This window comes from Rhizobium sp. TRM96647 (assembly GCF_025780115.1).
In the GTDB taxonomy this organism is placed as follows: domain Bacteria; phylum Pseudomonadota; class Alphaproteobacteria; order Rhizobiales; family Rhizobiaceae; genus Mycoplana.
Map to the genome: position 1 here is coordinate 1 of NZ_JAOXHF010000019.1, position 57,272 is coordinate 57,272.

Consider the following 57,272-nt stretch of genomic DNA (forward strand, 5'->3'; position numbering starts at 1 on the left):
CTTTGACAAACCGACCCTACCGGAAAAACACTGATGGCCACCGCTAACCTGCTACACCACTCCCTGGGACATCATCGTGTGATCGGTTTGGAATGTCAGTGCATGCTGGGTCTGCTGGCCACCGCCGGTGTTGAAGCAGGCCCGTTCTGGCGAGGCCAGATCGTCGTTTCGAATGCCGGTGGCCTGTAGCCCAGTGATGATGCGGCCTCTCTACAACGAGGAGCGTCCGCACTCGGCGATCGGATATCAGGTTCCGATTGCTCTACATAATTCCGGTGGCGCAACCAGTCAGCCATCGTGATCCGAGCCCGAAAACTTCAGTTCTCGGGCGGTCCAAACTCGGTCTCAGAGCATGAGAAATGCGGTGATGCCCCTCTCTTGAAGGATTTCAGGTCTGCGTCCCGTAGTTGAAAAACCGATAACAAAACACCTCAGCTTCATGTTCTCCCGAGGGGCGAAGCTTTAAGCCTTTGCAAACCTCTGCTCCCGCAACTCCGATCCAGGCAAACGGATACCCCCTGTCGCCTTGATCTCCAGAAAGTCGGCAAGACCGAACTCGCCGTGTTCGCGGCCGTTGCCGGATTGTTTGAAGCCGCCGAAGGGCGAAGCGGCGTCCCAGTCGGCCTCGTTGATATAGACCATGCCGACACGCAGTTTTCGCGCGATCCGCCGCGCCGCGGCATTGTCCCGTGTCTGGATGTAGCCGGCCAGGCCATAGACCGTATCGTTGGCGATACGCACGGCATCCTCTTCATCCGCGTAGCCGAGGATCGAAAGGACGGGCCCGAAAATCTCCTCGCGCGCGATCGTCATGTCCGGCGTCACATGGGAGAAGACGGTCGGGCGCACATAATAGCCGTGGTTGAGACCCTGCGGACGGCCGGGGCCACCCGCAACGAGACGGGCGCCTTGCGAAATCCCGCTTTCAATGAGCTCCTGGATGCGCTCGTATTGCTGGCGGTTGACCACCGGTCCCTGCTCTGAGGTGGCGTCGCCGGGGGCGCCCACGCGGATGGCATCGGCCGTGCGGGCGGCGATGCGGGCGGCTTCGTCCATCCTGTCGTGCGGCACCAGCATCCGGGTCGGTGCCTTGCAGGCCTGGCCGCAATTCGTATAGCAGCCGTGCACGCCACGAACGACGGCCTCCTCTAAATCGGCGTCCGGCAGGATGATGTTGGCGGACTTGCCGCCGAGCTCCTGATGCACGCGCTTGATCGTGTCGGCGGAGGCCTTCGCGACGGCAACGCCCGCGCGGGTCGAGCCGGTGATCGACATCATGTCGATGTCCGGATGGCGAGACATCGCCTCGCCCACGATATGGCCCTCGCCGTTGATGTAGTTGTAGACGCCCGGCGGGAAGCCGGCCTCGTTCACCAGTTCGCTGAAGCGGATGGAACTGAGCGGCGAATATTCGCTCGGCTTGACTACCAGCGTGCAGCCCGCGGCCAGCGCTGGCACAACCTTCACCACGAGCTGGTTCATCGGCCAGTTCCACGGCGTGATCAGCCCGCAGACGCCGACGGCCTCGCGGGAGATCAGCACGTCGCCCCGGAGTTCCTCGAACGGATAGGTCTCCAGCACGGCGATGATGGTCTCGAGATGCGCGCGGCCGACCCAGGCCTGTGCGGCCTGTGAGAAGCGGGCGGTCGTGCCCATCTCCTCGGTCATCATGGCCGCGATCTCGTCGTAGTTCTCGTTGTAGAGTTCGAGGAGGCGTTGCAGCAGACGCCGGCGCTCCGCCGGCGTCGTCATCGAATAGGATGGGAACGCCGCCTTGGCCGCCGCGACGGCGCGATCGACGTCCTTCGCATCGCCCATCGCGATCTCGCAGATCGCTTCCTCGGTGGCAGGGTTGATCAGCGTATGGCGGGCGGTGCCGATCGGCGCGACCCAGGCTCCATCGATCAGGAATTTCAACGCGTTCGCGTGCATGGCGATCCTCGACAGGATGAATAGGAGCGCGGCGCTCCGTCAGTGGAAATAGATGCCGCCGCAGACGTTGAGCGACTGGCCGGTCACGAAGTTCGACTGGTTGGAGGCGAAGAAGCGGACCGGGCCGATGATGTCCTCGGGATAGCCGAGCCGCTTCAGCGACGCGACGGTCTCCCAATGGCGGATGGCCTCGTCGCTGCCGAGATTGTTCTTGCCCATCTCGGTAAGAATGATGCCCGGGCAGATGGCATTGACGGTGATGCCGTCCATGCCGACCTCCTGCGCAAGCACGCGCGTCAGCGTGATGACGGTCGATTTCGTCGCGGCATAGTGGCCCTGCGTCGCCACGCCCTGGCGGCCGGCGATGGAGGCGATGTTGATGATGCGGCCGCTCTTCTTGGCGCGCATGTGCGGCAGCACCGCCTGGCACATCAGGAGCACGCCCTTGGCATTGACGTCGAAATGAGCGTCCCAGTCCTTCTCGCTGAGGTCCTCCAGCGTCGAGGGCTTGAGAATGCCGGCATTGTTGACGAGAACGTCGATGCCACCGGCCTCCGCGAGGATCGTCCCGACCGTCGCCTCGATCTCCGGCTTCGAGGTCACGTCGAGTTCGTGCACGAAGGCCTTGCGGCCGGCGGCACGGATTTCCGCTGCCGTCTCGTCGAGGGCCGCGCGCTGTGCGCCGAGGTCGAGGACGGCGACGTCATAGCCGAATTGCGCAAGGCCGACGGCGGTGGCCCGGCCGATGCCCCTGCTCGCCCCGGTGACGACGGCAACGCTGCCTGTTGGCATGATCTGCATGGTATTCACTCCTGGATGATAAGGCTCACGCCGCGTTCTTGCGGCGGAGGGGCAGGCTGTTCATGGCTTCGAGCGTATCCTCGAACGAGACGAGCTTGCCGTCCGAGCCGAGGCCCATGGCTACCTTCGCCGCGACGGCGGACGCGAACCGGGCCGCCTCGCGAAGCTCCCAGCCCTTGATGATGCCGACGATGATGCCGGCGGTGAAGCTGTCGCCGCAGCCGGTCGTGTCGGAAACCGGGATGTCGAAGGCGGGAAGCACGAAATCCTCCCCTTTCTCCGGCGAGACATGGACACCGTCCGCGCCCATCGTCAGGATGGCGTTCTTCACGCCGCGCGCCTTGTAGAACCGGGCCACCTCGCGCGGATCGTGCATGCCGGCCATCTCGCCGGCCTCCTCGATGCTCGGGACGAAGTAGTCGATATAGGGAAGGCATGGCTCGACGAGCGCGAAAGTCTCGGGATTTGCCTGAATGAGATCGAAGGTCGTGATGCGGCCGAGCGCCTTGGCCTTCTTGAGAAGACGCACCGTCGGCTCGCCGTCGAAGGCCTTCAGGAGGCCCGTCCCGCCGACATGCACGATACGGGCGTCGAGCGCCGCATCGAGGTCCTCGTCGGCGACGGTGAAGATGGCCGCGGTGCCCGGCACATGCAGCGCCGGCCGTTCGCCGTTCGGCCGCACCGGCAGGATGGTCGCCGAGGTCTGCGTAGCGCCGCTGCGCTTGACGAGGCCGCAATCGACACCGAACTTCACCATCTTGGCATGGAGGAAATCGCCCATTTCGTCGTCGCCGACCGTGGTGACGGCCTGGGTCGAGAGGCCGAGAATGGCGCAGTCGACGGCCGTTGCCCCCGCGGTGCCCGCCACGGTCATGCGGATCTCCTCGATATAGTCGGCGCGCCCACCCTCCGGGATCCGCGTTACCGGCCGCCCCAGGATGTCCAGGACATAGAAACCGATCGAACTCACATCAAAACGTGCCATGGACAAAGTCTCCGAAAGGTCAGTGGCCGCGGCCGCGTAGGCCGAAGCTGAGAGCAAGGATGAGGAAGACGAGCACGCCGACGCCGACCTGCTGCCAGTAGAAGTTCCAGCCGACGAGCAGGAGGCCGTTCTTGACGATGGCGAGCAGCGCCACGCCGAGCAGCGTGCCGATCACGGAGGGGCGGCGCTCCGCGCTGATCGTCGTGCCGATGAAGGTGGCGCCGATCGCATCGAGCAGGAAGGCATTGCCCGAGAGGGGCACGTAGGAGCGCACCGTGGAGGACAGCAGGATGCCAGCGACACCGCACAGGACGGCGCAGCCCACATAGACCAGCGACATGTTGAACGGCACGCGGATGCCCGAATACCAGGCGACGCCGGGCTGGGCGCCGAATGCCCGGGCATAGCGGCCGAAGACAGAATGATGCAGCACGGCGTAGACGACGCCGAGGCAGGCGGCGAGCACGATGAGCGGCATGGGAAGGCCGAGCACCTGCGTGCGGACGATGGCGTTGAACACTGAGGCGAAATCGCCCGTCACGAGGTAGATCGGCTGGCCGCCGCCCGTGGCGATCTGCTGAACGCTCTGGCCGATGAAGAGCACGCCGAGCGTTGCCAGGAACGGGCTGATCTTCAGCCGCGTGATGAGGATGGCGTTGAGAAGGCCGACCGCCGCGGCTGCGCACAACCCGACGGCGACGCCGAAGAACGCGCCGTAACCGGCGGCCAGCAGCATGATGAAAACCATACTCGCCATGTCCACCGAAACGCCGACAGATAGGTCGATCCCGCCGGCCGTGATGACGATCGTCATGCCAAGCGCGACGACCGCCAGCATCACGACGTTGTTCAACAGGACGTTATAGAGATTGGCGCCGGTGAAGAAGGTGGGGCTCGCCAGCGAGAACGCCACCAACAGGCCGAGGAAGGCGAGGACGACGGCGTAGCGGGAGACCTTCTCGGCGGAGAAGAGATTGCCGGCTCGCGACGGTGCTTGCGTGCTCATGATCAACGCTCCGAGGGCTTTGCAAAGGACGTGGCGGCGACGACCAGCAGGATCAGCGTGCCCTGGACACCGGTCACCCAGTAGCTCGACACGTTGAGGAGCTGGAAGCCGTTGGCAAGGAAACCGATGAACAGCGTGCTGAGGATGGTGCCGCCGGCCGTGGGCACGAAGCGGTGGGAGAACACCGTTCCGAGCAGGGCCGCCGCGATGATCGAGAGCAGCAGTTCACCCGTGCCGGGCGTGCTGGCGCTGAGGCGGGAGACGAGCAGGATACTCCCCAACCCGGCGCACAGCCCGGCGAAGAGATAGGTGCCGCCGACATAGGCGCCGACATTGATGCCTGCCGCGCGCGCCGCCTCGGGATGCCCGCCGACGGCATAGAGCCGGAGGCCGGTGCCCGTGAAGTGCAGCAGCGCCACCATGACAAGCGTGAAGACGATCAGGCACCAGGCCAGCGTGGAAACGCCGAGGAAGGAGCCCACGGCGATGTTCATCGTGAAATCGGATGCCATCGAGACGACGGTGTTCTGCGTCAGGATGAGTTCGGCACCCGCGACGATGTTCATGACGGCGAGCGTCGCAAGCAGCGGCAGGATGTTCAGCCAGACCACGGCGACGGCGTTCAAAAGCCCGACCAGGATGCCCGTGCCGACGGTCATGGCGAGCGTCACCGGCAGCGGGAAGCCCGCCGCCGTCGAGACGGCGAACACCGCGGCGCAGAGGCCGGTATTGGCGGCAAGCGACAGGTCGATGCCGCCGGTCTGGACATCGCTTCCGCCGCCGATGACGACAACGGACATGCCGAAGGCCAGCACGCCGAGCACGGCGGATTGCTCCACGACGTTGAGGATGTTGTAGAAATTCAGGAATCCGGGCGCCATCAGCGCGAAATAGGCGAGGATGACGGCGAAGGTGCCGACCGCGCCCAGCCGCACGAGCATCGTGCCGAGCGCCTTTCGCCGCGCCGTTCCAGCCGCGATCGGGCTTTCCATTCCGCTCATCAACGTTTCTCCGTTGGCTTGGGTCATGGTCATGCCGATGCCCTCCGTGCGGGGGGCCTTGCGCCGGACGCTGCCGAGAGCAGCACGTCGCTGTCGAGTTCGCCGTCCCCGTATTCATTGACAAGTTCGCCGCGATAGATGACGAGCACCCGGTCGCAGAAACCTGCAAGTTCCAGAAGGTCCGACGACATGAAGAGGATCGCGGCGCCTTCGGCGGCAAGCCGATTCAGGAGCGTGTAGATCTCGACCTTGGCGCCGACATCGACGGCCACGGTGGGTTCGTCGAGAATGTAGACCCTGGACTGGCAGCTCAGCCACTTGGCGAGCGCCACCTTCTGCTGGTTGCCGCCCGACAACGTCTTGACCAGTGCGTCGCGGTGCGGCGTCTTAATCGAGAGTTCCTTGATGAGCCCGTCGACTGAGGTGTTCTCCGATGCGCGCGAAACGAAGCCGCCCTTGCTGTAGCGCGAGAGGCTGGCGAGCGAGATATTCTCGCGCACCGAAAGCCCGACCGCGACGCCATGCGCGCGCCTGTCCTCCGGCACGAGCGCCACTTCGCCCGACACCGCCGCCACCGGCGAGGGGAAGCGCGCCGCCTTGCCGTCGATGGTGACGGACCCGCGGTCGGGACGATCGAGACCGAACAGGCACTGGATGAGTTCCTTCACGCCGGAACCGAGCAACCCGGTCAGGCCGACGACCTCGCCCGCCTTCACGTCGAAGGAGACATCGCGGAAATGCGGCGCCATGCCGAGGCCGGACACCTGAAGAACCGGCGCGCCGACCGAGTTGCCGCGTCGGGGAAACATCTCGCCGACGTCGCGGTTGATCATCATCGCGACGATATCGTCGATGGCGGTGGTGCGCGGATCGACGACGCCGACATCCGTGCCGTTGCGCATCACCGTCACGGTATCGCAGAGATCCTCGATCTCCTTCATGTAATGCGAGATGAAAATGACGGCGATGCCGTCGTCCTTGAGGCGACGGAGCACGCGGAAGAGGCTGTCGACTTCCTTCTTCACCAGCGCGGCGGTCGGCTCGTCGAGCACGAGCACGGAGGCCTTCTGGGCAAGGGCGCGGGTGATCTGGACGATCTTCTGCTGGGCGGTGGTCAGGTCCTGTACGAGCGTGCCCGGCGGCAGGTCGAGGTCAAAATATTGCTTGAGCAGCGCGGAGGCCTGCCGCGCCATTTCACGGTGATTGATGAAGGGACCGAACTTCGGTTCGTGGTGTAGGAAGATCGCCTCGGCGATCGTCGCGGTCGGCACCAGGAGACGGTCCTGATGGATGAAATGGACACCAAGGCGCTCGACGCTTGCCGGCGTCAGCTTCGACACGGTCTCGCCGTTGACGCGGATGGTTCCCGCATCCGGCTTCAAGATGCCCGCCAGCACCTTGATGATGGTCGACTTGCCCGCACCGTTCTGGCCGACCAGCCCGTGGATGGACCCGCGCGCAACCATGAGGTCGGCCTCGACGAGCGCTTTGACGACCCCGAAGCTCTTGGATATGCCGCGCATGTCGATGGCGAGGTTTTGCTCGAGCGCCATGGTATCCTCCCGCGAATTCCGAAACGATTGCCGTGCCGTCGCGGTGGACGGCACGGCGAGAGCGCGGCTTAGTTCGCCGCGCCTTCCTTCTTGGGGAGGAAAGGACCAGCCGTGTCCTTGGCGTTGTCCTTGGTGATTAGGACCGCCGGCACGAAAGTGAAGGGCGGCACATGCTCGCCGGCGAGGTAGCGCGCCGCGTTGCGGGCGGCCGAACGGCCGATCTCGTAGGGCTGCTGCGCGCCAACGGCACCGGCCGCCGATTCCGGGTTCGCGACCATCTCGACGACTTCCGGGCTACCGTCGATCGCATAGGTCTTGATGCCCTTGCGGCCGGCCGCCTCGATCGCCTGCGTGGCGCCGATCTGCGGGATGTCCCAGCATGCCCAGACGGCCGAAATATCGCCGTCGTTCGGATACTTGGTCAGCATGTCCGTCACGTTGGAATAGGCGCTCTGCACCGTGTTGGGAATGACGTCGCGCAGTTCCGGCTCGATGATCTTCACCTCCGGATAGCTCTGCAGCACGTATTTCAACTGATCGTAGCGGATCTTGCAGACCGGTACGCCGTAGAAGCCGTTGAACACCAGCACATTGCCCTTGCCGCCCATGTCGGCAACCATCTGCAGGGCCACTTCGGACGCCAGCGAATAGTTGTTGGACGTGCTGTTGTTTAGCGAATGCGGCGTTGCCGTATCGACGGTGAAGAGCGGGATGTCCGCGTCGCGAATGCGCTTCAGCCAGGGATTGAGAACGTCGAGATTGCCCAGCATCTCGATGATGGCGTCGGGCTTCTGCGCGATCAGCGTCTGAAGCTGCGAGACGTGGGTCTGGTCGTTGCGCTTGGCGTCGAGCGCGATCGGCTCGCCGCCGAGCGCCTTCACCTCGTCGATGATGCCCTGATAGGCCATCAGGTCCCAGTGATGATCGGTGCCGACCGCCGAGATGCCGATGCGCTTGCCGGCCAGCGAGAGCGCTTTCGTATCGGAATCCTGCGCCAGGGAAGCGTTGCCCCAGGCGGCGACTCCAACGGCGACCGTCAACATGGCGGCGGTCGACTTGAAGAAGTTGCGGCGGCTTTTGTTCCTTTTCAGTGACATGGACGTTCTCCTCCCGAGTGTTGTCCGAGGTTCGCCCCGAGGGGCAATTTCTTCCTGAGCGGCATTCTCGCCGCGGTCAGTCCTTGTGTCCGTAGCTGCCCATCTTCTCGAGGACGCGGGCGATCTCCTCCTTCGACAGAAGGCGAGGCTCGCCGAGCTGAAGGGCGCCGTGGTATTGCTTGGCGAGCGTCTCCACTTCCACCGACAGCCAGAGGGCTTTGGACAGCGTGGCGCCGACGGCGATGATGCCGTGATGTTCCAGCAGGCAGGCCTTGCGCCCCTCGAGCGCCGCAACCGCCTTTTCCGAAAGCGTTTGGCTTCCGAAGGTCGCATATGGCGCGCAGCGGATATCGTCGCCGCCGGCGACGGCGATCATGTAGTGGATCGGCGGAATGGGCAGGCCCATGATGGCAAGGATCGTCGAATAGGTGGGGTGGGCGTGCACGATCGCGTTGACGTCCGGCCGCGCCAGCATGATGTCGCGATGGAAGCGCCATTCGCTGGAGGCCGCCAGCGGGCCCTTCGCCGTCCCGTCCATTTCCAGCCGGACGATGCTGTCCGTCGTCAGCTTCTCATAGGGCGTGCTCGTCGGCGTAATGAGGATGTAGTCCTCGTGACGCACGCTGATATTGCCGGAGGTGCCCTGGTTGATGCCGAGGCGGTTCATATCGAGGCACGCCTCGATGATGGCTTGGCGCTTGTCCAGTTCGGTCGGGCTGAAAGTGGTCTGATCCATGGAAGGGCTCACAATGCTGTGTAGCCGCCGTCGACCGACAGGACGGATCCGGTCACGTAGCTGGCGGCGGGGGATGCAAGAAAGAGGATTGTTGAAGCGATCTCGGACGGCTTACCGCAGCGCTTCATCGGCGTCATGTCCATCCAGACGTCGAACAGTTCCGGCCGCTCGCGCATCTTCAGGGTCATCTCCGTGCCGACATAGCCGGGGGCGACCGCGTTGACGCGCACACCGCTGTCGACCCATTCGACCGCCAGCGCCTTCGTCAGCATGTGCACCGCGCCCTTGCTCGCCATGTAGGAGGCGGCAAACTGCGGGCGGTTGATGATGAGACCCGACATCGAGCCGAGATTGACGATGCTGCCCTGGCGCTGCGCCACCATGTGGCGGCCGAAGGCGCGCGCGGCCCAGAACGTGCCGTTGACATTGACGTCCATGACGAGGCGCCATTCCTCGTCCGACACGTCGAGGGCGGAATGCAGCCGGGCGATGCCGGCGCTGTTGACGAGAACCGTGACCTTGCCATGCGCGGCGACGACGGCATCGGCGGCGGCATTGACCCCTGCCGGGTCCGTGACATTCACCGCATGGGTCGAAACCTTGACGCCGAAGACCGCCAGCGCCTCGGCAGCCGTCGCCAGCGCCGCCTCGTCGAGATCGAGAAGTGCGATCGCCGCACCGCAGGAGGCGAAAGCCGCTGCGGTTTCCAGGCCGATGCCGCTGGCCCCGCCGGTGACGGCGACCATGTGGCCTGAGAAATCGAGCTGGTTCCGGTAATCCATGACTTCCTCCCGCATGTCCACAGGGCATGGATCAGGCGTTCGCGGAAGCCGTCCGTTCCCGCGTCATCACGCTGATCCGCCATGTGAATTTTCTTTCGGGCGCTCCTCACGCCGTTGAAGGCAGGATAGGTCGAGCCGCGGCGCCTGTCAATCTGGTTATCACCAGAAATGGGAATTTTTTGTACCGAACGGTCTATAGCTCAGGATTCGATCTTCAGATGGATGCGCGCCACCGCGGAATTGTAGAAAGCGCGATAATATTCCAACGCCCCGCCGTCATGGTCATAAGCAATTGATTCTATTGCAATGAGAGGTGCATCGGGCGGCACCCCCATGCGCAGACAGGATATGGCGTCAGGCAGTTCGGCCGTGAACCACCGCTCTGCGCGCTGAACAGTCAGTCCATATCTTTCCCGGATGGTCTGGAAGATCGAACGATTGTCTATGTCGAGTTTTTCCATTCCCGGCACCTTGTGGGCCGGCAGGGAAATGTGCGTGTGGGTGATGGGACGCCCGTCACAATAGTAGACGCGCACGATGCGGACGACGTCGCCTTCCGGCGGGATGCCGAAAACCTTCTGTTCGCCCTCGCTCGCCTTGTCGCGATAGAACTCGAACGTCTTGGTGGTGACCACGTGCCCCTTCGCCGTGAGGTCTCCGAAGACGCCGAGGTTGGACGTCATGAAGTCGACATCCTGGCGCGGCTGGGCGACGAACATCCCCTTTCGCGGCATCTTGATGACGTGGCCCTCGGCGGCCAGAGCTCCGAGCGCCGCCCGCACGACCGGCTTCGACACGTCGAAGATCTCGCAAAGCGCACTTTCGGATGGCATGCGGGAGTTGGGCCGCAGCGTTTCTGAGGCGATCGCATCCTGGATCCGGTTCTTGAGCTGCACCCAGAGCGGCGCGGTCTCGCCGCGATCCAGTGTCTTGAGGGCGATAGACTGAAAGGCGTCGTTCGCGCTGTCGTCGAGGTCGTCATAGCGCGGACGGCCGCGCATCCGGGGCTTCAAGGTTTCCATGTACGCACATTTCTGATTACATCTAGAAATCTACTTTCTTGCGCTTTGCTTCGTTCGTCAAGTTGCAGGCCCGTCTTATGGGATAGTCAGAAAGACGAAGGACCGCGTCGCCGCGGCCCTTCGCATCGAGGTCGTTGCCCGTCAGTGGGGCGCCCCCTCCCATTTGTCCTTGTAGGTTTCCCGGGCGAGGAACGTGCACCCCGTACTGATGATACCCAGAATGAAGACGTAGATGATCACGCCGGTCGGCTCGCCGTCATAGGCGGCGAGGAGCGCCGTTGCGACGAGCGGGGCAATCCCTCCGGACAGCACGGCGCCGACCTGATAGCCGATCGATGCGCCGCTGAGGCGGACCTTCGTGCCGTACAGTTCCGAGAAGTAGACCGCCTGCGGGCCGTAGAGCGAGTCGTGCAGCACGTTGAGGCCGATGACGATGGCCAGGGTCAGCAGGAAGATCGACCCGCTCTGCGCCATCGAGAAGAACGGCACGATGAACAGCGTCGAGGCGATGCATCCGAACAGATAGACGGGCTTGCGGCCGACCTTGTCCGTCAGCCAAGACCAAAGCGGCAGAGTGATGAAGCCGACGACGGACGAGATGACGACGGCGTTCAGCCCCACCTGGCGATCGAAACCGAGCGAGTTCACGATATAGGACAGCATGAACACGCTGTAGAGATAGAACACGGCATTCTGCAGGAACTTCATGCCGATCGTCAGGAGCAGGATCCGCCACTGGTCCCGCACGACATCGACCACCGGGCGCTCGGCCTGCTGGTTGCTCTGCTTCACCGCTTCGAAGGCCGGCGATTCGCTGACGCTCGAGCGGATGTAGACGCCGACCACGATGAGGGCCGCGCTGAACAGGAACGGCACGCGCCACCCCCAGGACAGGAAGGCCTCGTTGTCCATCGAGCCCGAGGCGATCGCGACGGCGACTGTCGACAGGAGCAGGCCCGCCGGAACGCCCAGTTGCGGGAAGCTGCCGTAGAGGCCCCGCTTTCCGGCCGGCGCGTGTTCGACGGCCATCACCACCGCAGCACCCCACTCCCCGCCCACGGCAAACCCTTGCGCGATGCGAAGGAAGCACAGGATGACGGCGGCCCAGATGCCGATCTGATCATAGCCCGGTATCAGCCCGATCAGTACCGTGCTCACCCCCATGACCAGGAGGCTCAGCATCAGCATGGCCTTGCGGCCGATCCTGTCGCCGTAATGCCCGGCGACGACGCCGCCTATCGGGCGTGCCACGAAGCCGACGGCGTAGGTGGCGAATGCCACCAGCGTGCCGACATAGGGATCATAGGACGGAAAGAAGACATAGGGAAACACGAGCGCTGCGCATGTCCCGTAGAGATAGTAGTCGTACCATTCGATGGCTGTCCCGATAAAGCTCGCGGCCGCGACCTTGCGATGCTCCTTGGTCAGTCCCTTGGCCGGCGCGGCCGCTGTTGCACTGTAAGTCATAGCTCCTCCCACAGAGTTTGCCCGCATGACGCCACGATCCGGCGGCACCTGCAGACGCAGGCGTCTCCTCCCCCGGATTTCCGTGGATGCTGCATGTCAGGACGATGACGGTAACAATCGACTCAAGTACCGACCGTTCGGTACAATCTGCTGCCGTCCGCGAAAGGTGTCAAGGCCGAATCTGCAAAACCGGGGCCTCTTCTCTCTATCCCCTCGGCCGCCGCAGCCTCGAACCGGACATGGCAGTCCCCCCGTCCGCAAAAGCGGCCAGGGGAACAAATTGAAGGCCGAGTGGTCACCGCTCCAAGCAGATCGCGACGCCGAGACCGCCGCCGATGCACAGGGATGCGAGGCCGCGCCGGGCGTTCCGCCTCTTCATCTCGTGTAGCAGTGTCACGACGATGCGGCAGCCGGAACCCGCGAGGGGGTGGCCGAGTGCGATGGCGCCGCCATTGACGTTGATCCGGTCCGGATCCCAGCCCATTTCACGATTGACCGCGATGGCCTGCGCGGCGAAGGCCTCGTTGACCTCCATCAGGTCGAGGTCGTCCGCATGCCAGCCGGCCTTTGCCAGCGCCGCGCGCGATGCCGCGACCGGGCCGAGGCCCATGTCCATCGGCTCGACGCCCGCAGATGCGTAGGATGCGATACGCGCCAGCGGCTCCAACCCGAGCGCTGCGGCCCGCTCACTCGACATGACGAGGACCGCGGAGGCCCCGTCGTTGAGGCCGGAGGAATTACCCGCCGTCACCGTGCCCGCCGGATCGAAAACCGGCCGCAGGCGCGCGAGCTTTTCCAGGTCCGTCGCGGGATTGGGATGCTCGTCGGCGGATATCGTCACATCGCCGTGGCGTGTGGAAAAGGTGACAGGCACGATCTCCGTCGCAAACCGGCCAGCCTCGACGGCGGAGGACGCCTTCTGCTGTGAGGCGAGTGCGAAGCGATCCTGCTCGTCGCGGCGCACCTGATAGCGATTGGCCAGGTGCTCGGCCGTCACGCCCATATGCACGTCGTGAAAGGCGTCCCAGAGGCCGTCGACCACCATGGAATCCTTGACGGTCGTGTCCCCCATGCGCACGCCGTCGCGCATGCCGTAGAGGAGATGTGGCGCCCGGCTCATGCTGTCCTGCCCGCCCGCAACGACGATCTGCGCATCGCCGCACCGGATGGCCTGGGCCGCCAGATGAATGGATTTCTGGCCCGCACCGCAGACCTTGTTGACGGTCATCGCCGGCACGTTCACGGGGATCCCGGCGGCAAGCGCGGCCTGGCGAGCGGGATTCTGGCCGGCGCCGCCGGTCAGGACCTGCCCCATGATGATCTCGTCGACATCTGCCCCCTCGAGATGGGCATCCTCGAGCAGCCCTGCCATGACCGATGCGCCGAGCGCGGCCGCGGACTGCGAGGCGAGACCGCCGTTCAGCCTGCCGATGGGGGTGCGCCGTGCGGCGGTGATGACGATTTCCCGTTCCATGAGTTATCCCCTCCCCGCCGCCCGCAGGGTAATGCCGGCGAAATCCTCGGCGATGGCATCGATTGCCACTGCACCGTCACCCTTGATCCACAGGAAGCTGTAGAAATACATGCCGAGGATGGCCTTGACCTCGATCTTCGACATCGCGCGCAACACGCCCTGCCGCGCACCATCCTGGAAGACGCGCATCCAGATGTCCTGGTAGTCGGCGTGCAGGCCCAGCACGCCCTTGCGCTTGGCGTCGTTGAGGGCGTGCACCTCACGGAAGCAGACCGTCATTTCCGGCCGGCTTGCGAACATGATCTCCATGAAGCTTCGGCTGAGCGCGCGGATGCGCTCGGGGACGCTCGCGCCGCTGATCTCGATGGTGCGCGCCGCGTTGATCAACTCCACCATGTAGACGGTCATGATGTCGAAGAGCAGGTCTTCCTTCGACTTGATGTGGTAGTAGAGGGCCCCCTTGCCGAAGCCCGCGACATCGCCGACCTCGCTGATGCCCACGCTGCCATAGCCCTTGTCCGCAAAAAGCTTCGCAGCCACTTCCATGATCATCCGCTTGCTTTCGGAAAGCTCATCCGGCCGCGGTGTGCTCAAAATCTCTTCCATTGGTCCTCCCGGTAAATGCAGGCGCCGGATGCGGCGACGCGTATCGGCGCCGATACATGACACGATTTCGCATTGACAGCGCAACTCTTAGCTCGCATTGTACCGATCGGTCGGTACTTACGCAACAGCAAAAGCGGCTGATCCTGGAGGAGGAAGAATGCAATCCGATATCGTCTGGCAGCCTGAAGAGGCGCGCTTCGAAACAAGCAACCTCGCGGGATTCGCGCGCGCCCACGGCTTCGATCCCCGCGACTACGACACCCTCCATCGCTGGTCGATCGCGGACAAGGGCGCGTTCTGGCGGGCAATCTGGGATTTCACTGGCATGATCGGCGATGCGGGCGACCGCGCGTTCGTCGAGAACGCCGACAATCCGATGACCGGCGCCGCCTTCTTCCCGGACGCCCGGGTCAATCTGGCGGAAAATCTGCTGCGCGGAAGTGATGACGCCATCGCGATCCACGAGGCGGACGAAACCGGCGCGCACGGAACCGTCACACGCGGCCAGTTGCGCGCCATGGTGGCCCGCACGGCCGATGGCCTGCGCCGCGCCGGCATCACCCGGGACGATTGCGTGGCCGGCATCCTGCCGAACCGGACGGAAGCGCTCGTCGCCCTGCTGGCGACAGCGGCCATCGGCGCGACGTGGTCGTCCTGTTCCCCCGACTTCGGCGTCACGGCGATTCTCGATCGCCTCGGTCAGATCAAGCCGAAAGTCCTCTTCGCCGCAGCCTCCTATCGCTATGGCGGAAAGGATCACGATATCGCCCGGCGGATCGTCGACATCGCCAACGGCATGGAGAGCGTGGAACATGTAGTCGTCACCAACGGCGGCCTGCCGGCCACTGACGGAGAGCGCTTTACCCGCTATGACTATGCGGCGTTCGGCAGCGACGCGCCGCTGGCCTTCGAACGCGTGCCGTTCCGCCACCCCCTCTATGTCCTCTACACGTCCGGCACGACCGGCGCGCCCAAGGCGATCGTGCATTCCACAGGCGGCGTCTTGCTGCAGCACCTGAAGGAGCATGCGCTGCACGGCGACGTGCGCCCCGGCGACGTCGTCAGCTGGTACACCAACACCGCCTGGATGATGTACCACTGGCTCATCTCGGCGCTCGCCTGCAATGCCGCCATCCTGCTCTACGACGGGGCGCCGATCCTCAAGACACCCGACGGCCTCGACGTCACCCCGCTCTGGAAAGCGGCGGAGCGGGCGGGCGTCACGCATTTCGGCACGAGCCCGAAATACCTGGCGACCCTCGCCGACGAGGGCTATTCGCCCGCGCGGTATCACGACCTTTCCGCGCTGAAGTCCCTGCTTTCGGCCGGTGCGCCGGTCTCGCCGCACCAGTTCGACTGGGTCTATGCGCATATCAAGCAGGACATGGTCTTCGCCTCGATCTCGGGCGGTACGGAGATCATCGGCTGCTTCATGCTCGGCTCGCCCGTCCATCCGGTGCGCCGTGGCCATCTCACGGTCAAGGGCCTCGGCCTTGCCGTCGCCGTCATGGACGACCGCAACGCGCCGGTCTTCGGCCGGCAGGGGGACCTCGTCTGCACGGAAGCCTTCCCCTCCATGCCCCTCACCTTCTGGGGCGAAGGCGGCATGAAGCGGTATCACGATACCTATTTCTCGCAGCGCCGCGAGATATGGACCCATGGCGACGTCGCCGAGATGACGCCCCATGGCTCGGCGGTGATCTACGGCCGTTCCGACACGACGCTGAAGCCCGGCGGCGTGCGCATCGGGACGGCGGAAATCTACGCCACCTGCGAACTCTTCCCGGAAATCGACGACTGCCTCGTCTTCGGGGCGCCCGTTCCCGGCGACGAGGAAATCGTGCTCTGCGTGAAGCTAAAGGACGATGCCGGCCTTTCCGCGGACTTTGCCCGTGAGATCCGCCGGAGGATCCGCGACATGGCATCGCCGCGCCATGTGCCCCATCGCATCCACGCCGTCAGCGCCATCCCCTATACGCTCAACGGAAAGCGCGTCGAGGGTGCCGCCCGCACCGTCCTGGAAGGCGGCGTGGTCAAGAATATGGGCTCGCTCGCCAATCCGGAATGCCTCGACGAGTACCGCAGCCTCGACAGGAGTGCCGCGGCATGACGGCTACACGCTCCAAGGGCGCGATCATCGGGATCGGCGAGATCAGGCCGCAGCGCAGAACCGAAGGGGTCACGACGCTGGAGATGCTGGCCAGGGTATCGGCGGCGGCCGTCGCGGACGCGGGCATCGAGCCCTACGAGATCGACGGCCTCCTTGTCGGCCCGCAGGTCGGCGAGACGCCGCAACATGTGCCGGCGACGATCGCCGAATATCTCGGCCTAAGGCCGACCATGGGCAATGTCGTAGATCTCGGCGGCGCGTCCGCCGCCGGCATGGTCTGGCGCGCGGCGGCCGCCATTCAGGCAGGGATGTGCGAGACGGTGCTCTGCGTTCTCGGCAATGCACGCGACGACAATCCGCCGCGTTCGCCGAACCGCAATCCTATCCGAGAATTCGACGTGCCCTTCGGGGCATCCGGCGCCAACATTTCCTATGCACTGTTCATGCAGGCACACATGGCGCGCTTTGGTACAACGGCCGAGGATTTCGCGACGATTGCCCATTGGGCGCGCCACAACGCGCAGTCCAACCCTGACGCCATTTTCCATGGACAGCCAGCAAGCGTGGCCGACGTGCTGGCGTCGCCCATCGTCGCCTCCCCGCTGCATCTGTTCGAGATCGTCATGCCGGTAGCGGGCGCCGAGGCGGTCATCGTCACTTCGGTCAAGCGGGCGCGCGAGCGTGGCCAGCCGATGGTCCACCTGCTGGGCGCGGGCGAGAAGATCACACACCGAGCCGCCTCCCAGGCGCCAGACCTGACGACAGGCCCGTTGAAGCACGCTATGGCCAGCGCCTTTGCGCAGTCCGGCACGTCCGTGCGGGACATGAATCTGCTGTCGTTCTATGACTGCTATACGATCATGGTCGCGCTGACGATCGAGGATGCCGGCCTCTGCGGACCGGGCGAATTCGGCAAGTGGCTGAAGGGCCGCGATCTCTCCTTCTCCGGCGACACGCCGCTCAACACTCATGGCGGTCAGATCGGCTTCGGCCAGCCGGACCTTGCTGGCGGCATGACCCATATTGTCGAAGCCGTTCGCCAACTGCGTGGGTCGGCGACCGGACGGCAGATCGCCAATCCGCTACTGGCCCTCGTAACGGGCAATGGCGCGACCGTCAGCGAAGCGACGGCGCTTGTTCTGGGAGCTGACTGATGGACCTCGATCTCCTTAAGACCCCCGGCCCCACCATCACCGCACTCACGGCACACTTCTGGGCGGCCGCAGAAGAGGGACGACTTTCCATCCAGCACTGCGAAGCCTGTGACGGCGCTGTCTTCTATCCACGACCGATCTGCCCGCATTGCTGGAGCGAACGTCTCGTCTGGAGGGACGCCTCTGGCCGCGGACGCCTCAAATCCTTTTCGATCGTCCACAAGCCCGGCCATCCAGGCTGGGTACCGGTCGCGCCCTATGCGGTCGGCATCATTGAACTTGAGGAGGGACCGACGCTGCTGAGCTTCATTCTGCGTAAAGCCGGCGAAGATCTCACCATAGGCAAGGCGGTCGAAATGGTCCCGACGCGGATCGGCGGGCGCACCCTGCCCGCCTTCCGCCAGAAACACTCCTAGGAAAGGGCATGACATGAGCGACATCAAACAAGACGGCTGGGCCGGCATCATCAAGGGCAAGCCGAAGGTCGGCGACGCGGCCGAGCGGTCACGACGCACGACGATGAAGGACATCGAGGCCTTCTCCGAAATGACCGGGGACCGCAATCCGCTGCACTACGACCGTGCGCTTGCCGAAGCATCTGTCTTTGGAAAGCTCATCGTACAGGGCGGCGTCACGTCCGGCATGCTCAACGCCGTAGTTGCCGAAGACCTACCCGGCCCGGGTACCGTTTTCCTGGGCGTCGAGTGGAAATTCGTCAAGGCCGTCGGCGTGGACGAACTGATCACCGCGCGCGTCGAGATCACCGAGGTCCGCGACGACAAGCCGATCTGCAAGATCCTCACCAGCGTGCGCAATGAAGCGGGCGAAACCTGCCTCAGCGGAACAGCGACCGTCTACACGGTTCCCCTGGCAAAGGCTTGACCCGTGCCCGATAGCGACAACGGCGCGCGATCCGCCGTCGGCCGGCCAGCGGATACCAATCCCTGGCCGGTCCTCGTCCTCCTGTGCATCTCCGTCGTCCTTTCCATGACGACATGGTTTTCCGCCACCGCCATCACACCCGAACTCAAGGCCGCCTGGCAGCTTTCCGACAGCACCGTCGCCTGGCTGACGAACGGCGTGCAGATCGGTTTCGTGACGGGTGCGCTGCTGGCAAGCTTCGTCAACCTGCCCGACATCGTTCGCCTCAACCGGCTCATGGCGGCCGCCTCCATCCTGGCGGCCGGCGTGAACGCCCTGCTGCTGCTCGAGCCCGGCCCGCTCGGCGCCATCGCCTGCCGCTTTGCGACCGGCGTGGCGCTTGCCGCCGTCTATCCTCCGGCGATGAAACTCGTCTCCACCTGGTTCGTGCGCAACAGGGGTCTTGCGCTCGGCGCGGTGGTCGGCGCATTGACGCTCGGCTCATCCATGCCGCACCTCTTCCGCACCGTCGCGGAGCATATCGACTGGCGGCTCGTCATCGGCCTGTCGAGCGCCGCCTCCCTGATCGCCGGCATCTCCTTCCTGCTGTTTGCTCGCGAAGGGCCCTACCCGTTCGGCAAGGCCACCTTCAATCCGCGGCAGATCGGCCGCGTGCTGCGCGACCGTGATCTCTTTCTGGTGAATGCTGGCTATTTCGGCCATATGTGGGAGCTCTACGCGATGTGGGCGTGGCTCCTCATCTTCATGCGATCCGCGGCCGAAGGCACGCTCCCTCCGAACATGGCTTCGCTCGTCACCTTTGCCGCCATTGCCGCCGGTCTCGTCGGCTGCGTGGCCGGCGGCCTCCTGTCGGACCGGTTCGGGCGCACCGCCACCACGGCCGGCCTGATGATCGTGTCCGGCCTCTGCGCCCTCCTCATCGGCTTTGCCTTTTCCGGGCCGATCTGGCTGGTCGTTCTCATCGCCATCGTTTGGGGCGTCGCGATCGTCGGGGATTCCCCGCTCTTTTCCGCCGCCGTGACGGAACTGGCAGACCAGGACTTCGTGGGAACGGCGCTTTCGCTGCAGATGGGGCTCGGCTTTGCGCTCACCGTCTTTGTCATCTGGCTGATGCCGCACATCGCCGCGTGGCTCGGCAGCTGGCAATGGTCCTTTGTTATCCTCGCGCCCGGCCCCTTCATCGGCGCCTGGGCGATGATAGCGCTTCGTCGCTCGCCGGCGGCTGTCAGACTTGCGGGCGGCCGGCGCTGATGAGCCCTATGCAGGATCGGCCTTCTTGTCCTTGGCCAGGCTTGGGCTCGGAATTGCGCGTTTCGCCTACGGCCTTTTCTTCCGCCAATGAATGCGGACCTCACCCACCTGCGTTCAACAAAATGGGTGTTGAATCGTCATCGACGACAGGCGTCACATCACAATCGATTCATCGATCACAGGACCGGCTCTAGATATCTCCAGTCCATTTCCGAGTGCGGATGTATTCCAAGAACAGCCGCACAGCTGCGCTCGTATGTCGCTTGCTCGGATAGTACAAATACCAACTCGGCAGCTTCTTCTTCCAATCGGGAAGCAATTCGACTACGTGGCCTTTCTCGATGTCATCGCGGACATAATCCTCGAACAGGTGGGCAATTCCCGATCCTGCAAGCGCCGCCTGACGCTCTTGATGCGCTGAACTCAGAGTCAATCGACCTTTCGGGGTGATTTCCACTTCGTCGCCGTCCTTCTCAAAGTTCCAGGTCACCATGGTTCCACCCGGAAAACGGCGTCGAATACAGTCGTGTCGCAACAGATCGCGCGGCGATTCCGGTCGACTACGATTGCGAAAATAGTCGGGCGAGGCCACGATGGCATATCGCAATGCTGGGCCTAGCGGCATGGCGATCATGTCTTGGGCGAGTTGCTTCCCGAAGCGCACGCCAGCATCAAATCTTTGCTCCACGATATCGATGATCGCGGCATCACTGATGATCTCGACGTTGATGTCGGGATAAATTTTCATGAACTCAAAGGCCACAGGGCACAGAACGTGGTCGGCGGCCGGACCTGGTGCATTGATCCGCACAGTGCCAGATGGGCGCTCGCGAAGCTGATTGAGATCGTCGATCGCTGTTCTGATATCGTGCAGCGCGGGCCTTAGCCGCTCGAGAAGCTGCCCGCCTGCTTCAGTAGGCGCGACGCTACGCGTCGTTCGGTTCAGCAGCCGGATGCCCAGCGCCTCCTCAAGCACGCTGATCGACTGGCTGATTGCCGACGACGATACGCCCCTACCAATTGCCGCGGCTCTAAAGCCACCACAGCGCACGACGTCTTCAAAGATCTCCAAGCTGTCAAGGCGGAGTGGCCGCATTGCAAAGCCCTGCTTAATAAGCTGTTCCATTTTGATTAGCTTATCTGCGTAACCGATCTGTGTCATCCCTAGAGAACACGTCGTGAGCGGGCCCGGTCGACGCTGAAGCGCGGCCCCACGATCAGGTATTTGGAGAGGATTAAAAACATGGGTGAAATCACACTGAACCGCAGAACGATCGTGCTGACAGCCGCATCAGCCGTGACGGGACTGATCCTGCCGAGCGACATGCCTTTTGCACAGACCATCTCCGCCACCTCGTTCCCGGCCCAAGGGCGAAATGCCGGCCACTACCGCTTTCGTGTTGGCGACATCTCGGCGACCGTGCTGAGTGACGGGCTGATCGGCGGACCTCCGCGGGTCTATGCCAGCGATGCGCCGGAAACGGAACTGCAGGAGGTGCTGAGAAACGCCTTCCTGCCTGCCGACCGCCTGACGCTCAACCTCAACACGCTTCTCATCGAGACGAATGGCAGGCGGATTCTCCTCGAAGCCGGAGCCGGTCAGACCATGGGTCCGCAAGGCGGCCGCGTGTTCGAGAACTTGGCCGCCATCGGATTGCGGCCTGAGGACATTGACGTTGTGGTAGTCTCGCACACGCACCCGGACCATGTCGGTAACCTTCGAAGCGCTGATGGCGGCAAGGCATTTCCGCGGGCGGTCGTCTTTGCGCCTCGTGCCGACTGGGACTTCTTCGTCCGTAACGATCCGGATCTGTCCTACATGCCGGTACCCGAGGAGTTTCGTCGCAATTTCTCCGCAGCCATCAAGCGGAGTGTTGAGCCTGTCACGAACGGGATCGAGTTGTATGAGGCCGGCACGGAGATCGTCCCCGGGCTGACCACGCTTCCGGCACTCGGCCACACCCCCGGTATGGCGAACTTCCTCGTTCAATCCGGGAACGATCAGTTGCTGTTGACGGCGGATCTCGCCTACCATCCGATCGTCAATGTCGACCGGCCATGGCTGCCCGGGCCAGATCGCGACAAGGATACTGCTCTCGCCTCCCGACGCCGCATCTTCGACATGGCGGCGACAGACTGGCTCCTCGTACTCGGCTTCCACTATCCGTTCCCTGGCCTTGGTCGAATGCTCAAGACGGACGCCGGCTATGCCTGGGTGCCGCTCGGTTGGCAATTCTAATCCGGTGAGTGACGGAGGGCGCACACTTCTTTCGGTTTTTCTCACCGTGCCGCTTGTAACACTGACTGATGCTATTGCTGCAATGCACCGGTCGTGTACCTGCTATATCTCTTCGATGCGCTGATCCACTGGATCGTACCGTCGAACCAGTGCACGTGATCTTCCATCTGGCCCATGCCGGCTTCGACCAGATCGTCGACGAGACCGCGACCGATACGCAGGCCTACCACTACCTCACCACAAGTTCTTCGAGTGCAACGATGCCGACGGCGTCATCCCGCTCGACAAATGGATGTCTATGGCTCTTCCTTTCAGGGTAGCATTCTTTCCCCACTCGCATCGGCAACCTCACCCACCTGGCGGACGTTAGTGCCCGGCCGCTTTGACAACTCCCACCGAACCCCTCTCGACGATGTTTCCCGCCACGAGCCTGTTCACAGTTGCCTCGCCCGGATTGAGCAGGCGTTCCACGGCCCATCGCGCCATTTCCGAGTACGGCATGCGAACCGTGGTCATGGGCGGATGGCAATACCTGGCAATGTCGTAGTCGTCATAGCCGAAGATGGAGACGTCGCCGCCGACGAGCAGGCCTGCCTCCCGAACGGCGTCATAGGCGCCGAAGGCCATGCGATCGTTGCCGCAAATGATCGCCGTCGGCGGTTCGCCGAGTTTCAGAAGCTCAAGCGTTGCCATGTAGCCATCGTCCGGGGCGCCGTTCAGGTGCCGGACATACGAGCGGACGAACGGGACACCCGCGGCATCCAGTGCCTTCCGATATCCCGTCATGCGATCCTGCGCGAACAGGTTCCAGTGCTCGTGGTTCAGTAGCGCGATGCGCCGGTGCCCGCGGGCGAGCAGGAACTCGAAGGGCGACACCACGGCATCGACGAAATCCGGCCGCACGGAGGACAGGCGATCGAGCGTGTCCTGGCAGTTGACAAGCACGGTATTGGCGTTCGCCACGGCCTCGGGCACCGCGACGCGTTTCGGAAACAGGCTGGCATAGACGATCCCAACGGGTTCCTGCTGCAGCAGCGTCGCAACCGCGGGATCCTCCAGTTCCGGCTGACCGCGTGTGGAAACAACGAGAAGGCCACACTGTTCTTCCCAGGCAGCATCCCTCAGTTCATCGAGAAACGCCGCGGCGAAACGGTTCGGATGAAACTCGTCCATGACAACACCGACAAGCCGGCTCGGCCCGCCTTGGCGCAATTTCGAGGCGCCGCGATAGTTCAGATCGGCGGCCGCCTTTTGAACTTTTGCACGCGTCGCCTTGCCGATGCGTGCATCAGCGACCGAATTCAGGACCAGGGAAACCGTAGCCTGCGACACGCCTGCCAAGGCGGCAACATCTGCCAGCGTTGCGCGCTTCCTCAAAAATCCACCTTCCAAATCAGACACTTCACACCTCTTAAGCACTATGCCCCGTGATAGCACTTGCGTTGATAAAAGTCTTTATCTATTTTGATAAAAACTTTTAGCAGATGCCGCAGGAAACAAACAGCTGCGGAGGAGAGGAGATTGCAATGAAAATCGTCGATGTCAAAGCGCGGGTCATGAGGGCATCCACCCCGGAGTTTCTCATCGGTGGCGGCATTCCGTTTCACCTCGATCTGTCGTCGACCATCGTCGAAATTCACACAGATACAGGCCTCGTCGGCCGCGGTGAAACGACGCTTGCGCGTGGCCAGGAACGGGAGGAGACGATGGCCCGCGCTGTGGTCAACAACTTCAAGCCGCTGGTCGTCGGACGAGACCCGCGTCAAATCTCCCTGATCTGGGAAGAGCTCTGGATGTATGTGAAGACGATCGGCTGGGCCGGTCCGATGAGCGCCCTCGATCAGGCCCTTTGGGACCTGAAGGCCCGAAACCTGAACGTGCCGCTTTACGAGCTCATGGGCGGCAAGGTCCGCGGCAAGGTCCGCGCCTATGCCACGAGCGCGATCAAGAAGAAGCCGGAGGAGCACGTCGCCGACATCAAGCGATACATCGAACTCGGCATCCAAGGCGTCAAGCTCGGGATCGGCCGTGGCGTCGACGAGGACCGTGAACTGATCCGTGCGGCCACGGAGGCGGCTGAGGACAAGATCAAGGTCGCCGTGGACGCGAACGCTTACTACACCAATCATCGCGACGCCGAGGAGGTCGCTCAGGCCTGCGACGAACACGGCATCTGGTGGTTGGAAGAGCCGCTCATGCATTCCGACATCGCGGGGCTTGCCTATCTCAACCACAAGTACCGGACGCCGATCAGTGGCTATCAGACCGAAACGACCGCTGCCCGCATGAAGGACTATCTCGACAAGAACGCGCTGGAAATCTACCAGCCCCGCATCTGCTACTCCGGCGGCATCACCCAGTCAAAGCGGGTGGCCGAGCTTTGTGACATCTTCAACAAGATGTTCATTCCCCACGCCTTCGGAAGTGGCATGAAGAATGCGGCCACGCTGCACCTCGTCGCCTCGACCCACAATGCCGGCTGGATCGAATTCCCCGTCGTCCTCGACGTGGAGGATCCGCGAAAGTTCATGACCGCGAACTATCTGCGTAACCTTGCCGACATCTCGATGGACGAGCAGGGCTTCGTGCATGTGCCCGCCGGCCCAGGCAACGGCGTGGAACTGAACGAGGATACGCTCAGCGAATACCAGACATTCATGATCTGAACATCTGTTACCTGGAGGAGGAACACGGGATGAAACTGAGAAACCTGATTCTCGCGGCTGGAATCTTCGCAGCCCCGAGTGCAAACGCCGAGGAGATCGTCGTCTATTCCAACTGGGCCCGGGAGGCCATGGACCAGTTGAAGCAGGATTTCGAGGCCGCCAACCCCGGCACGACAATGACCTATTACCGGGCGGCTGGAGCCGAGCTCAGCACGCAGTTCCTGTCCGAACAGCAGCTTGGAACCGGCAAGGCCGACTACATTCTGTCCGACGTCGATTTCCTGGAGATATTCAAGGAGCGTGGCTATCTGACAGCCAGCGCTCCGGCCGAACTGTCGAAGTTCAATCCCGCTGCACTTGACGAGGATGGCGTCTGGGTACCGATCGATTTCGCACCCTACGTCATCGTCTACAACACCAAGGCGGTCAGCGACGCCGATGCCCCGAAGGCCTGGAAGGACATTATCGACCCGAAGTGGACCGACAAGATCGGCCTGGCCGATCCCCGGACGTCTGCAGGCATCCAGATCCCGTTGACGTATTGGACCCGGGATCTCGCCGGCGAGGGCAGCCCCTATGGCTGGTCCTTTGTCGACGAACTCGGCAAACTTCGCCCGACATTGGTCTCCGGGCATCGCCAACTTGTCGACCTCGTGGTGACTGGCGAGATCTCGATCGCCGGGCAGATGCCGCTCTCCTTCATCGCTCCCGCCATCACCAGGGGGGAGCCTGTCAAGATTGCCTGGCCCAGCGAAGGCAGCCCGGCGACGATCAACGGCGGTGCGATTGTCGAAGGTGCCCAGCATCCGGAAGGCGCGCAGAAAATGCATGAGTATCTCGCCTCCCAGCGCGGCCAGCAATTTCTCTCCGATCACTGGGGTAGCGTCCCGTCTCACAAAGAAGCGAGCTTCAGGACGCCAGACGGCAAGACGCTCGACGACATCACCATCAAGCGCGTGCCCATTCCGCAGGACCTGCGGACGTCGAACACGAAGACGTTTCTGGATGCAATGCAGCAGTAACGGCATGCTTCGCCCGCGCGGGATTGCGTGGGCGAAGCTCGCCAGACCTTGGTGATAGCAATGACGCTTTCCAAACCTCTGGCTGGACGATCTGCGTCCGGTCTCTTCATTCTGGCGATCGCGACGCTGATCCTCGGCCCGGTGGTGCACCTCATAGGCAGCGCCACGATGCCGGCCGGCGCATTCAGCCTCGGACTTGCCTATGACGTGCTCGCCAATGCCGACACGGTCCAGGCGTTGATCAATACGATCATCTACGTGGTCGGGGTGAGCCTCATTTCTGTCGCCGTGGGCACCCCGCTGGCGTTCCTGACCGAGCGAACCGATATCTCGCCGCTGGCCAAGAGAGTGATCAGGCTCTCGATCATCAGTTCCCTGATCACGCCCGCCTTTCTTGTCGCGATGGCATATGTGAATCTGCTCGGCCCGAACGCCGGGCTGGTCAACACCGCGCTGCGCGGCCTGTTCGGCCTGGCTGCGGACCGCGGCCCGCTGAACGTCTACAACATGGCCGGAGTACTGTTCCTCGGGGCGCTCCAGTCGGTCGCCTTTGTCTACCTGGTTACGGCCGCCGCTTTTTCCAAGATGAACCCCGAACTGGAGGAGGCGGCTGCGATCTCCGGCGTCGGGCGCGCGCGGATCATCGCCACGGTCACCCTACCCGTCGCGAAGGGTTCCATCTTCGCAGGCGGCATGCTGGCCATGGCCGGCGCGCTTGCCGACTACGGTACACCCCACATGGTGAACTTCACGGTCCTGACACTGCGCATCCGCAGCTACATGATCGAGGCGAATTTCGCCGCAGCCTCCGTCGTCTCCCTGCTGCTCGTCCTGCTGTCTCTGGCCGTGCTTGCGATCTACCGGCGGACCGAAGCGAGGAACTCGGTAGCGACCGTGACCGGCAAGAGCTTCGCCCCACGCCCCTTCCCGCTCGGGCGCGCTCGCCATGCGCTTGCCGCGATCGCCTACATCTATGCCTTCCTGGCCGTCGTCCTGCCACTCGTCGGCCTGGGCTTGACCTCGTTGCTCGACCGGCTCGGCGGCGGCATCAGCCTGGACAACTTCACGATCCGGCACTACCGCGACATCGTCTTCGGAGATGCGCTCGTCGTGCGCGCAGTCACAAACAGCGTCATCCTGTCGGTTGGCACCGCCATAGTCTGCGCCGTCCTGTCCGTCTTCGCCGCCTACATCATCGTCAGGCGCCGCTCCTCGCTGTTGGACTACATCGTGGTCATTCCGCTGGGGCTCGCCGGCACCGCGCTCGCGGTTGCCCTCGTCATGACGGTCACGGGATTTCCGCTCCGGTCACTCGGCCTCTACGGCACGCTCTGGATCTTGCTGCTCGCCTACATCATCCGCCACCTACCGCTCGCCGTTCGGCCGGCGCATGCCGGATTGAGCCAGATCGCGCCCGAACTGGAGGAAGCCTCGAGGCTGTCGGGCGCGTCCTGGGGCAGAACCCTCTACAGCATCATCCTGCCACTGCTTCGTCCCAGTCTGACGGCGGCCTGCATCATCGTCTTCCTGACCACCCTGACCGAACTCAGCGCCTCGATCATCGTCCGCCATATAGGCACCGACACGATCGCCACCGCGATTATGGATCTCTGGGATGGCGGTGGCGGATACCAGCGCGCCAGTGCAGTCGCCATCTGCGTCTTCGCCGTGATGATGCTCATCGTAGTCATTGCCCAGAGCCTGTCCTCTAAGTCGCTCTTCGGGCAGCAGGAAACCGCGTAAGGAGTCCGCCATGGTCGGCGCAATCGAAGTCAACAACCTTTCAAAGCACTATGGTTCGTTCCGGGCAGTGGACGACATCGGCCTGTCCATCGCTGCGGGAAGCTTTGCCTCCATCCTCGGCCCCAGCGGCTGCGGCAAGACGACCACGCTGCGCATGCTCGCCGGCTTCATCACGCCGACTGTCGGCAGTATTCGGGTGGATGGCGCAGTCGTCTCCGACAAGGACGGCGTCGTCGCGCCCGAGGAACGGGACATGGGTATGGTCTTCCAGTCGTACGCCGTCTGGCCCCACATGACCGTGTCCGACAATGTCGCCTACGGCCTGAGATACGGGCGAAAGCGTGAGCAGGATGCTCGCAAGCGCAAGCTACGCGTGGACGAAGTTCTCGCGCTCGTCGGCCTGGACGGCCAGCAGGAAAAGTTGCCGAGCGCGCTCAGCGGCGGTCAGCAGCAGCGGGTCGCGCTCGCGCGCGCCATGGTCACCGAGCCAAGGATTCTCCTGCTTGACGAGCCTTTGTCAAATCTCGACGCAAAATTGCGAGAGGGTATGCGACTAGAACTGAGGCGGCTTCAGAAGCGCATCGGCGTGACGACCGTGCTTGTGACGCACAGCCAGGACGAGGCGCTTCTCCTGTCGGACCAGGTCATCATCATGAAGTCCGGCAAGGTCATCGAGGCAGGCGTGCCGGACCGCCTGTACCACCGGCCGAAGACGTTGTTCGTCGCCGACTTTCTCGGCACGGTGAATGCCTTCGAGGGACGGCTCGTCGAGCGCAGGGACGGCGATCTGGCGATGGTGGAAACACCGTTCGGGCGGTTGACCTGCACGGCGCCAGAAGAGATCGCCGTAGAAAAATTCCATGTCGTCCTGCGACCGGAGGCGATCAGGATCCTGGATGAAAAGAGCTCGGCCTCCATCGAAAATCAGATCCTCGGGACGGTCACCGAGGTCATGTTCGGAGGTAATCTTACAGAATACCTGGTAACCGTGGGTGATACGAACTTGCGCGTTCAATCGCTGTCCGGGCGCCCGCGCGCCGTGGGTGAAGACGTAGTCCTGACCTTTTCGGTCAGCGATACCCGCCTGATTGGCGGCTCGTGCTGAACCGTGACGCAGACCTCGATGAAGGCGCGGCAAGGATCGTAGCCGATGACGAACTGTGGCATGGCAAGCTCCTGTCCATGTCATGCGGGCTCGTGGCAGGCCCATGCAACTGTTCAGGTTGATGACCCAGCGTCCACAGGGGGCCTCCTCCGCAACGCCACAGTGCCAAATTGCAGACGGACAGGGGACCGCCGCGCAATTCTGGACTGCAGGGCATTGCAGCGAATCATGCTGATTCGGGAGCGGCACGTGTTTGAGGCCAAGCGGCGCGGCAGATTGAACCGCCGAGGGTCTCCTGGGCATCCATGTCAACCGGATCGAGCGCTCGACAACGCTCCCAACTGACGTCGCTAGCGAGCCAGGGCTTGGCGTTGCGTCGCCCCCTACACGATGACCGCCCTCTTTCCACCCGGCGGCAACTTTTCGCGAAATTGCGCCGAGATCCAAACAGTCGGCTTGTGGCCCCAATTGGGACGCAACGCCAAGTATCCGATCCTGATGTTTCCTGGGCGTTTCAAATCAATTGGCGGAACGCGAACTTTCCACTCAATTGAGATGGCGGAAGCTGGCACATGCCGCATTTCTCCCATCCCTCTCGCTCTTGATGGGAATCGAACCGTTGTCCCCAGCGTTGCGACATCTGGCACCGCTTCATAAACTCAACGTCAGCGCATCACCGGGCGGAGAAGGACAAATGTAATCCCGCCTCGGCGAGATTCGCATTGGCTTTCCCGGTACCCGGCCATCTGGACTTACAGACTTATTGCCGAGCCTCAACGAGGAAATTTACGACGGGTTAAGCCTACCGGCAGGTTACGAAGACTCACGAAGGATGAGTTCCGCAGGCAGATGGACCGAGCTCGGGGGCCCTCCCGTCCCATCAATCATTCGCATGAGGCTTGCCACCGCCATCTCCGCCATTTGATCGAGCGGCTGACGGACGGTTGTAAGGGTCGGCTGGACGATCGTTGCGAGGAAGGTGTCGTCGAAGCCCACCACTGCGATGTCGGTCCCCACGTCCAGCCCCTCGTCGCGAATGCCGCGATAGGCGCCGACCGCCATCAGATCGTTGACAGCAGCGATGGCTGTCACACGCCGCTGCGAGGTCTTTATGATTTCGCGGGCGGCCTTTCGGCCGGTCTCGAACAGGTCGACCTCCTTGAAGCGGCTTTTGTGGCTGAACGGCCAAAGGTAAACCTCTTCCGTTGCCACGCCATGAGCATTGAGAGAGCCCAAAAAACCGGCGACGCGCTCCTGGCGGTTGATACTCTTCGCCTCGCCGGCGATGAACCCGAAGATCCGGTGCCCCTTTTGCCAGAGATGATCGCCAATGAGAGCGGCTCCGACCGTGTTGTCGACACTGATGTCCGCAAGTCCCGCGGGATCGCTCGCCTGCGATGAGCGATCGAGTGTGACGATATGCATACCCCCCTCGATCATTGGCCCGAGATGGCGCGCCGATGGCAGTGAGGAGCCGAGGACGACACCGGCGACGCCGTCATTGCGCAGTTCGTGCAGATAGGCCTGCTCGCGCTCGACGCTGCGATGCGTGTTGCAGAGGAGAACGCCGTATCCATGCTTTAGAGCGGCGGTCTCGAATAAGGAGGCGAAGGTGCCCCAGAACGGATTGGACACCGAGGGTACGACAAGGCCGAAGGTGTGGATGCCGCCGGCACGCAAACTTTGCGCCGCCCGATTCGGGCGGTACTGCAGCTCACCGATGATCGCTTCCACACGAGAAAGGGTTTCCGGGCGCATGCGCTTGGTTCGCCCGTTCAAGACGTTGGAGACCGTGGTGGTCGATACGCCTGCGCGCCGCGCCACCTCGTTGATCGTAATGCTCAATGCCTTTCCCTTCGCCTCTGCAAGGACAGTCAAGTTGGAACAGTCACCTTTTATCTGCTGCCGAAAATTGCAGCTTTCCTGAGTCCACGAAAGTTCTGATCTCATCCATGGCGGCGCTTGACAGCGGAGCAAACGGCGGCCGGGCGGTACCCGATGCTGCACTGACCAGATTATAGATCGCCTTCTGCGCCACCAGTCCGCCGTGGCGGTTGCAGAGCGATACGATCTCACGGGAGATCGCCGTTCCGCGCCGCGCGTCATCCAGCCGCCCCTCATCGAACGCGCTGATGATTGCGTGATAGAGTTCGGCCGCAAACATGTAGGTGCTGCCCACGGCGGCCTTGCCGCCCGCCCCCATGGCGAAAAGCAGAAGCGGATCGCGGCCGAACATGACCTCGTATCGATCGCCTGCCATCTCGACTAGATGGGAGTACTCGAGCAGATCCGAATGGGTGAACTTGATGCCTGCGAAATTAGGAATGCGCCTGATCGCCTCTTCCATCATCGGAGCCATTGGCAACTCCACCTTGGTGAGAACCGGAATGTGGTAATAGAAATACGGCAGGTCGGGTGCCGCTCCCGCCACCACGGCCATGGAATCGACCAGCGCGGACGTCGATCCCGGGCGGAAGTAATAGGGAGGCACGGCTCCGATCGCATCGACGCCGATTGATTGTGCATGGGCGGCCAGCTCCACAGATTCAGCAAGATTGGCGGAGCCGACATGGGCAATCAGGCGCAGGTCACCCGCATGCTCACGCCAAGTCTCCATCAGCCGCTTGCGCTCGCTGACGCTCAGTGACGATGACTCACCGGTGGTCCCGGCAACGAACGCACCCACGAGGCCAGTCTTGCGCATATGCGCCGCCTGCCGCTCGACAAGCGAAAGATCGAGCCGGCCCTCCCGATCGAATGGCGTGAACGGAGCACCGATCAGCTTCATGCTCGCCTTGCCCGGATTTATTGTCTTCGTCATGCCTCTCTCCCTTGATTGGCAGTTTTGCCGCTCTCCGCAGCCCGCCTCAATTTAGCCGACCATAGATTTTAGTTTATCGTTTGACAAATGGAAAATTACATTTAGTGTATCGATACACATAATGAGTTTAAAGCTGTAAAACGATACAGTAGTCAGTTGTGCCGTAAACGGCCGGGAGGAGCCCTCGCCGATGGGACGGCAGGGCCTAGATGGGAGGAGTGAACTATGACGCGTGCGTTTGGACCGTCGATGGCTACCCGTGTGGCTTTCGCAATTGGCCTTGGACTGATGGGGCCGACCGCCCCGAATGCCCAGGAGCAGGTGACATTGACCTGGTGGGATTTTTACGGTCCCGCCGGCAGCATTCGCGGCGATGCCGTCGAGAATGCGCTGAAGCGTTATTCCGAGGCAAATCCCGGCGTGACATTCGAGCGGCGCAACATTCCGCGTGGAGACTACACCCGCACCCTGCTGCAGACGGCAACCGGCGGAGACGGTCCGGATCTGCTGGTCGCAGCAAACTGGGAGACCTCCGCCTATGCGGATGCCGGGCTGATCGTCGACCTGTCGAGCTATGTCGAGAAGTGGGGCCAGCAGGCCCAGTATTATCCGGTGATGTGGGATCTGACACAGTATGACGGCGGAACCTATGCCATCCCCCATTTTGCCGATGCCTATGCCATCTGGTACAATAAGGCGATCTTCGCCGAGGCCGGAGTGAAGCCGCCGACCACCTGGGACGAGATGCAAACGGTGGCAGAATCCCTGTCGAACGGCACTCGCTATGGTCTGGCCTTCAGCGCGATCACCGGTAGCGAAGGGGCAAACGCCTTCATCATTCGCGCACTGGGCGCGGGCGTCGACCCGCAGAAATTCGACAGTCCGGAGGGCCTTCGTGCGGCAGAACAATGGCGCGCGCTGATTGAGAAAGGTGCTGTCTCGCGCGGTTCGCTGAACTGGACCGAGGACGACGTCAAGGACCAGTTCATCTCCGGCAACGCCGCCATGATGATCAACTCCGCCACCTATGTGGCCGCGATGGCACAGGAGGCGCCCAACCTCGACTGGGGGATCATTCCGATCCCGGTCGATGCCAAGCCTGCGACGCTGATGCAGAGCGACAATCTTGCAGTCGGCGCGACGACGGAGCACGAGGAAGAAGCCTGGAAGGTCATCGAGTATTTCCAGACCGAGCAGACGCTAAACCTCTATCTGCCCGCTCGCGGCAAGCTGCCCGCCCGCATCGATGTGGGGCAATCGAAACGATGGGCCGAAGATCCGCAATTCGGTGCCTTCATCAAGGAACTTGCCAACGGCTGGGCACCCACGGGCCCACTCGCAGCCGCACCGGAGTTCTTCCCCAATGTGCAGCAGGTCGTGCAGGTTGCGATCGGCGGTGGTGACCTGAAGCCCGCGCTGGCCGAACTCGACCGGAAGACTGCGGAGCTGCTGGCGCGATGAGCGGCAGCGCGCAGAACGACAAGGGGGCGGTTGGAGCCGCCCCCGGGCGCGGCAAGGCGGTTAGGTTTGGGTTCAACCTGAACTATCTGTTCCTGGCACCGGCGACGATCTATGTGCTTGCCATGGCGGTCTACCCGCTCGTCTACAACGTCCAGCTCAGTCTGCGTGACGTGACCGCGCGGGCGCTGATCCGCGGCGATGCCAAATTCGTCGGATTCGACAACTACCGGCGTGTCTTCGCCAGCAGCGAGATGTGGCAGTCGTTGGGGTTCAGCCTCTTCTACACCACCATCAGCGTCGTGCTGATCCTCGTCGTCGGCTTTTGGCTCGCCATGCTGCTGCGCCGCAGCTTTCCCGGCTCCGGAGCGTTGCGAGCGGTGATCCTGCTGGCCTGGATCCTTCCGAGCGTCGTCAGCGGCAATGTGTTCCGATGGATGTTCGACGGCGATACGGGCATCGTCAATTTCGTCATCCGCAGCCTCGGCTATCCGGGCAATGTCTACTGGCTGACAAACGAATACACTGCCATGGCCGGCGTGATCATCGCGACCGTCTGGTCCGGCGCGCCACTTGCCATGCTATTGATGGTCGCCGGCCTGCTCGCCATTTCCGAAAGCCTCTACGAGGCCGCCCGAATCGACGGCGCCACCGCCTGGGAACGGACGCGCTACATCACCATTCCCATGCTGCGTCCGGTCATCCTGACGGCCGCCATGCTGAGTTTCATTTACACGTTCAAGACCTTCGACACGATCTACATCATGACGCGCGGCGGACCGGCCTCGGCCACCAAGGTGGTGCCGATCTACGCCTACGAACAGGCGTTCCAATATTTCCGCTTCGGCGAGGGCGCAGTCGCAACGACGCTGCTTCTGATCGTGCCGCTCGCAATCGCTGTCGTCTACTACCTCATGATCCGCAAGGAGCAGCACCTGTGACCCGCCGCTCGCTTCCACAGATCCTTGCCAGAAATCCGTGGATCTGGTCGGTCCTGGCATTTGCGATCGCCGCGATCTACCTGTTTCCCGTCTACTGGATGATCGCAACCAGCCTCAAGGAACCGGCCAGCCTCTTTCGCTATCCGCCTGACATCTTTCCGAACCCATTGACATTCGACGCCTATGTCAATGTCGTGCTCGGCGATGCTGCCGTGCTGCGCTCCATCGGCAACAGCCTGATCGTCGCGACCGGCACGACCGTGCTCACGCTGCTTCTGGCGACGCCGGCTGCCTATGCCCTTGCGCGACTTCACCTGCGCTACACGGGCTGGATCGTCTTCCTGATGCTGGTGGCGCAGATGATGCCGACCATCAACATCGCCCTGCCCCTCTTTACGCTGTTCAGCGGATTGAAGCTGGTCAACACCTACTGGGGCCTGATCCTCGCCAACACCAGCCTCACCATTCCGTTGGCGCTGGTGGTTCTGCGCCCCTATTTCCTGACTGTGCCCGGCACGCTGATCGACGCCGCGTTGCTTGACGGCTGCAACCGCTGGACGGCTTTCACCAGGATCGTCCTGCCGACCGTGCGCGGTGGCCTGATCTCGGCGGCAACGATCACATTCTTCACCGGATGGGGCGAATTCGTCTTCGCGCTGACGCTTGCGACCAACGAGCAGATGCAGCCGATCAGCGTGACGCTCAGCCGCTACATCGGCGACTACGGCACCCAGTGGAACAACCTCATGGCCGTGTCCACCGTGCTCGCACTCCCGATCATCGTCATCTTCGTGACCCTGCAACGCTATGTCGTGGGCGGCTTGACCGGTGACATCGACAAATAGGTTCCTCGCAGAGCCAAACAGAAGACTGGCCGGACACCGGACCAGCACAAGAAGGGAGGCCGGAATGGCCGAGGTCAGCCTGAACGACGTGCGCAAGTCTTATGGCGCGCTCGACGTGATCCACGGGATCGATCTGGAGATTTCCGACGGCGAATTCGTCGTGCTCGTCGGGCCGTCTGGTTGCGGCAAGTCAACGCTGCTGCGCATGATCGCGGGCCTGGAAACCATCACCGATGGCGAAGTTCGTATCGGTCCGCAGGTCGTCAACGAGATGGCGCCGAAGGACCGCGACATCGCCATGGTATTCCAGAATTATACGCTCTACCCGCATATGACCGTTGCCGAGAACATGAGCTTCTCGTTGCGGCTGAAGAAGGCCGATCCCGGTCATATCGATCAGCGTATCAAGATCGCCGCGGACATACTCGGGCTCGGCCATCTTCTGGACCGCTATCCGCGCCAACTCTCCGGCGGCCAGCGCCAGCGCGTCGCCATGGGACGCGCGATCGTGCGCGATCCGCAGGTCTTCCTGTTCGACGAACCGCTGTCCAATCTCGACGCCAAGCTCAGAGTGCAGATGCGCACTGAAATCAAGGAGCTTCACCAGCGTCTGAAGACGACCACGATCTTCGTGACCCATGATCAGGTCGAGGCCATGACAATGGCAGACAAAATCGTCGTCATGCACGATGGCATCATCGAACAGGCTGGCGCGCCCTTGCATCTCTACGATCAGCCCCGGAACATGTTCGTGGCCGGCTTCATCGGCTCGCCATCAATGAACTTCATTCCCGGCCGCATCACCTGTACGGCGGACGGCGCGATGTTCGAAAGCGAAGTCGGACGCTTTCCGATTTCCGGCGACCGCACAGTCGAGGACGGCCGCGCCGTGACCTATGGCATCCGGCCCGAGCACATCGACATCGCCAGCGATGGCGTAGCCGCCCAGGTGGCCGTCATCGAACCGACCGGGGCAGAAACCCAGGTCGTCTTCCGGGTCGGTAACGCCAATCTGGTTGCCGTCTTCCGTGAAAGACACGACTTCACGCCGGGCCAGCAGGTTCATCTGCGGCCGAGCGCAGCCCATGGCCACCTGTTCGATACTGCAACGGGCGAACGCATCTGACGCCAGATGGCGGGTTTCCACCATCTTTCCCCTGACCATAAGCATTTGAGGTTCATATGTTTGATCTGTCCAGCAGCATAGCAATCGTAACGGGTGGTACGCGCGGCATCGGCCTTGCCATTGCCCGCGATCTCCTCGCCGCAGGAGGCAAGGTTCTCGTCAACGGGCGCTCGTCGACGCCGGAGGCCGAAGAACTTCTTTTGGCCTACGGGGCCGACCGCGTCCTTCTCGCCTATGCCGATGTTGCCGAACCGGCGTCAGCAGCTTCCCTCGTGGCCCAGGCGGTCGATCGCTTCGGCGGCTGCAATGTCCTTGTCCATTCGGCGGGCGGCCCCGCTCCCGGCAAGGCGATCGACATCAGCGAGGACGACTGGATGGCTGCCTTCCGCATCCATGTGCATCCGGTCTTCCACCTGTTCCGCGCGGCACATCCCTATCTGGCGCAAAGCGGCGGCGCCGTCCTGCTCGTCTCGTCCGTCTCCGGCCTGCGCGGCTGCCCAGGAACTGTCGCCTATCAGACTGTGAAGGGCGCCCTGATCCCGATGGCGAAGGCCCTTGCCCTCGATCACGGCACCGAGGGGATCCGCGTCAATGTTCTGGCACCCGGGATCATTCGCACGCGCTTCCATCAGGCAATGACGCCGGAAGCCAAGGCGCACAATCTCGAAAAGCGCATTCCTCTGCGCCGCGAGGGCTCTGTCGAAGACGTGTCGGCACTCGGTCTCGAACTCATCCGCAACGAGTTCGTGACCGGCGAAACCTTCACCATAGACGGCGGCATGTCCATGCGCATCACCGGATAAACGGGAAATGCCCCGGATCGAGCGCCTGCGGCCGGTACTGCTCTCGGCACCCTATGGCCACCCCTGGAGCACGGAGATCACCAGCCGGCTGCCGACCGGCTTCCGCAACTGCTCAATGGTCGAACTGACCTTGAGCGGGGGCGCGACCGGGGTCGGAGAGGGTTATCTCGGCGTCTTCGCGCCCAAGGTGTTCACGGCTATCGTCGAACTGGTTTCGGACGTCGTCGTGGGCCGCGACCTTTCGGACGCGGATGCCATCATCCGCGACGTCACGCTCGCGACCAGCTATTGGTCGGCTCAGGGCGCGGCCCGGCACGTGATCTCCGCCATCGAGATCGCGCTCTGGGATGCGCGGGCGAAGCTGGCCGGCAAGCCGCTTTACCAGCTTCTCTCGCAGCACCCGGCCAAGCCCTTTGCCCTTTACGGTAGCGGAGGCTCGGTGCGCCGGCCGGAAGATATCGCGGGCGAACTGGACCAGCTGGCGGATCTCGGCATCGGAACGATCAAGATCCGCAGCCGCGCCCATCAGGCGCGCCATGCCGGCGAGATCATGGCCCTTGCAAGAGCACGCAGCATAGACGTCGCCATCGACATGACCCAGAACCTCGCCTTGCCAAGCCAGACAGTCGATGAGGCCTTAGGCTTCCTCGACGCCCTGTCCGACGACGGCCACAGGCATCCGGCCTTTCTGGAGGAACCATTCGGGCCCGACCGTCTCGAGGGTTTTCATCAATTGCGGCAGCGCACGGATGTCCCCGTGGCCGGCGGTGAGATCGTGACGACGCCGGAGGAGATGAGGCAATTGATCGACATGGGAAGCTACGACATCTGTCAGCCCGACGCGACCGTGCTCGGCGGCATCGGAGCGGTACTCGCAAGCGGACGTCATGCCGAGCGGAAGGGCGTTCAAACGGTGGTTCATGCGTGGGGCGGAGCCGCCTGTCTCATGTCGAATTATCACTGCGCCTTCGCGCTGGGCGCAAGCCTTGCGGAGTATCCGATCCCGCCCTTTCCGCTACGCCACCACCTGCTAGCTGAACCGCTAAGGATAGCCGATGGACTGCTGAGGCCGCCCAGCACCCCGGGACTGGGCGTGAACCTGACGGCAGAAATCGAACGCGAGTTCACGTTTCGCGAAAATGCCACCTATCGAGGACTTCAGCTGACCTGAAGCGTTCGGCTCCTGATGAGATCAGAACCTCCGACCCGGCAATTCATTGTAGTGTCTAGGCTTGCCTGCTTATATAGCCGGTAGTGATCGCAAGAGCGATTTAGATGGTCCAGTCTTCGATGCGTAAGCCTGCCACGCGGCCAAACTCGCGCCGGTTGTTTGTCACCACGATTAATCCGCGGGAGCGCGCGTGTCCCGCGATCAGTTGACTATACGGCCCAATAGGCATTCCACTCCGAGCGATTTCAGCACGCAGCTGGCCCGTATGGATGGCCGCTATGTCATCATATGGCAACACCTCAAGTCGGGCCGCAAAACCCTCGACAACCGCCAGATTGCGCTCCTGGCTCGCTGACTTTTCCGTCCCGTAGATCAGCTCCATCAAACTTACAGAGGCCGGGCGTCCGGTTCGCGCGAATGATCAGGCCGCGCATGACCTCGGCAAATTCCTGCTGGCTTTGTCCACTCCGTGCCTGAAGACGGAAGTCGAAGCCGCCGTTCGCATCCAGCCTGGGGATCGCAGGTGGGTTGAGGGCACGATCGAAGCTGTCGAAATCGCCGCAAGCTCGGGACGAAGCCGGTCAATGAGAGCAAAGACGCTCTGGTCCGATCCGCGCTCGCTCCACGGCGTCAGTGCGGAAATGATCATGCCACCGTTCGAGCCACCGCCGCCAACCATGCCGGCTCCGGCTATGCCGATCGTGTTGCCAATTCCCGGAGTTCGCTCAAGGAGGGAGCTGACGTCTGCTATCGTCCGCCAGGTTCTTTCCAGCGAGGCCGCGCTCGGAAGCTGTATATTCACGAACAGACATCCCCTGGTCCTCGGCCGGAATAAAGCCCGTCTGCAGAACGCGATAGAAGCCGTAGATGCCGCCGACGATCGCGACGAAGAGAACGCCGGTGATCGCGAGACGGTGGGCAAAAATAGAAAACAGTCGAAGATAGAAGCGGCGGGTGGCATCCAGACCCGTTCAGCTTTGCGAATGCCCCGGTCTTGTGCTTCGGCGTAGGCCTGAGGGGATTGATCGTTGAGAAGGCGATCGTCACGAGGATCGTCACCGCGAACTGGCGGTAGAGTTCGCCGGTGATGCCAGCCAGGAAAGCGACCGGAACGAAGAGCGCGGCGAGAACCAGCATGGTCGCGCCCACCCTGCTACCTCTGCCTCCAAGGCTGCCATCTGAGCGGACGGTGGGCACATGCTCAGCATCCGTTCTGTTTACAAGAGCAGGAAATCGTTGACCATTCTCGCAACTGCCTGCGCGCGTGTTCCAGCCTGAGCGTCGACAGCATCTGAAACGCATATATTCCGACAGAGTGCGGTCAGCTCGACCCGGTCGGTCATGCACCAAAATCCAGCGCGGGCGCCATCAGCGAAAGACCGGAGAGGAGCAGCAGGACGAATGCCAGCCTGCGCAATGTCTTCTGAGCCAGCGGCGGCGGCCAACGCCGCGCGAGATAGGAAGCGACAACCACGCTGGGCACGCCCGCAAGCGTCCAGATCAGGGCATCATGCTGCCAGTCGCCACTGGCCGCGACGAGACCGAGACGGAACAGCGAGTTGACGGCAAAGATCGCCACGAGCGTCTCGCGAATGACGACATGCGAAAGAGGCTGCCGGTAGAACTGGAAGACGAGCGGGGGGCCAGCCGTCGAGAAGAGCCCACCCATCAGGCCAGCCAGCGCGCCGAAGAAGGCGAAGTTTGCTCCCCGGGATTGCCGGGCGAGTGGTGCGGGGCGCTGTATGAGTTGCAGGCTGGACACGATGATGACGGCGCCCAATGTCAGGCGAAGCACCGACAGCGAGGTCGAGGCGAGCAACTCCAGCAGCGCGTAGCCGACCACGATCATCGGCAGGGCGCTGGAAAGCGACATCAGGAAGGGCCTTGCGGCAATGTCGCGCCAGCCACGCGCGAGCACCACCATGGCATTCACCAGCGTCAGCAGACTGGTGACGATCGCGGCATCGAGGAACGGGATCAGTCCCGTCAGCGCCACCGCTCCCATCAGCAGCAGCCCGAAGGCGAAACCGGTGAGCGTCTGCACATACGCAGCCACGAAGGACAGGACGACGAAGGCGAAAAGGCCTGCACCCGTGATCATGTCGCGTCGCCGGCCCGCAACAGTGCCGTTCGAAACGGCTCCAGCCGCCCGAGATCCGGCTCGACCCCGATGCCCGGCGCATCCGGCAAGGCGACCCGGCCTTCAGCCAAATCCGGCCAGGCAGGCGTGACGGCGTCCCGCAAAGGGTTGGGATTGACGTCGATTTCCAGCAGGCCGTCACCGCCCGCTGCCGCAAGGATATGGGCGGACGCGACGAGGCCAATGCCTGCGCCGAGGAAATGCGGGCAATAGCGCCGTCCCGCACGCAGCGCCGCCCTGGCAACGGCGAGACAACCGCTCGGCCCACCCCATTTCGCGGCGTCCGGCTGGATGACCGAGAGATGTCCCGCAGCGATCGCAGTGTCGAAGGCGGCAAGCCCGATCAGGTTCTCGCCGCCGGCAAGCGGGATCGCCGTCAGCCGCGCAAGCTCCGCCCAGACGGCCGGCCCCGCGTCCACGCGAACCGGTTCCTCCATCCAGCCGAGACCGAGATCTTCCGCCGCCAGCAGGAACGCACCCGCCTCCTGCGGCGTAAAGCCCTGGTTGGCGTCGGCATGGAGCCTCTCGCCGGTACGGAGGTTTTCCGAGAGGTTGCGGATGAGGGCGAGATCGCGGTCGAAGTCGAAGCCGACCTTCACCTTGAAGTCTCGGTACCCGACCGAGCGCGATTGCGCGATGACCGCCTCGGCGTCGAGGATATGGATGCCGCTGGCATAGGCTCGGACGCCACGGTCCGCGCCGGGAGAGAGCGCCTCGGCGAGCGGCACGCCCTGGCGGCGGGCCGTCAGGTCCCAATACGCCATGTCGAAGCCGGCGATGACCTGTGCATAGGGGCCGGTCTCTCCGGTCTGCAGGGCAAGGATCTCCGTTGCGGCCGATAGCTCGGTCCAAAGGTCGGCAGGCGCCGGGAGCGGCTTGCCCAGCACGCGCGGCGCGATGTCAGAGATGAGCAACCTTGCCCGATGTTCCGCGCCGCAGGCCGGCCAGTTGCACCAGATCTCGCCCCAACCGGCATGACCGTCCGTATCCTCGAGCCTGACGAGCACGGCCGGTCGGTCGCGCATCGTCCCGAAGGATGTGGAGACGGGCTTTGCGAGCGGCACGCGAAAGACGTGGGATTCCACACTTTTGAGCGCAACCGGCAAAGAAAGGTGCTCCATGGTGTTCATCAGCCCGCGAGGAAGCCGCCATCGACGACATAGACCGTGCCGGTGGCATAGCGCGACGCCGGCATCGCCAGGAACACGACCGAACCGGCCACCTCGTCGGGCGTTCCCCAGCGCTTCAGTGCCGTACGTGCGGCGATACGGTCACGATGCGCCGTGTCCTTGCGCCCTTCGGCGTTGATCGCGGTCTCGATGAAGCCCGGCGCCACCGCGTTGACGCGGATACCATCCTCCGCCCAGGCGATCGCCAGCGCTTTGGTCAGCATGACGACCCCGCCCTTACTGGCGCAATAGGCGGGGATACGCGGCAGCGCGGAATAGGCGTTCATCGAGGCGATGTTGACAATCGAGCCTCCGCTTGCCGCCAGAAGCGGACGGAACGCCATGGCAGTGCGGAACGTGCCCGTCAGGTTGACGTCGAGGACACGCTGGAAGGTTTCGATCTTGAATTCCTCGTCCCGCGCCAGAATGCCGGCGCAATTGACGAGGGTGTCGACCCGGTCGAAACGGCCGGCGAATGCGCCGACCGCCTCGTCCGAGGTCACATCCAGGATCTCGAGCGCGATTTCCGGGTAGGCGGCGAGCGACGAACGGTCGAGCGCTGCCTGATCGTGCCCCGTCGCCGTCACCTTCACGCCGCGCAGGTGGAAGAGCGTAGCGATGGCGGAGCCGATGCCGCCTACCCCGCCGATGACGACCGCATGGAAGCCGGGCGGAAAGGAAAAGGGATCGTGCATTTCAGTCTCTCAGATACCGGCCACGGCCACATATTTCAGCTCGACGAAGCCTTCGATGCCGTAGGACGAACCCTCGCGGCCCATGCCGGACTGCTTGACGCCGCCAAAGGGCGCCATCTCGTTCGCGAGCATGCCCGTATTGACACCCACCATGCCTGCCTCCAGCGCCTCGGCCACCCGCCAGACGCGGCCGAGATCGCGAGAATAGAAATAGGAAGCAAGGCCGAATTCACTGTCGTTTGCCATGGCGATGACTTCCGCCTCGTCGCGGAAGGTGATGATCGGGGCGAGCGGTGCAAAAGTCTCCTCCCTGGCGACCTTCATCTCCTGCGTGATGCCGCTCATTACCGTCGGCTCGAAGAAGGTGGCGCCAAGTGCACTGCGCTTGCCGCCGGTCAGGACCTTGCCCCCCTTGGACAGGGCGTCGGCGACATGCTCTTCCATCTTGGTGACGGCCCGCTCATCGATCAGCGGCCCTTGGCTGATACCTGCTTCCGTGCCGCGACCGAGCTTCAGTTCCGCGACCTTCGCCAGAAGCCGGGTGGTGAATGCTTCCGCCACCGGCTCCTGCACATAAATGCGGTTGGCGCAGACGCAGGTCTGTCCGGCGTTGCGGAATTTCGAAATCATGGCGCCCTCGACCGCAGCATCGATGTCGGCGTCGTCGAAGACGATGAACGGGGCGTTGCCGCCAAGTTCCAGCGACAGGCGCTTGATGCCGTCTGCCGCTTCCTTCATCAGCCAGCGCCCGACAGCCGTCGAGCCGGTGAAGGTGATCTTGGCCACTTTGGGGTTGTGGCAGAATTCGTGTCCGATCATTCGCGCCTCGCCGGTAATGACCGAGAAGACGCCGGCCGGCACGCCGGCACGTTCCGCCAGCACCGCGAGCGCCAGGGCCGAAAGCGGCGTCTGGGCGGCGGGCTTGAGGATCAGGGTGCAGCCGGCCGCGAGTGCCGGGCCCGCCTTGCGGGTGATCATGCCGTTCGGAAAATTCCAGGGCGTAATGGCCCCGCAGACGCCGATGGGCTGCTTCAGCACCATGATGCGCTGATTGCGGCCGGGGCCCGGGATGATGTCGCCGTCGAGGCGCTTGCCCTCCTCGGCGAACCATTCGAGATAGGCCGCGTTGGAGATGATTTCACCCCTGGCTTCGCCGAGCGGTTTTCCCTGCTCGGCGGTCAGGATCTGCGCGAGGTCGTCGGCGTTCTCCACGATCAGTTCATACCAGCGCTTGAGCACGGCGGCCCGCTCCTTGGCGGACCGCGTCGCCCATTCGACCTGGGCCAGTGCGGCAGCATCGATTGCCTGCCGCACGACATCCAGGCCGAGATCGGGAACATGGGCGATGACCGCACCGTCGAACGGGTCGGTGACCGTGATGGTCTTGCCGTCCCCCGCCGTGATCCACCGTCCGGCCACGAATGCCTTGTCGGTCAGGAGGGACCTGTCCTTCAGTGCCGGAACCGGCCGTGTCGATCGATCGTCCATGATCTCTTTCCTTCTGTATTATGCGTGCCTCAGGCCGCGGCGTAGCTCGTCGCGAAATCGCCTTCGTTCCGGATTTCCTGGAAAGCCGGAGCAAGTGGCGTCCAGCGCTGTGCCTTGGCGGAGGTGAGTGCGCTCAAGCGCTCTACCACGGCCACGCCTTCGTCCTTCAACGCCTTGGACACGCCTGCGGTATCCGGGAAATGCGAGCGGATCGCGTTGAGCCAGATGGTGCGGCCGGCCAGAAAGCCGCCAGCGCCAGCGGCATAGGCATAGTCGAGCACCAGTTCGAATTTTTCCGTTGCAGCGCCGCCCGAAAGCAGCACCCACGGAATGCCCGCGTCGGCGCAGATCTTTCCGATCGCATCGAATTCCCGCTGGGCCGCGAGGGCGGCTTCACTGCCGTCACGCACCGGCAGGCTGTTTGCAGCCAGCGGGCTTTCGAGTTTCAGGAGATCGACGCCATATTCCGGCTTTGCGAATTCGCGCACACTTTCGATGACGAGTTCCGGCAGTTTCGTCGGGGACTCGACATAGTCCGCCGTATGTCCGGCCGTACCGAGGAAAGGGAAGACGAGCAGTTCGAGCACGTAGGCAATGTCGTGGCGACGGCAATCCTCACCAATCTTGCGCACGAACTCCTTCTGATGCTCGAGGACGTCGGCCGATGCGTCGGGGCGGTACCATGCGAGCACCTTCACCGCATCGCCGCCGAGACGGCGGATCTTCTCGACGCTCCAGTCGGCGATGACCTTGGACTTGCGGCCGCCCTCGGTCTCTTCCGTGCGATGGTCCTCCAGCGTCACGATCAACCCGCATTCCGGCGGCAGCACGTCGATCGCTGCGGGAATGGCGTAGTTCGGGTCGAACAGCATCGAGCTGCAATGGGGGGCGAGGTTCTCGACGAGAAGGCGCTTTGCCGTGATCATGTCGGCAAAGGGGACTTGCGACTTGTCGATGCCGCGTGCGGCGGCAAGCGCTTCGAAGAGTGGCGGCCGCTGGTCGAGCGCCACCATGCAGAAGTGGCCGTTCTTGTTGGCGAGACGGGCGAGGCCACGGGTTTTACCTAGGGAGAGCATCTAACGTTTCCTTTCAAGCTGACTTCAATTCATCGAGGGTGGGGATCGCAGCGCGGCCACCGGGGCGTGTGCATTTCAGAGCGGCAACGGAACTGGCGAAGCCGAGCGCTTCGGCAATGCCGAGCCTGGCGCCGATCGCGAAGGCATAGGCACCGTGGAACACATCGCCGGCGGCTGTGGTATCGACGGCGCGGACGGATGGCGCCGGCATTTCGTGCCTACCGGAAACGTCCTGCCAAACGACCCCGTCGCTGCCGCGGGTGACCGCGACCATCCGGCAACCGAAATCCGCCACGCGTACCAGCGCCGCCTCGACATCCTTGCCCGCCAAGCCGTGCAATCCTGGTTCGGAGAAGATGGCGTGATCAGTCAGCGGAAGCAGGCGCTCGAAGACTGCGCTCTCGGCAACGTCGCCGTCGAGAACAGTCGGTATGCCGCGCCGGCGTGCTTCGATGAAGAGCGCCTCGGCGCCTTCCGGCCAGCGCGGATCGGCCAACACGCAGTCGGCCGCAAGATCGCCGAGCGGCAACCAGGCGGGATCAGCCGGATAGCGGCCGCGGAAATTGACGATCTGGCGCTCGCCGCTGGCGTCGACGATAATCCCGGAAACGGAGGATGCCCCGCCCTCGAAGCGGCGGAACTGGCTTGTATCCACACCTTCGGCGGCGAAATCGTCGGCCATGATGCGGCCGGCCTCGTCATCCCCTGCCCGCCCCCAGAAGGCTGCCACACCGCCGAGCCTTGCGACCGCCACCGCGGCATTCGCCGCCATGCCGCCCGGTTCCGTCAGATGCTCGCCCGCGCGGATCTTCTCGCTGCCTCCGGAGAACGGCGTCTCCACCCGCCAGATGCGATCGAGCGCGGAGAGCCCGAGGCAGATGACCGAAGGCGAAGCCCCCTCGGGGATGCTTGCCGGGCGGGTCATCGGATGGCCTTTCCATCCGCGCGGTCGAAGACATGCGCCTTGCCGGCTTGCGCCGCGAGCGTCAGCCTGTCACCGGCCCTCGGCCGGAGTTCCGGATTGACGCGGGCGACTGTGCGCACGCCTGCGAGATCGAAATGCGTCAGCGTGTCAGAGCCGAGCGGTTCGACCAGATCGATCGTGACGGGCAGCACGCCGGTGCCGCCATCAACGGGAACAAGATGTTCCGGCCTGATGCCGAGTACCGCCTCCGTCCTCGCGCCAAGTGCGGCTTTCAGCGCCTCCGGCACCGGGGCGACAAGATCCGGAGCGCCTTCGAAGACGAAGCCTTCGCCCGCTCGGCGGATATTGAAGAAGTTCATTGCCGGGGAACCGATGAAGCCCGCGACAAACTGGTTGGCGGGTGTTTCGTAGACTTCTTCCGGTCGCCCGAACTGCTGGATCTCACCACCCTTCAGGACGACGATGCGATCGGCCATGGTCATCGCCTCCACCTGGTCGTGGGTGACGAAGATCATGGTCGTCTTCAGCTCCTGCGACAGCGCCTTGATCTCGGTGCGCACCTGGCCGCGCAGCTTTGCATCAAGGTTGGAGAGCGGTTCGTCGAACAGGAAGACCTTCGGATCGCGTACGATCGCGCGGCCCATGGCGACACGCTGGCGCTGGCCGCCGGAAAGCGCCTTCGGCTTGCGGTCGAGATAGGGTTCGATATGCAGAAGACCGGCTGCCCGGCGCACGCGCTGGTCGATTTCCGCCTTGCTCATTCCGCGCAGTTCGAGCGCGAAAGCCATGTTGTCATAGACCGTCATGTGCGGATAGAGCGCATAGTCCTGAAAGACCATGGCGATGTCGCGCTTTGCGGCCGGTACGTCGTTGACCCTGGTCTCGCCGATGAAGAGCTCACCCGAGGTGGACGGCTCGAGGCCGGCAATGATGCGCAACAGCGTGGACTTGCCGCAACCCGACGGGCCGACGAATACGACGAATTCCTCGTCGGCGACCTCCAGGTCGAGACCCGGGATGATGGTGAATTCGCCGAACTTCTTGGCGATGTTCCTGATGCTGATCGAGGCCATGATGTCACCCAAACGAAAGGACGGGCTTGATGAGCTTGCCTTCGGCGAAGCGGGCGAAATTCTCCGGCAACTCGTCGAGGCCGAAGGCGGCATCGACGAGCCGGCGATAGCGTTCCTTGTTGGCGCGCAGCAGTTCGACATTCGGCTCGAAGTCGCCGACCGGGAAATAGAAGGTGCGGATCATGTAAAAGTCCTTGCGACGGAAGATCTTGCCTTCCTCGATGGTCCAGGGCGCCGCGTTCTCTCCGACCAGCATCAGCGCGCCGCGCGGCAGCACCAGTTCGATGCCGAGATTGCGGGCCGCATGGGCACCGGAGCATTCGAAGATCAGCTTGAAGCGCTTGTCGCGCGCGCCAACCGGATGCGGCCGGGCGCCGAAGGAGGCCGCAATCGCGAGGCGCTCCTCGTTCGGGTCGCTGACGTGGATGTCCGTATAGCCGAGGCTCGAGAGCGCCAGCACCACGCCGAGCCCGACCGGGCCTGCACCAGTCACAAGAACCGGCGCAGGCCCTTCGGGAGGAACCAGGGGCATGGCGAAGCGGACCGCATGGGCCGACGTCCCGATCGTATCGAGAAGCAGCGGCGCAAGGTCGTCCTCGATGTCGTCCGGTACGGGCAGCAGGCAGTTTTCCGGAACCGGCACATATTCGGCATATCCCCCCGGCCGGTTCCAGCCGATCAGGCTCGACACCTCGAGGCACATCTGCGTGTCGCCCGAAGCACAGGCGTCGCAGTGGCCGCAATGCACCGGTATATAGACCGCGCATCGCTGTCCGTGGCGCGGATGGCCCGGCTGTTCGACGACGCCGAAGATCTCGTGGCCGGCGGTAAACTCCGCCCCCTTGTGCCAGAGCTTGAAGTCAGAGCCGCAGAGTGCGGTGCGCAGAACCTTGACCAGAACCTCGCCTTGGCCGACGGGCGGCAGGTCCTGCGTTTCGATGGTGATCCTGCGGTCACCGTGGAAGACGGAGGCGCGCATGCGGGCATTTCTTGTGTCAATCATCCTGGTCATCCCTTGACGGCGCCGAGGGTCAGCCCTGCAACGAGCCAACGCTGGACAAGGATCGCGAGCGCAAGCGGCGGCAGCGCGATAAGTGTGGCGGCCGCCATCAGCGAGCCCCATTGGGTCGAGCCTTCACCGACGAAGTTGAAGGCGGCGGCAATCAGCGTCTTCGTGTCGGAGTTCGACAGGATCAGCGAGAAGAGGAAGAAATTCCACGAAAAGACGAAGGCGAGGATCGCCGCGACGGCGACGCCGGAGCCGACGAGCGGCATGGCGATACGCCAGAGAATGCGAGTCACCGAACAACCATCCATTTGTGCCGCCTCAAAGACGCTGCGCGGAATGTTGTCGAAGAAGGGCAGCAGAACCCAGATCACGATCGGCATGGTGATGACCGCGTGGCTGAGGATCAGCGCCGTGTACGAGCCGATCAGGCCGACCTCGCGGAACATGATGTACCAGGGCAGCAGGAAAAGGGTTCCGGGTGCCATGCGGGCGGCAAGCGTCAAAACGGCCGGCCAGGTGACCCGCGACCAGGAGACCGCAAAGGCGGCCGGGATGCCGAAGGCGAGGCCGAGCAGTGTCGAGCCGATCGTCACGACGAAGCTGTTGACTGCATAGGAGAGGAACGCCGTCGTCTCCCAGAGCGTCACGTAGTTTTCGAAAGTCGGCTGGAAGAACAGCGTCGGCGGATAGGCCGTTACCTCGAAGGAGGGCTTGAAGGAGGAAAGCACCATCCAGACGGTCGGCGCCAGGATGAGGATGCCGGCAATCGTCAGCTGAACCGTGTTCAGCCAGTGCAGCCAGCGGCCTGAGCTTGAATGATCGTTCATCGTCGTCTCCTTACCAGGCGACCGCGTTGCGCAGGCGATTGAGCACGAGAACGGCGGCTAGAACGATGGCCGAAAGCGTGATCATGAGCGCGCTGGCATACCCGATGTTGAAGAACTCGAAGCCGACCCGGAAACCATAGATATTGAGCGTGTTCGAGGCATTGCCCGGCCCGCCCTGGGTTGTGATGTAGATGATGTCGAAGAAGCGCAGCAGGTCGACGCTCCGCAGCACCGCGGCGGTGACGATGGTCGGCAGCAGCAGCGGCAGCGTGATGCGACGGAAGATGCGGAACGGCGAGGCACCGTCGATCTGTGCGGCCTCGTAGACGCTCGGCGGCAGGGATTGCAGGCCGCCGAGCACGATCAGCGCGACATAGGGCGCCCACTGCCACGTGTCGATCAAAGCGATGGTCGGGATCACCCAGGTCGGGGACGCCAGCCACTCGGATGCCGGCAGGCCGAGGGATTCCAGAAGGTAGTTCGCTGCACCGAGCGAGGGGTCGAGGATGACGAGCCACATCATGCCCGCGACCACAGGCGGCATCATGAAGGGCGAGATCAGAAGCGAGCGCAGCAAGCCCGACAGCCGCTTGGAATGGAACAGCAGCATGGCAAGATAGATGCCGGCAACGAGCTGCAGGATCATGGACAGGAAATAGAGCGCGAAGGTGACATAGAGCCCGTTCCAGAACTCGCCGTCGGCGACGAGCGCAGAATAGTTCTCGACGCCCGAAAAGCGCGCCTCGCCCGTCGACGAATACGAATGGAAACCGAGCCAGATCGTGTAGACCACCGGGAAGGCGATCATCGCGACGGTGAAGATGACCGCCGGTGCGGACAAGGCAGCAAGCTGCCGTCCCTGGCTATTGGTCGAGCCTGGTGTCATGATCAGGTCTTTCCAGTGGGCGAGTTCGTCGGATACCGGGCTCTGCAGAGCAGAGCCCGGCAGATGCATCACTTGCGGGCGATCAGGCCGTCGAGCGCGCTGTCGGCAGCGGCGCATGCCTCTTCGACCGACCGTTGACCGAGAAGCACGTCTTGCACGGCCTGGCCGATATAGTCGCGTGATTCCGGGTTGGCTACGATCGGGTAGCCGACCTCCGAGGAACCGTCGGACGCAAGGACACCGAGTGCTGCCTGCCAACTCCCCCGCACCGGCGCCTCGGCGATCCAGGCCTTGTATTCCTCTTCCGAGGCGACCGAGGCGCGCGGCGAGGCAACGCCCTGGAGCGCCAGGCGCTTCTGCATTTCAGGGCTCGACGCCCATTGCACGAAGTACCAGGCCGCATCCTTCTTCGCACTGTGACTGGAGATCGCCAGGCCCCAGCCGATGGCCGTCGGAACGGTTCCCGCCTCGCCGGCCGGCAGCGCCAGGACCTCCGTGTCGTTCAGGCGTTCGCCGCCTTCCATGATGGTGCGCAGTTCGTTGGAGGATTCGAACGCCATGGCGGCGCGGCCGCTGCGGTAGAGCGCGGAAATCTGGTAGAAACTGTAGTTCGCCGCACCCGGAGGACCGTATTCGCGCATCAGGTCGCCGTAGTAGGAAATCGCCTTCTGGCCCGCCGGCGAGCAGAGCGCCGACTTGCCGTCAACGATATAGGTGCCGCCCATATTGTGCAGCACGTTGCTGAACGTATAGGCAATCGCGGGCTTCAAGCCGCGCGAGGCGAAGGGCGTGACGCCGGAATCGCATTCCTTGATCTTCTCGGCGGCGGCGCGCACGTCGTCAAGCGAAGCCGGCTTTGCAAGCCCGCACGCTTCGAAGATGTCGGTCCGGTAGTACAGCAGCGGGCCTTCAAGATTGAGCGGAACGCTGGTCAGCTTGCCGTCGAAGGTCGCGGCCTTGACGAGAGCCGGGCTTATGCCCGCGAAGTCGTATTCCGGCGCCACGGCGTCCTGCGCATAGGCAGAGAGGTCCGCATACCAGCCGGACGCGGCGAACTGCTGCCCCTCGCGGGATGCAAGCGTCATGAAGACGTCGACCTCGTCGCTGCCGGAATTCAGCACGGTGACGAGACGCTGACGCATCTGCTGCTCCTGATAGGAGTCCACCTTGAGCTTGATGCCGGTCAGCGCGGTGAATTCATCCTTGTAGGATAGAACCGCCTGCGACCAGGGATTATTGTTGGCGAGGAACGAGACGGTCTCCCCTTCATGCGCCTTCCAGTCAAAGGCAAACGCCGAGGTTGCGACGCCGCACAGCAGCAGCGAGACGGCAACGGAGCGGATTGAATGTCTTGTCGGCATGGCTTCCTCCACTTTGGCCGCCGGCGGCGGCATCTTCAACGCTCCTCCCGAGCGCGATCAAGATGTAACCGGTTACATATCCCATTGAGCTTTTCTCTGTCAACCAGCCTGGCTGAGAAAGAACGCGCCGAAACGCAAGGATTTTCCGTTTGACAATTGCGTGATGAACGGCGCAAACATATGTAACGTTACATATTTGGGCCGCACTCATGGGCAACGACAAGGAAAAGACCGGCATACGGACCGTGGCCAAGCTGTCCGGCGTTTCAACCGCGACCGTCTCGCGGGCGCTCAACAACCCGCACAGTGTCAGCGAGGAGTTGCGCGCCCGTATCCAGACCATCATAGACCAGACGGGCTACGTGCCGCACGGCATGGCCCGCGCCCTTTCCAGCAACCGCACCCGCACGATCGGCGCGATCATTCCGACGATCGACAACGCGATGTTTGCGCGCGGCATTTCCTCCCTGCAGAACTTCCTGTCCTCGCAAGGATACATGCTCATCCTGTCGACCAACGGCTATGACATCGACGTGGAGCTGGAACAGGCGCGCAACCTGATCAGCCGCGGCGTTGACGGGCTAATCCTCCGCGGCGACTGTCATCATCAGATGCTTCGCGATCTGCTGGTCAGCCGCGACATCCCCTTCATCAATGTCGGCATCTACAATCCCAACCAGCCGCATCCGAGCATCGGCGTCGACAACGAGGCCGCAGCCCATCGTGCCATGATGCACCTCATCGAGATCGGCCATCGCCGTATCGGTGTCGTCAGCGCACTCCAGCGCAACAACGACCGCGCCAGTGCGCGTCTCCGTGGCTTTCGCCGGGCACTTGCGGAAAACGGAATGGACCTGCCGCCACAATGGCATGTCGAGGTTCGCTATACGCTCGACGACGCGCGCGAGGCGGCAAGGCAGATATTCTCCGTCGAGGATGTGCCGACGGCGATTGCCTGCGGTAACGACGTGCTTGCCTATGGCGTCATGCTGGAGGCCGAGCGCAGAGGGCTTCATGTGCCCTCGGACCTGTCCGTCGTCGGCTTCGACGATCTCGAATGGAGCCGCCATCTGCGCCCGGCGCTGACCACGCTCCATGTGCCGACCGATCTCACATGGAAGGGCGCAGGCGAATACATCCTAGCCCGTCTCGAGGGGCACAAGGTCCCGAACCACTATGAAGTGGATTATTCGCTGGTGATCCGCGAATCAACCGCACCGCCATGAACGGGACGCCGCTCATGAAGGGCCTGCTCCAGGGCGTCGAGGACGTCCGCGCAAATGCAAAGCATTTGTCGCTAGGTCACGTAGACGAAGCCTTGCCAGGTGGCCACATAGGTGAATCGCTCCCCCACCCTCCCCGCTTATGGCGAGGTGCGCTCACGCTGAGCTAGAACACTGATCAGCGCGAGAAACCCGGAACCGAGCATCAGCACCACTGACACGGCGTTGAGGACCGGCGTCGAGCCGACCTTTACCATGCGGTCGTACATGGTGACTGTCAGGGGTGCGTCCGAGCCGACCAGCATGAGCGTGGTGTTGAAATTCTCGAACGAGACCAGGAAGGCGACGACGAAGGCGGAGAACAGTGCCGGAGCCAGGAAGGGAAGCGTTATCGTCATCAGCACACGCAGGCCGCTCGCGCCGAGATTGAAGGCGGCTTCCTCGATGGACACGTCGAACTTCTGCAATCGCGCCGCGATCACCAGCGAGGTGATTGTCGTCAGGAAAGAGAATTGCCCCAGGACCACGAGCGGAATGCCGGGCCTCAGCCAGGTGAGGAACAGCCCGAGTTCGCGGTCGGCGAAATTGGCAATCATCGAGGCGAAGACGAGGATCGAAATGCCGAGGATGACGCCCGGGATGACCAGGGGCACGACCATCAGGATATAGAGCGCCGCCTTGAACGGAAAGTCCTTGCGCACGAACAGGAACGCGTTGCAGGTGCCGGCGATGACGGATAGCACAGCGACGATCACGCCGATAAAGACGGAATTGCCGAGCCCGCGCAGGAGCCTGTCGTCGTGGAACAGGCCGAGTTTCGGTTCGGTCGGCGAGAAGAACCAGTCGAGCGTGAAGCCCTGCCAAGGCAAGGCGGGGAAAAGCGAATCGTTGAAGGCGAATGCGCCGGCGGCAACGAGCGGCGCCACCAGATACAGGAAGAAGATTAGCACATAGGCGCGGTAGATCCACAGGAGATGGGCCGGGGTGCGCATCGGTTCACTCCTTGGCGACGGTGGTGGCGAGGCTCTGTCCGGTGAGCCGCAGGCCCGCCCAGACGACGAGGGAGGTGAACCCCAGAAGCAACACGCCAAAGGTTGCTCCGGCCTCCCAGTTGTAGCGCGTGATGAACTGGTTGTAGATTTGTTCGGTGAACCAACTGGAATTCTTGCCGCCCAGCAGGATCGGCGTCAGGTAGCTGCCGGCTGCCAGCATGAAGGTGATGATGCAGCCCGAGACGATCCCCGGCATCGCATAGGGGACGACGATGCGGCGAAACACGGTGAGCCGCGAGCCGCCGAGGTTATAGCCGGCCTCCAGCAATGCGTCGTCCATCCCCTGCAACGTGGAGACCAGCGGCACGATCATGAACAGGATGACCGTGTAGACGAGGCCCATGACGACCGTGATGTCGTTGTAGAGCATTTCCACCGGCTGGGCGATGACGCCCAGGCTGACAAGCGTGGTCGAGATCACCCCGGTTTCGCGCAACAGCACGATCCACCCGTAGGCGCGCACGAGGTCGCTGACCCAGAGCGGGATGAGGCACATCAGGAACAGGGCAGCACGGCTGCGTTCCCGGGCGATCTTGGCGATGTAGTAGGCCACCGGAAAGCCGATGATCAACGCCAGGATCGTCACCAGGATCGAGATCCAGGCTGTGCGCAGCAAGGTGTTGCGGTAGATCGGCTCGCCGAAGAAGGCGGCGTAGTTCGCGAAGCCGTATTCATATTGGTTGAAGCCGACCTTTTCGCGCAGCGAGACATAACCGATGCCGATCTGCGGCAAGAGGATCAGCAGGCCGATCCACAGGGCGAAAGGCGTCATCAGCAGGATCAGCGACAAGCGCCCCGCATCGCGTCCCGTCATGCGTGCCTCCGGGCGGCGAAGATGCGCGCACGTTCCGGCCGCCAGGAAAGCGCCACGGCGTCGCCTTGGCCGACGGTCGAGGCCGCCAGCGGATCGGCGATCTCGATCAGTTGGCCTCTTTCCGTCCGCACCAGGATGCGTGAACTGGCGCCGTTGAACAGCAGGCTGTCGACGGTGCCGTCGAGCCTGATCCCGTCGGCACCACTTCCGATCGCCAGTGCCTCGGGCCTGAGGAAGACCTCGACGGCGTCGCCGGCCCGGCTGGCATCGAAGACGTGGCCGAGCACCGTGCCGCCGCAATCGAGTTCGACGACGGCTTCCTGGCCGCGCATCTCGACGAGCTTTCCGTGCAGGCAGTTGGAATCGCCAACGAAGCCGGCGACGAAACCCGAGACAGGGGCGTCATAGAGTTCCCGCGGACTGCCGATCTGCTCGAACCGGCCGGCATTCATCACGGCGACGGCGTCCGACATCACCAGTGCCTCGGACTGGTCGTGGGTGATGTAGAGAAAGGTCGTCTCGAACTGGTGTTGAAGCTGTTTCAACTCGATCTTCATGTGCTCGCGCAGCTTCAGATCCAGCGCGCCGAGCGGTTCGTCCAGCAGCAGCACATCCGGTTCCAGCACCATGCAGCGCGCGATGGCGATCCGCTGCTTCTGGCCGCCCGACAATTGGCTGATCTGTTTGTTCTCCACCCCCGGCAGGCCGACCCGTTCAAGCACGCGAGCCACCTTGCGTGGAATGTCGGCCTTTGCGTCGCCCCGGCAACGCAGGCCATAGGCTATGTTCTCGCCGACATTCATCATCGGGAAGAGCGCCAGATGCTGGAACACCATCTTGACCGCCCGCTTGTTCGGGGCGACCTTCACGACGCTTTCGCCCTTGATCCGGATATCGCCCGATGTCGGGCTTTCGAAGCCGGCGATCATTCGCATCAGCGTGGTCTTGCCGCAGCCGGAAGGGCCGAGAATGGAGAAGAAGGAGCCGGAGGGAATGTCGAGAGAGACATCCGACACGGCGGTGAAGGCGCCGAACTTCTTGGTTACGCTGGCACAGCTCAGATCATACATCGCGCTCTATCCGTTTGGGGACTGGACCGGGACGACGGGACGCCCCGGCCGCTTCATCTACGGCGTGGACGCGATCAGTTTGTCGCTGCCTTGATCCGCTCGAGAGCGATGCCTTCCATGTCTTCGATGCCCGGCGGAATATTGGCGAAGAACTTCAGGTTGTCCATGTCCGCCTGCGTGAACGCCGCCTGCACCGCCGCCTTCTTGTCGTCCGGCAAGAGATCTGCGGCATTCGGCACGGCCGCGAGCGAACCGGTCGATGCGGACATGACCTTCACGTTTTCAGGCTTGATGACGAAGTTGATCCACTTGTAGGCGGCATCGTCGGCCTCGCCGCCGCGCGGGATGGCGAAGGTGTCGATCCAGGCGAGGGCGCCGGTTTCCGGCGGGACGAACACGATGTCCGGATTCTGGCTGTAGAGCTTGAAGGCAGTCGAATCCCAGGTTTCGGACAGCACGACTTCGCCGGACAGCATCAGCGCCGACAGGTCGTCGCCTCCGGTCCAGTAGGTCTTGAGGTTGTCCTTGCAGGCAATCAGCTTTTCGGTGACCTTGTCCAGCATGTCCTTGTAGGCCGCCGTGTCGGCATAGAGGTCGAAGGGGTTCATGCCCATCGAGAAGGCGGTGCCGAGGAGGATCGTGCGACGCAGGCGCATCGAGGTGCCTCCCTTGTATTTCGCGTCGCAGAGGTCGGCCCAGCTCTTGGCGTCCGGAGCTTCCTTCTTGTTGGCCATGATGCCCGACGTGCCCCACTGGTGCGGGACGGCGTAGACCTGGCCCTCGATCGTGGTGTTCTGCTTCACGCCGTCGACGAGATTGGGCGCCATCTGGTCGACATTGATCTTCGAAAGGTCGAGCGGCTTGTAGATGTTGTATTCAAGCTGCGCCGCGTAGATGCGGTCGTGGCTCGGTTGTGCGAGATCGTAGCCCGTGCCGCCGGTGGCGCGCAGCTTCGCGATCATTTCCTCATTGTTCGAGAAGGTGACTTCGACCTTGATGTCGGGGTTCTCGGCCTCGAACTTCTTGACGAGTTCGTCCGGCGCGTAGCTGCCCCAGGTCAGAAGTCGCAGTGTTTCCGCATGAGCGGCCGGCGCGGCGGCCACGAGCAAAAGCGCGGTGGCGCCCAGCAGTCTGTTTCCCAGTTTTCCCATTGCTCTCTCCTCTGTGCTGACAATCGTTGTTTATTCTCGTCGTTGTCATTCCTGGCAGGCTGGCCGATGCCAGCGAACATTGATGTGGGCCTGCTTAGATGAGACTCCGTCACTACCGCCATTTGCGCACTGGAGACGCAAACTGGCCATAATGGAATAACCATTCTTTCCATAGTTAATGGCCAGTTTGCCGACGCTGCTCTCCGTCAGAGGCCAAAGCGATCCCTTAGCCGGTACACATGCACCGCGGGTGCCAGGAACCATGGCTTGCCGAAGTAATAAGAGCGCGATGGGAACGAGGTTTCGCCATAGCCGGTGCGCCCATCGGGCTTTCCGAGGATGGCCTGGCCGACGCGCATGCCCAAATAGCCGGCCATGCCGACACCGGAACCGCAATAGCCCATCGCGTAATGAATGCCGTCCTGTTCGCCGACATGCGCCAGGGTATCGAACGTATAGCCGACATAGCCCATCCATGAATGGCTGACCCGGTAGCCTGCAAGTTGCGGAAAGAGGCGCTGCATTTCGCGGTAAAGCAGGGGAGCGCTGAGGCGCGGGTCTGTTTCGGCCACGCTGACGCGGCCTCCGAACAGAATCCGGCGCCGATCGGGCGAGGCCCGGAAGTAATAGAGAACGCGCCGAGTGTCGGAAACGACGCGGTTCCTTGGGATCAATTCATCGACCAGCGTCTCGGGCAATTCCTCGGTGGCGACGATGTAGCTGCCGATCGGGATGATCCGGCGCTGATGCCAGCGCGAGAGCGGACCGGAATAACCGTTGGTGGCGAGCACGACATTGCGCGCTTCGACGCGGCCCCGCGCGGTTTCCACCGTGAAGCCGTTTGCCGACCGCGCAAGCCCGGTGACCTTGCAGTTTGCGGCAAGGCGCACGCCGGCTGCGCGCGCAAGCCTGACAAGGCCGGCGTGATAGCGTCCCGGGTCGAGCGAGGCATGTTTCTCGAACACCACACCGCCATGATAGACGTCCGTGCCGAGCTCCGACCGCTGCTCGGCACGCGGCACGACATGGGCCGGAACGTCAAGCCCTTTCGGCTGGTTCTTCAGCGAAGCGGTCAAGGTGGAGAAGGATTTGCGGTCATGGGCGACGTGGAAACGGCCGACCACCTTGAAATCGCATTCGATGCCTTCCGCGTGGATGAACGCCTCCGTCCATGCCAGTGACTGTCGACCGTCCGTGAAAATCCGCCGCGCAGTCGCTTCTCCGTGCGCCTTCGCCAGGGTCGCGAAGCCCGGCTTGACGCTGGTGCTGATCTGGCCGCCATTGCGGGTGGAACACCCGAAGCCGATCTGTTCGGCGTCGCAGATGAGCACCTCGCGTCCGCCGCGGGCCAGTTCGATCGCTGCATGCAGGCCCGTATAGCCGGAGCCGACGACCAGCACGTCGACCCTCGCCGGCAGTCCCGCTTCGGCAAGCGCTTGCGGCGGAGAGCGATCCCACCAGTAGGATATCATCCTGGCATCGGCGGTGAAGACGGTCTCCATGCACTACCTTCC

The 57,272-nt window shown here is 63.1% G+C and carries 53 protein-coding genes and 2 pseudogenes (1 of these 55 running past the window's edge); 18 read left to right on the forward strand and 37 right to left on the reverse strand.

All coding sequences use genetic code 11. The features are described 5' to 3' along the window. The first annotated feature begins 33 nt into the window (after positions 1-33). Positions 34-189 (forward strand): hypothetical protein, encoded by a 156-nt coding sequence (locus OCK02_RS23765; protein ID WP_263815175.1) that lies wholly within the window; start codon positions 34-36, stop codon positions 187-189. Positions 190-462: 273 nt separating this feature from the next. Here the strand turns inward: OCK02_RS23765 and OCK02_RS23770 are convergent, their stop codons facing one another. The 13 genes from OCK02_RS23770 to OCK02_RS23830 form a co-directional block, all read right to left on the reverse strand. Beyond that, positions 463-1,932, reverse strand: coding sequence for an aldehyde dehydrogenase family protein (locus tag OCK02_RS23770; protein WP_263815176.1), 1,470 nt, complete (start codon positions 1,930-1,932; stop codon positions 463-465). Positions 1,933-1,971: 39 nt separating this feature from the next. Continuing rightward, positions 1,972-2,733 (reverse strand): SDR family NAD(P)-dependent oxidoreductase, encoded by a 762-nt coding sequence (locus OCK02_RS23775; protein ID WP_263815177.1) that lies wholly within the window; start codon positions 2,731-2,733, stop codon positions 1,972-1,974. A 25-nt stretch (positions 2,734-2,758) separates the two neighbouring features. Continuing rightward, the gene (locus tag OCK02_RS23780) at positions 2,759-3,718 is read right to left on the reverse strand and encodes a carbohydrate kinase family protein (RefSeq protein ID WP_263815178.1); all 960 of its coding nucleotides are present in this window, start codon (positions 3,716-3,718) and stop codon (positions 2,759-2,761) included. Between the two features lie 19 nt (positions 3,719-3,737). Further along, positions 3,738-4,724, reverse strand: a complete 987-nt coding sequence (locus OCK02_RS23785; protein ID WP_263815179.1) for an ABC transporter permease — start codon at positions 4,722-4,724, stop codon at positions 3,738-3,740. Between the two features lie 2 nt (positions 4,725-4,726). After that, positions 4,727-5,758, reverse strand: coding sequence for an ABC transporter permease (locus OCK02_RS23790; protein ID WP_263815180.1), 1,032 nt, complete (start codon positions 5,756-5,758; stop codon positions 4,727-4,729). Continuing rightward, positions 5,755-7,278, reverse strand: coding sequence for a sugar ABC transporter ATP-binding protein (locus tag OCK02_RS23795; protein ID WP_263815181.1), 1,524 nt, complete (start codon positions 7,276-7,278; stop codon positions 5,755-5,757). Before OCK02_RS23795 ends, OCK02_RS23790 begins: the two co-directional genes overlap by 4 nt. A 68-nt stretch (positions 7,279-7,346) precedes the next feature. Further along, positions 7,347-8,375, reverse strand: coding sequence for a sugar ABC transporter substrate-binding protein (locus OCK02_RS23800; RefSeq protein ID WP_263815182.1), 1,029 nt, complete (start codon positions 8,373-8,375; stop codon positions 7,347-7,349). 76 nt (positions 8,376-8,451) lie between these two features. Beyond that, positions 8,452-9,111: a class II aldolase/adducin family protein gene (locus tag OCK02_RS23805; RefSeq protein WP_263815183.1), complete on the reverse strand. Its 660-nt coding sequence runs from the start codon at positions 9,109-9,111 to the stop codon at positions 8,452-8,454. A gap of 8 nt (positions 9,112-9,119) precedes the next feature. Beyond that, entirely contained in the window at positions 9,120-9,893 is a 774-nt protein-coding gene (locus tag OCK02_RS23810) for an SDR family NAD(P)-dependent oxidoreductase (protein WP_263815184.1), read from the reverse strand. 200 nt (positions 9,894-10,093) lie between these two features. Then, the gene (locus OCK02_RS23815) at positions 10,094-10,915 is read right to left on the reverse strand and encodes a GntR family transcriptional regulator (protein ID WP_263815185.1); all 822 of its coding nucleotides are present in this window, start codon (positions 10,913-10,915) and stop codon (positions 10,094-10,096) included. A 141-nt stretch (positions 10,916-11,056) separates the two neighbouring features. Beyond that, a complete protein-coding gene (locus OCK02_RS23820; protein WP_263815186.1) occupies positions 11,057-12,382 on the reverse strand; it encodes an MFS transporter in 1,326 nt (441 codons plus the stop codon). A 295-nt stretch (positions 12,383-12,677) separates the two neighbouring features. Next, positions 12,678-13,856: an acetyl-CoA C-acetyltransferase gene (locus OCK02_RS23825; protein WP_263815187.1), complete on the reverse strand. Its 1,179-nt coding sequence runs from the start codon at positions 13,854-13,856 to the stop codon at positions 12,678-12,680. Between the two features lie 3 nt (positions 13,857-13,859). Further along, on the reverse strand, positions 13,860-14,462 hold the full coding sequence (locus OCK02_RS23830) for a TetR/AcrR family transcriptional regulator (RefSeq protein WP_263815188.1): 603 nt from the start codon (positions 14,460-14,462) through the stop codon (positions 13,860-13,862). Between the two features lie 157 nt (positions 14,463-14,619). Between OCK02_RS23830 and OCK02_RS23835 the strand changes: the two genes are divergently transcribed. Genes OCK02_RS23835 through OCK02_RS23855 form a run of 5 tightly spaced genes read left to right on the forward strand, consistent with a single transcriptional unit; the run spans position 14,620 to position 19,859 of the window. After that, positions 14,620-16,572, forward strand: a complete 1,953-nt coding sequence (locus tag OCK02_RS23835) for an acetoacetate--CoA ligase (RefSeq protein WP_263815189.1) — start codon at positions 14,620-14,622, stop codon at positions 16,570-16,572. Then, a complete protein-coding gene (locus OCK02_RS23840) occupies positions 16,569-17,726 on the forward strand; it encodes a thiolase family protein (RefSeq protein WP_263815190.1) in 1,158 nt (385 codons plus the stop codon). Before OCK02_RS23835 ends, OCK02_RS23840 begins: the two co-directional genes overlap by 4 nt. Beyond that, positions 17,726-18,142: a Zn-ribbon domain-containing OB-fold protein gene (locus tag OCK02_RS23845; protein WP_263815191.1), complete on the forward strand. Its 417-nt coding sequence runs from the start codon at positions 17,726-17,728 to the stop codon at positions 18,140-18,142. Before OCK02_RS23840 ends, OCK02_RS23845 begins: the two co-directional genes overlap by 1 nt. 13 nt (positions 18,143-18,155) lie before the next feature. Continuing rightward, positions 18,156-18,608, forward strand: a complete 453-nt coding sequence (locus OCK02_RS23850; RefSeq protein ID WP_263815192.1) for a MaoC family dehydratase — start codon at positions 18,156-18,158, stop codon at positions 18,606-18,608. 3 nt (positions 18,609-18,611) lie between these two features. Next, positions 18,612-19,859, forward strand: a complete 1,248-nt coding sequence (locus tag OCK02_RS23855) for an MFS transporter (RefSeq protein ID WP_263815193.1) — start codon at positions 18,612-18,614, stop codon at positions 19,857-19,859. 190 nt (positions 19,860-20,049) lie between these two features. Here OCK02_RS23855 and OCK02_RS23860 read toward each other — a convergent pair whose 3' ends face one another. Continuing rightward, entirely contained in the window at positions 20,050-21,021 is a 972-nt protein-coding gene (locus tag OCK02_RS23860) for a LysR family transcriptional regulator (protein WP_263815194.1), read from the reverse strand. Positions 21,022-21,135: 114 nt separating this feature from the next. On the opposite strand from OCK02_RS23860, the gene OCK02_RS23865 reads away from it, so the two are divergent. Then, positions 21,136-22,098, forward strand: coding sequence for an MBL fold metallo-hydrolase (locus tag OCK02_RS23865; RefSeq protein ID WP_263815236.1), 963 nt, complete (start codon positions 21,136-21,138; stop codon positions 22,096-22,098). A gap of 71 nt (positions 22,099-22,169) precedes the next feature. On the opposite strand, the gene OCK02_RS23870 is transcribed toward OCK02_RS23865, so the two are convergent. Both OCK02_RS23870 and OCK02_RS23875 read right to left on the reverse strand, forming a co-directional pair. Further along, on the reverse strand, positions 22,170-22,328 hold the full coding sequence (locus OCK02_RS23870) for a hypothetical protein (RefSeq protein WP_263815195.1): 159 nt from the start codon (positions 22,326-22,328) through the stop codon (positions 22,170-22,172). A gap of 136 nt (positions 22,329-22,464) precedes the next feature. Further along, a complete protein-coding gene (locus OCK02_RS23875; RefSeq protein ID WP_263815196.1) occupies positions 22,465-23,490 on the reverse strand; it encodes a LacI family DNA-binding transcriptional regulator in 1,026 nt (341 codons plus the stop codon). Between the two features lie 134 nt (positions 23,491-23,624). Between OCK02_RS23875 and OCK02_RS23880 the strand changes: the two genes are divergently transcribed. Genes OCK02_RS23880 through OCK02_RS23895 form a run of 4 tightly spaced genes read left to right on the forward strand, consistent with a single transcriptional unit; the run spans position 23,625 to position 28,634 of the window. Beyond that, positions 23,625-24,764, forward strand: a complete 1,140-nt coding sequence (locus tag OCK02_RS23880) for a mandelate racemase/muconate lactonizing enzyme family protein (RefSeq protein ID WP_263815197.1) — start codon at positions 23,625-23,627, stop codon at positions 24,762-24,764. 29 nt (positions 24,765-24,793) lie between these two features. Continuing rightward, the gene (locus OCK02_RS23885) at positions 24,794-25,786 is read left to right on the forward strand and encodes an ABC transporter substrate-binding protein (protein ID WP_263815198.1); all 993 of its coding nucleotides are present in this window, start codon (positions 24,794-24,796) and stop codon (positions 25,784-25,786) included. Between the two features lie 60 nt (positions 25,787-25,846). Beyond that, entirely contained in the window at positions 25,847-27,529 is a 1,683-nt protein-coding gene (locus OCK02_RS23890) for an ABC transporter permease (RefSeq protein WP_263815199.1), read from the forward strand. Between the two features lie 10 nt (positions 27,530-27,539). Beyond that, positions 27,540-28,634 carry an ABC transporter ATP-binding protein gene (locus OCK02_RS23895; protein ID WP_263815200.1) on the forward strand — a complete coding sequence of 365 codons (1,095 nt, stop codon included), beginning with the start codon at positions 27,540-27,542 and terminating at the stop codon, positions 28,632-28,634. Between the two features lie 813 nt (positions 28,635-29,447). Here the strand turns inward: OCK02_RS23895 and OCK02_RS23900 are convergent. Next, on the reverse strand, positions 29,448-30,479 hold the full coding sequence (locus OCK02_RS23900; protein WP_263815201.1) for a LacI family DNA-binding transcriptional regulator: 1,032 nt from the start codon (positions 30,477-30,479) through the stop codon (positions 29,448-29,450). A 43-nt stretch (positions 30,480-30,522) separates the two neighbouring features. Continuing rightward, positions 30,523-31,455 (reverse strand): dihydrodipicolinate synthase family protein, encoded by a 933-nt coding sequence (locus tag OCK02_RS23905; RefSeq protein WP_263815202.1) that lies wholly within the window; start codon positions 31,453-31,455, stop codon positions 30,523-30,525. Between the two features lie 249 nt (positions 31,456-31,704). Here OCK02_RS23905 and OCK02_RS23910 point away from each other — a divergent pair, with 249 nt between their 5' ends. The 6 genes from OCK02_RS23910 to OCK02_RS23935 all read left to right on the forward strand — a co-directional run bounded on the left by OCK02_RS23910 (position 31,705) and on the right by OCK02_RS23935 (position 37,799). After that, positions 31,705-32,916 carry an ABC transporter substrate-binding protein gene (locus OCK02_RS23910; protein WP_263815203.1) on the forward strand — a complete coding sequence of 404 codons (1,212 nt, stop codon included), beginning with the start codon at positions 31,705-31,707 and terminating at the stop codon, positions 32,914-32,916. Continuing rightward, positions 32,913-33,854, forward strand: coding sequence for a carbohydrate ABC transporter permease (locus OCK02_RS23915; RefSeq protein WP_263815204.1), 942 nt, complete (start codon positions 32,913-32,915; stop codon positions 33,852-33,854). Before OCK02_RS23910 ends, OCK02_RS23915 begins: the two co-directional genes overlap by 4 nt. Continuing rightward, positions 33,851-34,699, forward strand: a complete 849-nt coding sequence (locus OCK02_RS23920; RefSeq protein ID WP_263815205.1) for a carbohydrate ABC transporter permease — start codon at positions 33,851-33,853, stop codon at positions 34,697-34,699. Before OCK02_RS23915 ends, OCK02_RS23920 begins: the two co-directional genes overlap by 4 nt. Positions 34,700-34,763: 64 nt before the next feature. After that, positions 34,764-35,825, forward strand: coding sequence for an ABC transporter ATP-binding protein (locus OCK02_RS23925; protein WP_263815206.1), 1,062 nt, complete (start codon positions 34,764-34,766; stop codon positions 35,823-35,825). 56 nt (positions 35,826-35,881) lie between these two features. After that, positions 35,882-36,628 (forward strand): SDR family NAD(P)-dependent oxidoreductase, encoded by a 747-nt coding sequence (locus OCK02_RS23930; RefSeq protein WP_263815207.1) that lies wholly within the window; start codon positions 35,882-35,884, stop codon positions 36,626-36,628. 7 nt (positions 36,629-36,635) lie between these two features. Beyond that, positions 36,636-37,799 carry a mandelate racemase/muconate lactonizing enzyme family protein gene (locus tag OCK02_RS23935; RefSeq protein WP_263815208.1) on the forward strand — a complete coding sequence of 388 codons (1,164 nt, stop codon included), beginning with the start codon at positions 36,636-36,638 and terminating at the stop codon, positions 37,797-37,799. Between the two features lie 100 nt (positions 37,800-37,899). On the opposite strand, the pseudogene vapC reads toward OCK02_RS23935, so the two are convergent. The 13 genes and pseudogenes from vapC to OCK02_RS24000 all read right to left on the reverse strand — a co-directional run. Then, positions 37,900-38,196 (reverse strand): annotated as a pseudogene (vapC, locus tag OCK02_RS23940) (tRNA(fMet)-specific endonuclease VapC); the annotation flags it as partial. After that, positions 38,192-38,942 (reverse strand): annotated as a pseudogene (locus tag OCK02_RS23945) (efflux RND transporter permease subunit); the annotation flags it as partial. The pseudogenes vapC and OCK02_RS23945, both read right to left, overlap by 5 nt. A 196-nt stretch (positions 38,943-39,138) precedes the next feature. Beyond that, positions 39,139-39,900: a sulfite exporter TauE/SafE family protein gene (locus tag OCK02_RS23950; RefSeq protein WP_263815209.1), complete on the reverse strand. Its 762-nt coding sequence runs from the start codon at positions 39,898-39,900 to the stop codon at positions 39,139-39,141. Beyond that, positions 39,897-41,060: a mandelate racemase/muconate lactonizing enzyme family protein gene (locus OCK02_RS23955; RefSeq protein WP_263815210.1), complete on the reverse strand. Its 1,164-nt coding sequence runs from the start codon at positions 41,058-41,060 to the stop codon at positions 39,897-39,899. The genes OCK02_RS23950 and OCK02_RS23955 overlap by 4 nt, the downstream gene beginning before the upstream one ends. Positions 41,061-41,068: 8 nt before the next feature. After that, the gene (locus tag OCK02_RS23960) at positions 41,069-41,803 is read right to left on the reverse strand and encodes an SDR family NAD(P)-dependent oxidoreductase (protein ID WP_263815211.1); all 735 of its coding nucleotides are present in this window, start codon (positions 41,801-41,803) and stop codon (positions 41,069-41,071) included. A 9-nt stretch (positions 41,804-41,812) separates the two neighbouring features. Continuing rightward, positions 41,813-43,291 carry an NAD-dependent succinate-semialdehyde dehydrogenase gene (locus OCK02_RS23965; RefSeq protein WP_263815212.1) on the reverse strand — a complete coding sequence of 493 codons (1,479 nt, stop codon included), beginning with the start codon at positions 43,289-43,291 and terminating at the stop codon, positions 41,813-41,815. A gap of 29 nt (positions 43,292-43,320) precedes the next feature. Next, on the reverse strand, positions 43,321-44,367 hold the full coding sequence (locus tag OCK02_RS23970; protein ID WP_263815213.1) for a tagatose 1,6-diphosphate aldolase: 1,047 nt from the start codon (positions 44,365-44,367) through the stop codon (positions 43,321-43,323). 13 nt (positions 44,368-44,380) lie between these two features. Continuing rightward, a complete protein-coding gene (locus OCK02_RS23975) occupies positions 44,381-45,292 on the reverse strand; it encodes a sugar kinase (protein WP_263815214.1) in 912 nt (303 codons plus the stop codon). Beyond that, entirely contained in the window at positions 45,289-46,365 is a 1,077-nt protein-coding gene (locus OCK02_RS23980) for an ABC transporter ATP-binding protein (protein WP_263815215.1), read from the reverse strand. Before OCK02_RS23980 ends, OCK02_RS23975 begins: the two co-directional genes overlap by 4 nt. A 4-nt stretch (positions 46,366-46,369) precedes the next feature. After that, positions 46,370-47,368, reverse strand: a complete 999-nt coding sequence (locus OCK02_RS23985; RefSeq protein WP_263815216.1) for an alcohol dehydrogenase catalytic domain-containing protein — start codon at positions 47,366-47,368, stop codon at positions 46,370-46,372. Between the two features lie 5 nt (positions 47,369-47,373). Continuing rightward, entirely contained in the window at positions 47,374-48,201 is an 828-nt protein-coding gene (locus OCK02_RS23990; protein WP_263815217.1) for a carbohydrate ABC transporter permease, read from the reverse strand. A gap of 10 nt (positions 48,202-48,211) precedes the next feature. Beyond that, the gene (locus OCK02_RS23995; RefSeq protein ID WP_230807493.1) at positions 48,212-49,087 is read right to left on the reverse strand and encodes a carbohydrate ABC transporter permease; all 876 of its coding nucleotides are present in this window, start codon (positions 49,085-49,087) and stop codon (positions 48,212-48,214) included. Positions 49,088-49,155: 68 nt separating this feature from the next. Continuing rightward, on the reverse strand, positions 49,156-50,448 hold the full coding sequence (locus OCK02_RS24000; protein WP_263815218.1) for an ABC transporter substrate-binding protein: 1,293 nt from the start codon (positions 50,446-50,448) through the stop codon (positions 49,156-49,158). A 209-nt stretch (positions 50,449-50,657) separates the two neighbouring features. On the opposite strand from OCK02_RS24000, the gene OCK02_RS24005 reads away from it, so the two are divergent. After that, positions 50,658-51,674 carry a LacI family DNA-binding transcriptional regulator gene (locus OCK02_RS24005; RefSeq protein WP_263815219.1) on the forward strand — a complete coding sequence of 339 codons (1,017 nt, stop codon included), beginning with the start codon at positions 50,658-50,660 and terminating at the stop codon, positions 51,672-51,674. Between the two features lie 137 nt (positions 51,675-51,811). Here the strand turns inward: OCK02_RS24005 and OCK02_RS24015 are convergent, their stop codons facing one another. The 6 genes from OCK02_RS24015 to OCK02_RS24040 form a co-directional block, all read right to left on the reverse strand. Further along, positions 51,812-52,663, reverse strand: a complete 852-nt coding sequence (locus OCK02_RS24015) for an ABC transporter permease (RefSeq protein WP_263815220.1) — start codon at positions 52,661-52,663, stop codon at positions 51,812-51,814. A gap of 4 nt (positions 52,664-52,667) precedes the next feature. Beyond that, entirely contained in the window at positions 52,668-53,537 is an 870-nt protein-coding gene (locus tag OCK02_RS24020) for an ABC transporter permease (protein ID WP_263815221.1), read from the reverse strand. Continuing rightward, positions 53,534-54,607, reverse strand: coding sequence for an ABC transporter ATP-binding protein (locus OCK02_RS24025; RefSeq protein WP_263815222.1), 1,074 nt, complete (start codon positions 54,605-54,607; stop codon positions 53,534-53,536). Before OCK02_RS24025 ends, OCK02_RS24020 begins: the two co-directional genes overlap by 4 nt. 74 nt (positions 54,608-54,681) lie before the next feature. After that, entirely contained in the window at positions 54,682-55,758 is a 1,077-nt protein-coding gene (locus OCK02_RS24030) for an extracellular solute-binding protein (RefSeq protein WP_263815223.1), read from the reverse strand. 206 nt (positions 55,759-55,964) lie between these two features. Then, positions 55,965-57,158, reverse strand: a complete 1,194-nt coding sequence (locus OCK02_RS24035; protein ID WP_263815224.1) for an NAD(P)/FAD-dependent oxidoreductase — start codon at positions 57,156-57,158, stop codon at positions 55,965-55,967. Positions 57,159-57,263: 105 nt separating this feature from the next. After that, positions 57,264-57,272, reverse strand: partial view of an aldehyde dehydrogenase family protein gene (locus tag OCK02_RS24040; RefSeq protein WP_263815225.1) — the 3' end only. 1,488 nt of this gene lie beyond the right edge of the window; 9 of the gene's 1,497 nt are visible here — the last part of the coding sequence; its start codon lies off the right edge, out of view; its stop codon occupies positions 57,264-57,266.

Bases quoted from the DNA above. Each gene is read 5' to 3' on its own strand.
- OCK02_RS23790 (WP_263815180.1), bottom strand. From the start codon at position 5,758: ATGACCATGACCCAAGCCAACGGAGAAACGTTGATGAGCGGAATGGAA.
- OCK02_RS23785 (WP_263815179.1), bottom strand. From the start codon at position 4,724: ATGAGCACGCAAGCACCGTCGCGAGCCGGCAATCTCTTCTCCGCCGAG.
- OCK02_RS23775 (WP_263815177.1), bottom strand. From the start codon at position 2,733: ATGCAGATCATGCCAACAGGCAGCGTTGCCGTCGTCACCGGGGCGAGC.
- OCK02_RS24005 (WP_263815219.1), top strand. From the start codon at position 50,658: ATGGGCAACGACAAGGAAAAGACCGGCATACGGACCGTGGCCAAGCTG.
- OCK02_RS23990 (WP_263815217.1), bottom strand. From the start codon at position 48,201: ATGAACGATCATTCAAGCTCAGGCCGCTGGCTGCACTGGCTGAACACG.
- OCK02_RS23810 (WP_263815184.1), bottom strand. From the start codon at position 9,893: ATGGATTACCGGAACCAGCTCGATTTCTCAGGCCACATGGTCGCCGTC.
- OCK02_RS23985 (WP_263815216.1), bottom strand. From the start codon at position 47,368: ATGATTGACACAAGAAATGCCCGCATGCGCGCCTCCGTCTTCCACGGT.
- OCK02_RS23815 (WP_263815185.1), bottom strand. From the start codon at position 10,915: ATGGAAACCTTGAAGCCCCGGATGCGCGGCCGTCCGCGCTATGACGAC.
- OCK02_RS23850 (WP_263815192.1), top strand. From the start codon at position 18,156: ATGAGCGACATCAAACAAGACGGCTGGGCCGGCATCATCAAGGGCAAG.
- OCK02_RS23840 (WP_263815190.1), top strand. From the start codon at position 16,569: ATGACGGCTACACGCTCCAAGGGCGCGATCATCGGGATCGGCGAGATC.
- OCK02_RS23795 (WP_263815181.1), bottom strand. From the start codon at position 7,278: ATGGCGCTCGAGCAAAACCTCGCCATCGACATGCGCGGCATATCCAAG.
- OCK02_RS23770 (WP_263815176.1), bottom strand. From the start codon at position 1,932: ATGCACGCGAACGCGTTGAAATTCCTGATCGATGGAGCCTGGGTCGCG.
- OCK02_RS23820 (WP_263815186.1), bottom strand. From the start codon at position 12,382: ATGACTTACAGTGCAACAGCGGCCGCGCCGGCCAAGGGACTGACCAAG.
- OCK02_RS23800 (WP_263815182.1), bottom strand. From the start codon at position 8,375: ATGTCACTGAAAAGGAACAAAAGCCGCCGCAACTTCTTCAAGTCGACC.
- OCK02_RS24025 (WP_263815222.1), bottom strand. From the start codon at position 54,607: ATGTATGATCTGAGCTGTGCCAGCGTAACCAAGAAGTTCGGCGCCTTC.
- OCK02_RS23885 (WP_263815198.1), top strand. From the start codon at position 24,794: ATGAAACTGAGAAACCTGATTCTCGCGGCTGGAATCTTCGCAGCCCCG.
- OCK02_RS24030 (WP_263815223.1), bottom strand. From the start codon at position 55,758: ATGGGAAAACTGGGAAACAGACTGCTGGGCGCCACCGCGCTTTTGCTC.
- OCK02_RS23905 (WP_263815202.1), bottom strand. From the start codon at position 31,455: ATGACGAAGACAATAAATCCGGGCAAGGCGAGCATGAAGCTGATCGGT.
- OCK02_RS23970 (WP_263815213.1), bottom strand. From the start codon at position 44,367: ATGCTCTCCCTAGGTAAAACCCGTGGCCTCGCCCGTCTCGCCAACAAG.
- OCK02_RS23830 (WP_263815188.1), bottom strand. From the start codon at position 14,462: ATGGAAGAGATTTTGAGCACACCGCGGCCGGATGAGCTTTCCGAAAGC.
- OCK02_RS23995 (WP_230807493.1), bottom strand. From the start codon at position 49,087: ATGACACCAGGCTCGACCAATAGCCAGGGACGGCAGCTTGCTGCCTTG.
- OCK02_RS23825 (WP_263815187.1), bottom strand. From the start codon at position 13,856: ATGGAACGGGAAATCGTCATCACCGCCGCACGGCGCACCCCCATCGGC.
- OCK02_RS24015 (WP_263815220.1), bottom strand. From the start codon at position 52,663: ATGCGCACCCCGGCCCATCTCCTGTGGATCTACCGCGCCTATGTGCTA.
- OCK02_RS23925 (WP_263815206.1), top strand. From the start codon at position 34,764: ATGGCCGAGGTCAGCCTGAACGACGTGCGCAAGTCTTATGGCGCGCTC.
- OCK02_RS23915 (WP_263815204.1), top strand. From the start codon at position 32,913: ATGAGCGGCAGCGCGCAGAACGACAAGGGGGCGGTTGGAGCCGCCCCC.
- OCK02_RS23880 (WP_263815197.1), top strand. From the start codon at position 23,625: ATGAAAATCGTCGATGTCAAAGCGCGGGTCATGAGGGCATCCACCCCG.
- OCK02_RS23930 (WP_263815207.1), top strand. From the start codon at position 35,882: ATGTTTGATCTGTCCAGCAGCATAGCAATCGTAACGGGTGGTACGCGC.
- OCK02_RS23960 (WP_263815211.1), bottom strand. From the start codon at position 41,803: ATGCACGATCCCTTTTCCTTTCCGCCCGGCTTCCATGCGGTCGTCATC.
- OCK02_RS23860 (WP_263815194.1), bottom strand. From the start codon at position 21,021: ATGACACAGATCGGTTACGCAGATAAGCTAATCAAAATGGAACAGCTT.
- OCK02_RS23950 (WP_263815209.1), bottom strand. From the start codon at position 39,900: ATGATCACGGGTGCAGGCCTTTTCGCCTTCGTCGTCCTGTCCTTCGTG.
- OCK02_RS23835 (WP_263815189.1), top strand. From the start codon at position 14,620: ATGCAATCCGATATCGTCTGGCAGCCTGAAGAGGCGCGCTTCGAAACA.
- OCK02_RS23935 (WP_263815208.1), top strand. From the start codon at position 36,636: ATGCCCCGGATCGAGCGCCTGCGGCCGGTACTGCTCTCGGCACCCTAT.
- OCK02_RS24000 (WP_263815218.1), bottom strand. From the start codon at position 50,448: ATGCCGACAAGACATTCAATCCGCTCCGTTGCCGTCTCGCTGCTGCTG.
- OCK02_RS23965 (WP_263815212.1), bottom strand. From the start codon at position 43,291: ATGGACGATCGATCGACACGGCCGGTTCCGGCACTGAAGGACAGGTCC.
- OCK02_RS23780 (WP_263815178.1), bottom strand. From the start codon at position 3,718: ATGGCACGTTTTGATGTGAGTTCGATCGGTTTCTATGTCCTGGACATC.
- OCK02_RS23910 (WP_263815203.1), top strand. From the start codon at position 31,705: ATGGCTACCCGTGTGGCTTTCGCAATTGGCCTTGGACTGATGGGGCCG.
- OCK02_RS23975 (WP_263815214.1), bottom strand. From the start codon at position 45,292: ATGACCCGCCCGGCAAGCATCCCCGAGGGGGCTTCGCCTTCGGTCATC.
- OCK02_RS23895 (WP_263815200.1), top strand. From the start codon at position 27,540: ATGGTCGGCGCAATCGAAGTCAACAACCTTTCAAAGCACTATGGTTCG.
- OCK02_RS23805 (WP_263815183.1), bottom strand. From the start codon at position 9,111: ATGGATCAGACCACTTTCAGCCCGACCGAACTGGACAAGCGCCAAGCC.
- OCK02_RS23955 (WP_263815210.1), bottom strand. From the start codon at position 41,060: ATGGAGCACCTTTCTTTGCCGGTTGCGCTCAAAAGTGTGGAATCCCAC.
- OCK02_RS24020 (WP_263815221.1), bottom strand. From the start codon at position 53,537: ATGACGGGACGCGATGCGGGGCGCTTGTCGCTGATCCTGCTGATGACG.
- OCK02_RS23765 (WP_263815175.1), top strand. From the start codon at position 34: ATGGCCACCGCTAACCTGCTACACCACTCCCTGGGACATCATCGTGTG.
- OCK02_RS23845 (WP_263815191.1), top strand. From the start codon at position 17,726: ATGGACCTCGATCTCCTTAAGACCCCCGGCCCCACCATCACCGCACTC.
- OCK02_RS23980 (WP_263815215.1), bottom strand. From the start codon at position 46,365: ATGGCCTCGATCAGCATCAGGAACATCGCCAAGAAGTTCGGCGAATTC.
- OCK02_RS23890 (WP_263815199.1), top strand. From the start codon at position 25,847: ATGACGCTTTCCAAACCTCTGGCTGGACGATCTGCGTCCGGTCTCTTC.